Genomic DNA, 57,671 nt, shown 5'->3' with positions numbered 1-57,671 from the left:
TTTTCGGCGTTATCCAGAGCACGGCCGAGTTTTTCCATATCATCGAGGTAGCCACAGAGTTTGTCGTAGATGCGACCCGCCTGTTTGGCAATGGTTTGGGCGTGCTGGTTTTGATACTCGTAACGCCAGATATTATTGATTGTTCGCAGGGCAACCAAGAGGTTGGTTGGACTGACCAGCATAATATTTTGCTCAAGGGCAAAGTTCACTAGGCTTGGGTCATGCTCTAGGGCCAGCAAGAAAGCGGGTTCAATCGGGATAAACATCAGCACGTAATCTAAGCTTTTTAGCCCGTGTAAACGCTGATAATCCTTTTGACTCAATCCCTTAATATGATTGCGGATCGATAAAACATGTTCATTGATGGCCTGTTCACGCACCTGCGGATCTTCGCTATTAAAATAGCGCTCGTAGCTGATGAGCGACATTTTGGCATCGATAACTACATCTTTATTTTCAGGCAAATGTACGATCACATCCGGCTTAAAGCGTTTGCCGCTGTCGTCCTTAAGATCCTGCTGGGTGTGATATTCGTGACCTTCGCGCAGGCCACTTTCTTGCAGCACACGGTCTAAAATCACTTCGCCCCAGTTACCTTGCTGCTTGTTATCACCTTTTAAGGCTTTGGTCAGGTTAATGGCATCCTGGCTCATTTTTAAGTTGAGCTCGCGCAGGTGTTCTAATTGATGTTTAAGGGCGCTGCGTTCCGACTGTTCATGGTTGTAGGATTCGCGAATTTGCTGTCTAAACCCTTCTAACTGCTGCTTTAACGGCCCGAGCACACCTTCTAATTGGTTGGCATTTTGATGTTTAAAGCTTTCGCTGCGCTCTTCGAAAATTCGATTGGCAAGGTTCTCAAACTGGGTTTGCAGCCGCACTTCGGCCATTTCTAAGGTGGCGATTTTTTCCTGCATCGCAGATTGCTGGGCATCGGCCTTGGCCTGGATGGTTTGTTGCATCGCATTGGATTTGGATAAGGCCAGTTGTAGCTCGAGTTGGCGGCGATGGCTGTCGGCAAGTTGTTGCTCTAAACTCGGCAGGCGCTCGGCCATGGCTTCGGCTTTGCCCAGTTGTTCTATCTTTTGCTCTAAGCGCTGTTGGCACTGGCGCAGTTGGCTATCTTTATCGTCGACTAAAATTTGCTGCTGGGCGAGGGAGAGTTCGGCGTCTTCGTTTACCTGCCGCATTTCTTGCTCTAATTCGTCTTTAAACTGTTGCCAGCGAGAACGGGTGAGACGTTGATTAAGTAGGGCACCGATTAACAGTCCTAAAAAGGCCACCGCGAGTAGGCCGATGATCTGGGCGAGGGAAAAAGATTGAGAAAATGGCATCTTACTAGCACTCCTTTAGCTGTGGCGCCTAGGGTCGCATGCCCCAAAAAAGGCTTCAAGTGCTTTAATAAACAATCTGTTTAGGCGATAACTCAAATGAGCAAGACTTAGTCGCTTAAGTTGAGATACTGTGAGGGATGAAATTTTTTTGCTGTTATCTGTGTCTATATCCCTACAGCTTATCAACACAGGTAAATGTACCTGAGGTTTTTGGGCGAGCGCTGAGGGTGAGTTAAGCGTCGGTAGATAACATTTATTTTTGCAGAGGTGTCCATTGGCTAATCAATCACGTTTTACACCGGGTATTTTGAAAAAAGCGCGCTGGCATATCCAAGATAATCAAGTAACCCCCGAATCGGTGTTTAAGGCGCGCCGCCATATAGTGAAAGCCATGGGCCTTGGCGCGATTGGGGCTAGCATTCCGGGTTATGTGCAGGCGGGATTATTCGATCTGTTTGGCGAACAACCCAAAACCAGCTTTATCACCACGCCATTGACCTTTGAGGCCAATGCGCGCTATGGCAAGGACGAAGTGCTAACGCCTGTCGATAAGGTCACCACCCACAATAACTTTTATGAGTTTGGTACCAGCAAACAGGATCCGTCTGATAACGCCCAGCAGTTTAAGGTCGACCCTTGGCAATTACGTATCGAAGGTGAAGTGGAGCGCCCGATGACGCTCGATTATCAAGATCTCACTAAGCTATTTCCTCTGGAAGAACGTATTTATCGCCTGCGCTGCGTCGAAGCTTGGTCCATGGTGATCCCTTGGGTGGGCTTTCCGCTCGCCGCATTACTGAAAAAAGTCGGGGTGACCAGTAAAGGCAAGTATGTTGCCTTTGAAACGGCCTTCGATCCCGAGCAAATGCCGGGACAAAAGAGCCGTTTAATGGGCGGCGGTATTCATTATCCCTATGTGGAAGGTCTAACCATTGCCGAGGCGATGAATGAGCTGACGCTGATGTCGGTCGGACTCTACGGTAAAACCTTGCCGCCGCAAAACGGCGCGCCGATCCGCTTAGTGGTGCCTTGGAAATACGGTTTTAAGAGCATTAAATCCATTGTCCGCATTCGGGTGATGGACAAGCAGCCGCCCACCAGTTGGAGTCAACTCGCGCCCCATGAGTATGGTTTTTATGCCAATGTGAATCCTGCGGTGGACCATCCCCGTTGGTCGCAGGCGAGTGAGCGGCGCATCGGCGAGGGTGGGCTATTCTCGGCAAAACGCATCGATACGCAGCCCTTTAATGGCTATGGTGAATTTGTCGCTTCTCTATATGAGGGTATGGATTTAAGGCAATTTTATTAACCTATAGCGACCGTATCCTAGGCGCAATCGATTGCGTCTAGCGAACAAGTTGCAAAAGCTGCAAATAGGTCAGTGTCTTTAAAGGGCAAAAAGAGTAGGAGTCTTATGTTCAACATCACGGCGTTAAGAGTCACGCCAAAACAGCTGCTCTGGGTCAAACTAGTCTTTCATTTGATTGGGCTTATCCCGATTGCTTGGTTGGTTTTTACTGTGCTGTCGGGCCGTGCTGGCGGCGATCCCGTGCAGCATATTATCCACTTTACTGGCATTGGCGCGTTGAATGCGTTAGCGGCGACGCTGTTGATTTCGCCCCTTGCTAAGGGATTAAAGTTAGGCTGGTTAATGCAGACGCGCCGCTTGGTTGGCTTGTATGTGTTTGCCTATGCGACTTTGCATATTGTGGCGTTTTTTAGTTTAGATCTGCTGTTTGCCTGGGAGTTATTCTTCAGCGAGGTGGCGAAACGGCCTTATATTTTAGTCGGCGCACTGGCCTATGTGATAGTCACCGCGCTCGCGCTGACGTCCTTTAAAGCCTTGATGCGTAAGATGGGTCGCAGTTGGCAAACGCTACACAATGGGGTGTATGTCGTGGCGATTCTGGCGCCGATTCATTTTTATTGGTCGGTAAAGTCCGAAATTATCGAACCGAGTCTGTATATCCTCGGCTTTGGTTTGTTGCTCGCGTGGCGTTTACCCATTTGGCAGAAGAAACGCAGCAGCCGTATCGCGATGGCCGCCGAGGGCAAGCGATAGTCTGCAGTGTTGGCATTTATCAATGAGTAAAGAAAACGGCGTTTGCAGGGCATGCAAACGCCGTTTTTATATCAGGCGGGAAGATTAAAGGCTTAACCTAAACCTTGGGTCGCCGATTTCATTTGAATAAATTCAATCTTATAACCGTCGGGATCTTCCACAAACGCGATTTCAGTGGTGCCGCCAGCAACAGGGCCGGGCGCGCGAGTGACTTTACCACCCGCAGCGGCAATGGCTTCGCAGCGGGCATAAATGTCTTCATCACCTATGGCAATATGACCAAAGGCCGTGCCGAGATCGTATTTTTCCGTACCCCAGTTGTAGGTTAACTCGATGACGGCCTGACCCGTTGATTCTTCACCGTAACCCACGAAGGCGAGGGAATATTTGTACTCTGGATTTTCGGAGGTGCGTAGCAGCTTCATGCCCAGCACTTGAGTGTAAAAAGCGATACTGCGTTCTAAGTTACCGACGCGAAGCATGGTGTGTAACAGTTGTGACATAGGATTATCTCGGTCAATGAATTACGTCGGCAGTATATCAAAATTTGCCAAAAATCATGCCGGAATGTTAATCGAATAAATGGATTGCCCAATCTTGATTTCGATAATTACGTGCGCTAGGGAAGAGGGTGCAGTGTGAGCTGTATCACTTTGCCTGCCTGCGCGGTGTGAAAAGTGCACGATTATTTAGCTCTTGCTCACAAAATAACTATCTCAATATAGGCATTTATCTCAGCCTTGATAATAATGGGGTTATACCAACTAGGAGAGTGAATATGAACACCGAACTAAAAATGGCGCTAGGTACGACAGTTGTAATTGCTTTATTTTTCAGTGCATTCTTTGTATCCATATTCTGATATTACATTCAAATCCCTTCCCATGCAGAGGCGCTTAAGTCGATTGATTTAAGCGCCTTTGTGTTATTTGTCCCATAGCGTTTATCCCGTTCTTTATTTCAATCTCCTGAGCTGTCGTGCTTAGGGTCGCCTAAGCGATGGCGTCATTGCTAAACACCCGCGGGGCTGGCTTTGCCTGCGTTTAATCCTGTGATATTTAGCAACAGTTGTGCAAATAGTTTGAAAAATGATTATTTTGATATTTATATATTTTGATTTTCAAACTAAACTGGCGACAGAAGTCATCAATCACCACAGCGTGTTTGCTCTTGCTGCATGAATTTACGCTCACTCATTTATGCAAGCTAGGGAAATCGCTTAGGAAAAAATAATGAAAACAACATCTTCAACCGAGAAGCCGATGCAGAGTACCGGGCTTGGGCATTCTGTCGCGCAGTGGCAGCACTCCCATGGATTTTCTAACCAAAATACGGCGGGCGAAAAAAACACTCGCTATGTGTTGTATCTCACCCTGATTACCATGGTGGCCGAGATTGTGGCGGGGACAATTTATGGCTCTATGGCCTTGCTGGCCGATGGTTGGCATATGGGCACCCACGCCGCCGCCTTTATGATCACCCTGTTTGCCTATTCCTATGCCCGTAAGCATGCCAATGATCCGGCCTTTGCCTTTGGTACTGGAAAGGTGAGTGTGCTTGGCGGTTACACCAGCGCCATCGCCTTAGGCTTAGTGGCCTTAGTGATGTTGATTGAGTCGGGCATGCGCTTGATTAATCCTGAGGATATTCACTTTAATGAAGCGATTTTTGTCGCCCTGATCGGCTTAAGCGTGAACGTATTGAGTGTGTTCCTGTTGAAAGATCACCATTCCCACGACCATGGGCATTCGCACGGCCACTCGCATGGACATTCACACAGTCACTCACACGACCATGATCACGACGATGATGATCATAAAGAGCATCAAGATAATCATTGCTGCCATGGGCACGATCATCATGCTGCTGACCATGACCATGACCATGACCATGACCATGACCATGACCATGACCATGCCGACCATTCACACAGCCACGCACAGGGTCATTCCCATGGGCATTCACACGGGCGCTCGGGCCATGATCACAACCTGAGGGCCGCCTATTTCCACGTTTTAGCCGATGCGTTAACCTCAGTGCTGGCGATTGCGGCGCTGTTATTCGGTAAATATATGGGCTTAACTTGGCTCGATCCGATTATGGGGATTGTTGGCGCGATTATTATCAGCCGCTGGTCATGGGGTCTTATCCAACAGACCAGTCCAATTCTGTTGGACGGTGGGGTAAAAGCCTCGCTACAGCGCAAAGTGCGTGAGACCATAGAGGCGGTACCGGATCATCAAGTGGCCGATTTACATATTTGGCGCGTGAGTGCCGATCACCATGCTATTATGGTGTCCATTGTGTCTCACTCACCGAAAGAAGCCAGTTATTTTAATCAGTTACTGACTAAGTTCCCTGAGTTATCCCATATTACCATTGAGCTGCATACTTGCCGTCAACGTGAGTGTGTGGCTAAGGAAGCCTAATGACAGTTGCACACCCGCATGATGCTTTATCAGCCGCGTCCGCCCATTCTACGGATCAGGCCTTGAACCATGTGATTATTGAGTTTTATGAAAAATTATCATCGTGGGAGCATGCTATTGTGCGCGATAAGGGTTTTAGCTTGTCGCAGGTACACACGATAGAGTTGTTGGGTGTGCACGGTGCGATGCGAATGAAGGAACTTGCCGACAAAATCGGTGTGACTACAGGTACGCTCACCGTACAAATCGATAAAATGGTCGAGTCCCAGTGGGTGATGCGCCGTCCCCATGAGAGTGATAGACGCTCGATTCTGGTTGAGCTCACCGAGAAAGGTCAGGCGCTGTTCCTCGAGCATGATGCACTGCATTTGCAATTAACGACCGATCTCACCGCTAAGATGAGTGCAGAGGAGCGAAGTTTACTGCTGAGTCTGTTGACGCGGATGAATCAAGAGTTTTAATGGTAGCGTTTACTCGCGATTCAGTATTGATTAAAGCGCCCCGATGGGCGCTTTTTTTGGCGGGCGTGTTGACGTTTCAGGGTTATTTTTGCAGCAATTAGGCTGGCTTTTATGCAAGGCAACGTCCGTGCCGTGTAGTTATTCTACATAAACGGACGATAACGCAGCAGAAACGCCAGCCAAATGCTGCCCGAAGGGTTCGTCTGGCAAGCCTTTGCTCTTACTTTCTGTCATAAGAGCCGCTCGTCATTTGAGTAGACTACACATCATTCCTCGTTTCGCGAGCACGTACTTGCTAGAACGAACAAAATCTAATCTCGAAACGTCAACACGCCCGCATAGCATCTCGAATATTTTCGATTCATTCTCGATTAATCATCCGTGATTACAATATCTTACCTTTTGTTACATTCTTGTTGTATTAAAGGTTGAACTGGAGGTCAATTAAGGTAATGTAGGGCAGAAATCAAGATGGACTCAATTTAAGGGCTCTGGTCAAGGACTCTGTTCAAGGACTATGTTTAAGGGCTCTGTTTAAAAAGGAATCACATGAATCGTAAATTACTGCCTTGGTGCATCGCAGGGGTACTCACTATGAGTGGTCAACTCCACGCCGAAGAAGACAAATACCTTTGGCTCGAAGAGGTTGAAGGCGCAAAGCCGATGGAGTGGGTTAAGGCCCAAAATGCCACTTCTGCCGCTGAAATTAAAGCCTTCAAAGGCTTCGATACCTTAGTTGCCAACAGCCTCGCTATCCTTAATGACAAAGAGCGTATTCCTTACGCCACCCATATTGGCGATAAGCTGTATAACTTTTGGAAGGATGATACCCATGTGCGGGGGATTTACCGCCGCACTACGATGGAAGAATACGCCAAGGCGGATCCAAAGTGGGAAACCGTGCTCGATGTCGATGCCTTAGGCAAAACCGAAGCGGTGAACTGGGTATTCAAAGGCATTGATTGCCAGTATCCACAGAATCAGCGCTGCTTTGTGTCCTTGTCCCGTGGCGGCGCCGATGCGGTCGAAGTGCGTGAATTTGATTTAACCACCAAAGACTTTGTGCCTGCGAAAGACAAACCTTTCTTCTTAAAAGAAGCGAAATCTAGCCTTAGTTGGATTAATACCGATCAGGCCTTTGTCGGTACCGACTTTGGCGATGGTCAAAGCATGACGGACTCGGGTTATCCCCGCGTGGTAAAGTTATGGCAACGTGGTACGCCGCTTGAACAAGCGAAAACCATTTTCAGTGGCGACAAAACTTCGGTCGCGGTATCGGGTTGGGTGATATTTGACGACAAAACCCCACTGAGCCTAGTCACAGAGGCGCATACCTTTTACACCGCTACTCAATATGTTTACCAAGACGGCAAACTCATAAAGCTGCCACTCCCACAGGATGCCGAGATTAAAGGCTATTTCCAGGGCAAGCTGTTTATTGAGCTTAAGAGTGAGTTAGCAACCCCTGCGGCGACATTCAGCCAAGGCGCAGTGGTGTACGCCAATGTGGCGGATTTGATTGCCCAAAAAGCCGCCTTTACTGAATTTGTCAGCCCAACGCCGACCGCATCAATCGCCCAGTTAACGTTCAGTAAGAGCGCGATTTTTGTTAATTGGCTCGATAACGTGAAGAGCAAACTGGTTCGCTATGAGCAAGACGCGAAAGGCGCATGGCAAAGCACGCCGGTACCCTTTGAGGCCAACGGCGCGTTAACCGTGATGGATATGGAGCGCGACAGTGATGATTTCTTTGTCAATTACACAAGTTTCCTTGAGCCATCGAGCCTGTATACCGTCAATGCTAAGGCGTTAAAACCGCAAAAGATGAAAGGTATGCCTCAGCAATTTGCGGCGGATAAATTTACCACCGAGCAGTATTTTGCAACCTCAAAGGATGGCACTAAAGTGCCGTATTTTGTGGTGATGGCAAAAGATCTTAAGCTCGATGGCAGTAATCCAACACTGCTTTATGGTTATGGTGGTTTTGAAGTGTCACTGCGCCCAGCCTATTCTGCAACCATTGGTAAAAACTGGTTAGAGCAGGGCGGCGTGTATGTGCTGGCGAATATCCGTGGTGGCGGCGAGTATGGGCCTGCGTGGCATCAAGCGGCGCTTAAGGAAAATCGTCATAAGGCTTACGAGGACTTTGAAGCCATCGCCGAGGATCTCATTGCCCGTAAGATTACCTCGAGCAAGCATTTAGGTATTCAAGGTGGCAGTAATGGTGGTTTGCTGATGGGCGCCGCCTTTACCCGTCGTCCCGATCTCTACAATGCCGTGGTCTGCCAAGTGCCGTTACTCGACATGTACCGCTTCAATAAGTTACTCGCCGGCGCAAGTTGGATGGGGGAATACGGAAATCCCGATGTGCCTGAGGAATGGGCTTACATTAAAACCTATTCGCCATACCATAATCTGCACAAGGATACGCATTATCCAAAGGTGTTCTTCACTACCTCAACCCGTGATGACAGGGTTCACCCTGGACATGCGCGTAAGATGGTGGCCAAGATGAAGGACATGGGTATCGATGTGCTTTACTATGAAAATATCGAAGGTGGGCATGCTGGGGCTGCAGATAATAATCAAGCTGCGGAACTAAATTCAATGGCGTTTGCCTACTTATTACAGCAGTTAAAATAATCGTGACCTTTTCACGCAAAAAGTGTCGCGATTAGCACCGAGCAAGTCCCTATAGGTTGGGGAGCAAAAAACGGTCGAATTCATTCAGGTTCGGCCGTTTTTTTAATCCGCATTTTAACTTGTTAATAATATTAATAATTTTATTGAGTAGGCCAAGGTCAGTTGCTAAGATGACATTCATTTTTAGGCATAAGATTACCTTAAGAAAACTAAGTTAGCTTCGGCCCACTATTTATTTGAGAGACCATTACCAGTGCTGACGAGATTTAAAACCCTAACTGTGAATCGCTTCACCTTCCTCACCGCATTATTTTACGTTTGCGTTTTTAATATCCCTCTCTTTGAAGTCATCAAAAAAGGCATTGAAAAACAACCTGATGTGGATCCGATCTTTATCGCCACTATGCCGCTGTTTTTAACCTTTGCACTGAGTTTTGTGTTTTCACTGTTTACGGTGAAGTATCTGGTAAAACCCTTTTTCATCATTCTTACGCTGCTCTCCTCGAGCGTGTTTTTTGCCGCGCTTAAATACAATGTCGTGTTCGACTACGGCATGATTGAAAACACCTTTCAAACCAACAGCGCAGAAGCCTTGATGTATGTGAACTTTGCTTCCATTCTCAACATGCTGCTCACAGGGATTTTGCCCGCCTATTTAATTTATAAAGCCGATATCCAATACAAGCCATTTTTTAAAGAATTGCTACATAAAGTCTTGTTTATGCTGGCGATGCTCGCGGGGCTCGGGATTATCGCCTTCTTCTATTTCCAAGATTACGCCGCCTTTGGTCGCAATAATGATGAGATCAAACGCTATATCGTGCCGACCTATTTTATTGGTGCAGCGTCTAAATACATTAACGTGCATTATTTGCAAACACCGATGGAATATCAGCAACTGGGCTTAGATGCGAAAAATGTGACGACCAATGCCAACGGCAAACCTAACCTGTTAGTGCTAGTGGTGGGCGAGACTGCTCGTTCGATGAACTATCAATACTATGGTTACGATAAACCGACCAATGCTCACACAGAAGGACAAGGCTTGATTGCCTTTAAAGATACCCATTCCTGCGGTACGGCAACGGCGGTCTCGCTGCCTTGCATGTTCTCGCGTATGGGACGTGAGGATTACGATTCTCGCCGCGCCTATGCCCAAGACACGGCTATGGATGTACTGAATCACGGCGGGATTAAAGTGCAGTGGTTTGATAATGACTCGGGTTGTAAAGGGGTGTGCGATCAGGTTGAAAACATCACCATCGACCTTAATAGCGATCCTGAACTCTGCTCGGGCCAATATTGTTTCGACCAAGTGCTGCTCAATAAACTCGATGAAGCTTTAGCCAATGCAGAGCAGAAAGACACTGTGATTGCCCTGCATGTGATCGGCAGCCATGGGCCGACGTACTTCCTGCGTTATCCGCCAGAGCACCGTAAATTTACGCCGGATTGCCCACGCAGTGATATTCAAAACTGCAGCGCCGAAGAGCTGATGAACACCTATGACAACACGATTTTGTATACCGATTACATCATCAGTGAAGTGGTGAATAAGCTTAAACAGCAACAAGCTAAGTTTGATACCGCCATGTTCTATGTGTCGGATCACGGCGAATCTCTGGGTGAGAAAGGCATGTATCTACATGGTGCGCCGTACAGCATTGCGCCGATTGAACAAACCAGTATTCCTATGCTGGCCTGGGTGTCGGAGGATTTCAGCCAAGACAACCATTTAAATATGGCGTGTTTGGCTAAAGAGGCCGAGAAGGGCGGCTTCTCCCACGACAATCTGTTCGACAGTTTGTTGGGATTAATGAACGTACAGACCCAAGTGTATCAGCCTAAGTTAGATATTTTTGCCCGCTGCCGCGGTTAAGTTCAGTAGGCTTGTGAATAGATGAAGGAGGATGGTGACATCCTCCTTTGTTTTTTGCGCGCCATCATAATAATCATTGTGCCCAGTATCCAAATTGAAGTAGTTGAGTTAACTTAAGTGATACAAAAACATAACAACCATTGGGTGCGCGATTCATGTCTTCTTCTGCAGCAAATAAAGAGCTCGATTCGGCGGCGCAAATCCTGCGATTAGCCGTGCCACAAATGTCTGCGCTTGATATTCCCGTGACCCCCGAAAACTACACGGTTTGGTATGAGTATTTTGCCCAGTCAAACCTCGACTTAAATCGCGCCATTGATGGCTTTCTGGCAAACAAAGTGGTGTTTACTAAGGAGGTGAATACCAGTCTGTACAAGAATTTTATTCAAGAAAAATCCCCAGAAGTGATTGAGAATGTCCAAATTGAAACTCAAATATTGATCAACTCGCTGATCAGTAAAATTTCTCAGTTAACCCAAGGGACGGAGGCCTTTTCAAGTACCTTGGCGGACTTTGGACTGCAATTGCAATCAACCCCCGATGTCTGCACCTTGAACCAATTAGTGGGTGGGGTGATAGATGAAATGCAAAATCTATTAATCAACAACCAGAACATGGAGCAAAGCTTAACGGCCATGGGTCAAGAGGTGCAGAACTTAAAATCCGAGATGGAGAACCTAAGTTTAGCAGCCATGACAGATCAATTGACCTCTCTGCATAACCGCCGCGCCTACGAGATTGCCATTCAAGATCATATTCACCGCGCCGAAGAGCAACAAACCCGTTGCAGCCTGTTACTCATCGATATTGACCGCTTTAAATTGTTTAACGATACCTATGGCCATCAAGTGGGGGATAAAGTGTTAGCCTATGTCGCGCTCGCCCTTAAACAATGTGTGCGGGGGGATGACTTTGTCGCTCGCTATGGCGGCGAGGAGTTTGTGGTGGTGTTGCCTAATACCCATTTCCACGATGCGCTCCAAGTGGCCGAAACCTTAAGGGAGCGTATCTCAGAGCGGCGTTTAGCTATAGGCAAAGATAAAAAACTCTCACTGGGCGCGATTACAGTGTCTATCGGCCTAGCCTCGTTACAAAAAGGGGACGATGCCGAAACCTTATTTAGCCGAGCGGACAAAGCCTTATATGAAGCCAAATCCGATGGCCGTAACTGCGTGCGCGGCTAGCAAATTGGGCAAGATAGTTTAGTTAGATGGCTTGGAAAATGTTTCTGAGCTGAGGTGCAAGTCTGTGCCATTTTGACTATTCGGCTAAGGCACTTTTGCTCAAAGGCTCTTTCGCTAATGACCCTGTATCAATCAATGAATAAAAATTAATCTCACCTCTTATCAATTAGTTATCAGGATCCTCCCGCAGCATTTGCATTTTGTTACCTATGTTGCCTAAATGGGCAATTGCTTTACATCGCATACCATCCATATAATAAGCAATACTTACTATGTGGATGACTTATTAAAATGGCATCAAATACCCTAGGCGCACTCTTAAGTGATATTACCCGCATGATGCGCCGTGTATTCCAGGAAACCTACAGGCCCACGGCAGACTGCTCACTGACACTGTCTCAGGCGAGAGCCTTATTGCATATCGCGCGCAACGAAGGTCTTAAACAGATTGAACTGGCGGATCGCCTCGAGATTAAACCTATCACGGCCGCGAGATTAATTGATGTGCTGTGTGACGCAGGCTTGGTTGAACGTAGACCCGATGCCAAGGACAGACGCGCTTTTCAGTTATTTTTGACTGAAGCGGCTGCGCCCCATTTGGCCGAAATTGAACGCGCCGTAACCATAGTGTACGCCCAAGCCTTTAAAGGATTCGATGAAGCCGAGTCACAAACGGTGATCCGCTTGTTGTCGCAAATTCATAAAAATTTTTCGGCCTAATCAAAGCTGATAATCCATCCCAGTGATAGACGTGAGTGAAGTTGGAGTTGTTGTAATGACTGACGCAAGCCCTCAAGCCCCTCAAGGTAATATGCGTAAAAAACGCAGCGTGTTACTGATTGTGGTTCCCCTGTTATCTGTTTTGGCCATAGGTGCGGTTTATCTGCATGGCGGCCGCTACATGGAAACCGATAACGCCTATGTGAAGGCGGATAAAGTCCCCGTGAGTGCTCAAGTGGCCGGGAATGTAGATAGCTTGTATGTGGTGGAAAACCAACGGGTTGAGAAGGGGCAAGTGTTGTTTCGCCTCGACGATGCCATGTTTAAGGTGATGGTCGATAAGGCAAGCGCCAAACTGGCGCAGGTCAAAACCGATTTAGCGGTACTCAAGGCGAGTTACCATGAGAAGCAAGCCGAAATTACCCTAGCTGAAACTAAGTTAACCTTTGCCGAGAAAGAGCAAAAGCGGCAGGAGAATTTAATCGGTAAACACTTTGTGTCGGAATCTCAGCTTGAGGATGCAAGACAAAATACCGATATTGCGCGGCAGAATATTCAGACTCTGCAAAAAGATTTACACCGCATTGCCGAAAGCTTAGGCGGCAGCCCCGATTTCCCGATTGAACAACATCCTAGCTATTTAGAAGCTTTAGCCCAATTAAATGAAGCCAAGCTGGATTTAAGCCGCGTGGAGATTAAAGCCCCAGTATCAGGTGTCGTTAGCCAACTGCCTAAGCTGGGACAATATGTCAATGTTGGCGCCATCGCCCTCGCGCTGGTGGCCGATCATGCTCTTTGGATTGAGGCGAACTTCACCGAAACCGATTTAACCCACGTCAAACCCGGACAAAAGGTCAATATCCATATCGATACCTTTCCCGACAATCGCTGGCAAGGTACGGTCGAGAGTTTAAGTCCGGCAACGGGCGCTGAGTTCTCGCTAATCCCCGCGCAAAATGCCACGGGCAACTGGGTGAAAATCGCCCAGCGCGTTCCGGTGCGAATTGCCATTGATACTGTGTTGCCCGAGGCGCCACTGCGTGCCGGATTAAGCGCAGTGGTGGATATCGATACTGAATATCAACGCCAGTTGTTGGGTTTTAGTCTGTGAGTCAGCAAGTAGTCGCAGGGCAAGACCATGCCCAAGCTGAGCGCGTGAATTCGAGCGACATTTTACACACCGATACCAAACCTAAGTCTGAGCAACATCTTGGGTTTATCACGCTTTCGGTGATGCTAGCGACCATTATGCAAGCGCTGGATACTACGATTGCCAACGTGGCCTTGCCCCATATGCAGGGCAGCATGGGGGCGACTCAGGATCAAATCTCTTGGGTGTTAACCTCCTATATTGTGGCCGCAGCGATTTTTATGCCGCTGACGGGGTTTTTAACCGCAAGGCTTGGGCGTAAACGGGTATTTATGTGGGCTGTGGTGGGCTTTACGATTGCCTCTATGCTCTGCGGCGCTGCGCAAAACCTTGAGCAAATTGTGTTATTTCGCTTATTGCAAGGGGTGTTTGGTGCCAGCTTAGTGCCTTTATCCCAATCGGTATTACTCGACAGTTATCCGCCAGAGCGCCATGGTTCGGCCATGGCCCTTTGGGGAGTGGGGGTGATGGTCGGGCCGATTTTGGGGCCATCCCTCGGTGGTTGGTTAACTGAGTATTACAACTGGCGCTGGGTGTTCTATATCAACCTGCCTTTTGGATTATTGGCCTGGTTTGGTCTTGCCGCCTATGTGAAAGAAACGCCGCTGGACCATAGCCGTAAGTTCGATTTACTCGGTTTTGCCATGTTGAGTCTGGCCATTGGCGCCTTGCAAATGTTGCTCGACAGGGGAGAATCCCTCGATTGGTTTTCTAGTCGCGAAATTGTTATCGAAGCCATTATTGCTGGCATGGCGTTTTATTTGTTTGTGGCCCATATCTTTACCCATAAACATCCCTTTATTGAGCCCGGGCTGTTTAAGGACCGAAACTTCAGTGTGGGACTTATCTTCATTTTTATCATTGGGATTATTCTGCTGGCGACCATGGCCTTACTGCCGCCGTTTATGCAGAACCTGTTAGGTTATCCTGTGATTGATGTGGGTTACTTGCTGGCGCCAAGGGGCGTCGGCACTATGATCGCCATGATGACTGTGGGTAAACTCGCCGGCAAAGTGGATGTGCGCTACCAAATCTTCTTAGGTTTGATGCTCACTATTTTGTCCCTATGGGAGATGACGGGTTTTAACACCAATATTACCGGCTGGGACATAGTGCGCACTGGGATTATCCAGGGCCTTGGCTTAGGGTTTATCTTTGTACCACTGTCGACAATTACCTTTGCAACCTTAGCGGCGAAATACCGTAATGAGGGGACTGCGCTCTTTAGTCTGATGCGAAATATCGGCAGCAGCATAGGGATCTCCGTGGTGATCACCTATCTTGCCCAGCACACACAGATGAACCATGCGGTGTTTGCCGATTACATTCATCCCTTTAGTTTTGCGCTGCAACATGCTGTTGATGTTCATGCCGTTGATTTATCGACGACGCAGGGCATAGCCTTACTCAATGCCGAAGTGAATCGTCAGGCGGCTACCTTGGCCTATTTGCAGGACTTTAGGTTAATGATGTGGGTGACGTTATCCGCCGTGCCCTTAGTGTTTCTGCTTAAAGGCGTGCATAAAAAACCAAAGCTTTAAAATGAGCAGTAAATCGGGGTTTAGTGGCATCAGCTAAGCGCTAACTGCATGATAAATAAAAACGCCGCATCTTTTGAGTGCGGCGTTTTTTATTGTGTCCAGCGAAACGCAGACTGCTTCGCGCTATTGACTGCTATTGGCGTTGGGCGCCTTAAGATCCATATGCATTTTGATCAAATGCTCCTCCATATCGAAGGTGACCTTAAAGCCTAAGCTCTTGGCAAGGCTTGCCATATTACGGTTTTCAAACATGGTAAAGCCGGTTAGCACTGGGGTGTCGTTGGCTTGATAGTATTTAATCAATTTTTCGAGCAGCAATTTGCCTAGCCCAATACCTTGGTGATCGCCTCGCACCGCCATGGCAAATTCGGCTTCGGTATTGTCGGGATCGATGGAGGCCCTGACCGCACCTAAGGTAATGTCATCACCGTCTGGCCCCTTGGCGGTGGCGATAAACGCCATTTCGCGGGCATAGTCGATTTGGGTCAGTACCGCCATTTCCTCGTGGGTCATCTTAGAGCGCACGCCGAAGTAGCGTTTGTATCTATCTTCATCGGAAAGGGAATTATCAAAGGCCAAATGCTTGGGTTCATCCTCGGGCAGGATGGGGCGCAGCATGACTTTAAGGCCATTCTTAAGCTCGGCAAATTCCTCTAATTCCTTGGGATAAGGCATGATGGCAAGGCGCGAGGTGTTATCGGTATTGGCATCGTGCAGACGGATATTCACATCGAGTAGGGTGATGTTTTCCCCCGCCGCCAACACAGGGTTAAGATCTAACGATGCTATCTCTGGGCAATCGATGATGATGTGGGATATTTGCGTCAGCATCACGCATAGGGCGTTCATATCCAGCCCCAGCGGTAAATGCCTATCTTTTAACTTATGGGTCTTTAAGGCTTGGATCACCATGTAACGGGCCAGCGCCATATTGAGTGGCGGCAAGGCGACTGCGGCATCTTGAGTCGGATCCCACTCCGAGCCGCCTTCACCTAAACAGATGGCAGGACCGAATACGGGATCGCTAATCACGGCGACCCGAATTTCCTGCGCGCCGGCGGTCAATGCCATCTTCTGCACTATCATGCCCTCGATAATCGCGTCGGGATTGGCCTGATGCACCCGCTGGGTAATTGCATTGGCGGCATGGCGAATATCTTCTGCCGAGGTGAGGTTAAGCATGACGCCGTGGACATCGGATTTATGCAAAATATTCGGTGATTGCACCTTGAGCGCGAGGGGATAACCCGCCTCGTTGGCGATGGCGACGGCCTCATCGGCATCTTTGACAAACCAAGTGTCGATAGTATTGAGGCCATAGGCGCGCAAAATCGGGCTGGCTTCGTGGGTTTCGAGCACCGCTTTGCCCTTGGCCTGCGCCGCTTGCAGCAGTTTTCGCGCCGTTTGGCTATCGGTTGGAATATTGTCGGGGATAGATTGCGGCACTTCCTGCAGCAGTTTTTGGTTACGGCGATATTCCACCATATGCATAAAGGCACCGACCGCACCTTCGGGGGTGCGATAGGTGGAGATACCGCCCTTGGTAAAGCGTTTACGGGCCTGATAGGCGGAGTCTTCACCGCTCCAGTTGGTGAGGATATTTAAGCGGTTTTTCTTCGGATGCGCGTGGATAACTTTAATTAAGGCATCGGCAATCTCGACACTTTCGCCAAGGGCGGACGGCGAATGCAGCACTAAGATGGCGTCTAATTCTTCACAATCCATCAAGATATTAAGTGCGCTGGCGTAACGGCTGGCGTTGGCATCGCCGATAATATCGACGGGATTTTGTTTCGACCAAGTATTGGGCAGCACGGCATCGAGTTTAGCTATGGTCTCTTGGGATAATTCCGCCAGTTTGCCACCGCGTAGGATCAATTCATCGACGGCTAATACCGCGGGGCCGCCACCATTACTGATGATCCCTAATCGTTCGCCCTGAAGTGGATTTGAGTGGGCGAGGCTTTCTACCGCGGCAAAAAGTTCAATCAAATCATTCACCCGCAGCATACCCGCGCGCCTAAAGGCGGCTTCGTACACGGCATCGTTGCCGCCAATTCCACCCGTATGTAACTTGGCGGCACGAACGCCTTCGGCGCTGCGGCCGGATTTAATTACTAAGATGGGCTTATTGCGGGAAGCGGCGCGGGCGGCGGAGAGGAAATGGCGCTTTTCATTGACCGAATCGATATACAACATGATGGCGCTGGTACGGCTATCGCGACCGAGGAAATCGAGTAACTCATCGAAGTTAATATCGGTGGCATCCCCAAGGGAGATAAAAGAGGAAAAACCAATGCCTTTGTTGTTTGCCCAATCCAGCACTGTGGTACAAATTGCCGCCGACTGCGACACAAACGCAATTTTGCCGGGCAGGGCGCTGGCATGGGCCAAACTGGCATTGAGTCCTAGCGGTGGCAACAACATCCCCAAACTATTGGGGCCAAGAATGCGCATGCCATAGCGTTTAGCATGTTGCATGGCTAAGTCGAGTAGGCTGACACCTTCTTCATTGACTTCCTGTGCCATGCCGGAGGCCATGATAATCGCCACTTTACAGCCGAATTGGGCCAGAGTTTCGACGATGGCGGGCACGCGGCTGGCGCGGGTACAGATAACCGCTAAATCGGGCTTTATCGGCAAGGCTTCAATATTGGGATAGGCAAGTACCCCCATTACCGCGCGGTATTTTGGCGTCACGGGCATGATGGGGCCTGAAAATCCGCTCGAGAGCAGGTTTTTCATCAGCACATTACCGGCACGTTTCTCGCTATTGGAGGCGCCAATAATCGCTACGGATGTGGGTTTAAATAAGGAGTGTAATGTACGTTGACTCATAAATGATCCCATCCCAGTCGAAGACATCGCCAGTGTAACCTAGCCTGTGGTGGCTGCACAGCTAAGTTTATGTATCCACTAGACAAGTCTCTACATTAATCAGTCATTCGCCTGACTGCAGACCGAATGCCTGTATAGCGTATCCATTTTGCGCATGCCGTTCTGATTTTAGTGAAAAAAGTCGATTAGTTGTTTGAAAACCCCTGAATATGAAACTACTTTTTAATCACAGATCAATAATTGCGAAGTCTCTATGACATACAAGGATGGCATTGTTGCAGTGTTTGCTGCAGTAATAGGATATTTCATCGGCAGCCTAGTCAGTTTTATGCTGAGTACCTTAGTCGCCGTGACCATTATGCTCGCTTGGCAGTTTCATCGACAATCTTCAGTGTCTCAACCCATCTCCCATGCCTATGCTACGTCTGGTACTCGCGCCGATTGGCAAGACCAACTGACGCTGTATCAAGAAGTGTCTGTGTCACTAAAAACCTGTGAGCAGAGTATCGACGATGTGCTGTCGGTGCAGTCGGATGCAGTCGACCTATTGGGTGGCGCCTTCGATGGCCTAGGTAAGTTAATGCACGAGCAAAGCGAGTTTATTTCAGCACTGGTGCATAGCACGGATGATGAAGAGATTTTCCATTCTGAGCAGATGAAGCTATTTGCTAATAACACCTCGACCACGCTGGAGCGATTTATTCAATCGACCATTGAGATGTCAGCTTCCAATATCGATTTGCTCGAGAAAGTGAATGTGATTTATGAATCCATGCCGCAGGCGATGAAGGCCTTGAAGGATATCGACCAAATCTCTTCGCAAACCAATTTACTGGCATTGAACGCGGCAATTGAGGCCGCCCGTGCAGGGGATGCGGGTAGGGGCTTTGCCGTGGTGGCCGATGAGGTGCGTGCCCTTTCTAATCGCAGCGCTGGTTTTAGTGAAAGTATTCAAAAACAGTTACATACAATTCAAGTACAAATTGAACAGTTAACCCATCAAGTGAGTAAAGTCGCCGCTCAGGATATGTCTTATATTATCGAGGCGAAAAAAGATCTCGATACGGCGCTAGAACAAATCATTGTAAAAGCTGAAAAAGACGCTGTGGTCATTGACCGCATCGACGCCTCCGCCCACGAATTAGAGAGTGCCATTGCCGACACGATTCGTGGCTTACAATTTAGCGATATCACCTCGCAAAGTTTGATTTATACCAATCAGAGTTTGCAGCACTTGCGTGAATCCTTAAATCGGGTCACGGCAATGTCGCCCGAAGAATTCGATGAGCAGTGTGATGGTTTAGTTTCACAGATCAGTGGTCGGCGTACCAACACCCATAATCCAGTATCCGCAAGTCAAATCAGTTGTGGTGAGATTGAGCTTTTCTAAACAGGGAAGATTGTGATGGCTAATATTTTTTATATCTCTTTGCCAGAACGTTTTGATTTTTATCATCATAAAAAATTCACCAGCGATTATCAAAAGGCCTTTCTCGAAGAGGACATTAAGCACTTAGTGCTGGATTTTAGCCGCGTGCTCTACATTGATAGCTCGGCACTGGGGATGATGGTGCTGCTGCATCGTAAGGCGCTTGAGCGTCAGATCAGCACGGCGATTCGGGGACTGCATGGGCAAGCGGAAGAAATTATAACGATTGCCAATATGGGACGTTTGTATCTTGTTGAACGGGATGTGTAAGTGCCTAAAAGCCAACGTTATATTCTGGTCATTGATGATGACTTAGTCACAAACCAAATTATTACGGCGTTTATTCACAGTAAAGGTTGGGGGGTGATTACTTGCTGTAATCTGGAAGAAGCAAACGAAGAAATTAATCAGCAAAATATCGAACTTATTTTATTAGACTATTATTTGCCCGATGGCACCGCCCTGACGTTATTAGAAAGACTGCGATACCGAGAATCGCCCGTGCCAGTAATTGTTATCAGCGCGGATAACGAATATCAAAAAATAATATCCTGCTTTCGTTTAGGGGCCTTAGATTTTATTATTAAACCGATTAATTTAGAACTGTTCTGGCATAAAGTTGAAGGGTTATTAGCGCATTTTTCCTTAGAAAAACAAGTTAAGCAACAACGCTCAATATTAGAAAAAATGCTCTATCAAAAGGCCCGTGAAGAACAAATGGCAAGGCATTTATTTGAGCATCTTGTCAATATTCGCAATGTCAGTTTTGATTTCGTCAAATCCTTTACTCAAGCAAGTGCTAATTTTAGCGGCGATATTATTCTTAATACCGTTGGTCCCAACGGAAACTTTTTCTTAATTATTGCGGATTCTACCGGCCATGGATTAAGTGCGGCAATGCCGATTTTGCGGGTAGCCAATACCTTCAGGGCCATGGTGGCGAAAGGCTTTAATCTCGTCAGTTTGATTTATGAACTTAATGCCAACGTGTATGAAGACAGCCCCGGCGATCGTTTTGTGGCGGCCGTGGTCTTAGAGATAGATTTCTTTAAAAATCAAATCAATCTCTGGAATGGCGGCATGCCGGACGCATTGCTTTATCAAGATGAATTGGAAAGCGATTCGGCTTATGCCGAGCATGAGCATATACAGAAATACCGCTCTAAAAATATGGCTCTAGGCATTTTGTCGCCCAGTGCGTTTATCGCGAATATTGCCTCGTTTCCCATTCCGCGGACGGGGCGGATCTGTTTACTCAGTGACGGATTAATTGAGCAACAGAGTAAAGGCGGCACATTTTTTGGCATGGACAGCGTGATTTCGTTGTTGAGTTTTTATGGTCGCGATTTAACTGAATACCTAAGAACAAAACTCAAAACCATTTTTGAACACGAGATCACCGATGATATTGCGGTGTGTGTACTCGATTTCGAGTTATTACATAACTGGTATCGAGAACGAGAACATAAATCGAGTCAAATTTGTATGAAAGGCGAGTTTACTTGGGCCATTAAAATGATGGGCGCCATGTTATTAAATGCCGACTATTTAAATTCACTGAATCAGTTTTTGAATATTTTTGGGTTTTCTACTACGTTTAGTCAGAGGGTATTTACTGTTGTTTCTGAGTTAGTTACTAACGCAGTTGACCATGGTGTGCTCAAGTTAGACTCTCGTCTTAAAAATGATCCTGAACGTTTTGAGTTATACCACAGCATACGTGAAAGCAGCATAGACAAGCTTAAGGCTGAAGATTGGGTCAAGGTTGAGCTGGAATGGCATGCACAACTCAGTGAACTCAGGATCACTGTATCCGACAGTGGTGATGGGTATGTGCCGAAGGAGCAGGAGGAAATCGCAGATTGGTTTCAAATTTCGGGTCGTGGTCTTTTATTGGTTAAATCCCTCTCTAAGAGCTATGAGTTAGTAGCTCCAGGAAATAAAACTAAAGTCATAATGGAATGGTAAATGAGCAAAAAAATATTAATTGTTGATGACTCGGCCGCGATCAGACAGATGGTTGAGGCGACGTTAAAGTCGGCAAATTATCAAGTCGTGCTCGCAAAAGATGGTCGTGAAGCCCTAGATTTATGTGGCGGACAACGATTCGATTTTATTTTGACGGATCAAAATATGCCCCGTATGGACGGTTTGACGCTCATTAAATCCCTCAGAGCCATGACGGCGTTTATGCGCACGCCCATTGTCATGCTGACCACCGAAGCCGGTGAAGATATGAAGGCGCAAGGTCGAGCCGCAGGCGCTACGGGATGGATGGTCAAGCCCTTTGACCCGCAGAAGCTATTAGCTATTACAGCCAAAGTGCTGGGCTAACCTAGGTCGGGGTGTGCTATGTCCATTAATATGGCAGAGTTCCATCAGGTTTTTTTTGAAGAAAGCCACGAACATCTTGAAAATATGGAGCAATTGCTCCTTGCATTAGATTTAGACGCCCCCGATCCCGAAGAATTAAATACCATTTTCCGCGCTGCCCATTCGATTAAAGGGGGCAGTGGCATCTTTGGTTTTACCGCGCTGACTAGCGTGACCCACGTAATGGAGAATTTGCTCGATAAAACCCGAAAGGGCACGTTTGAGCTTTCCTCTTCTGTCATTGATCTCTTGCTTCGTACCGTGGATACCCTTTCACATATTTTAAACCTCTATCGGGAAGAGGAACCCATCGATTGGCAGCAGGTGGAATTTGCCAAAAACCAGCTGGTGGCAGCCTTAAATGGTGAACCCTTTTCCACTCAAACCGCTAATGTGACAAGTGGGGTAAGCGCTGCTAATGCCAATCATCAGAGCGAAGATAAACCCTTACAAGCAGCGGTTAAGCCAAGTGTAGCGACTCAATCAGTAGACGATAGCTTCGGTTTTTTTGAGGATGAAGTGGAGCTAGGGTTAGTCGATGAAACGGAACATTTCGGCTTTTTTGATGAGGCCTATACCGCAAAGGAAATCCGCGCCGAGGATATTCACGCATCTACTGTAACTGAGCAGAGTTCGACACCGCAGGAACTGACGGTTGCTGATCTGGCTGCCAATCAAGTCGCGACTGTTAGCGACGATGCGCTAGATGATGAATTAGGCTACGGCTTTTTTGAATCATTAACACCCGAAACATTCGCCACTGAAATTGATGCCTTAACTTCAACATCGGTCAAAGAGAAGTCCATCACTAATCAGGTGCCAGCGCCTCGAGCAGAAGCGGACACTTCAAAGTCGCAATCGACTCGAGCCAAAAAGCCCGCACAAGAAGTCTGTAAACAGCCTGCCAAATCGGCGGCTAAAGCCGAGGCAATGCCGCCACAATCTTCTACTTCAACCATAGGCTCTGCATCCGGCAGCAGTAGTCAACCCGCAGCGAAAAAGGCCAGTGCCGCCAGCCAAGATGCCACGTTGAGGGTAGAAACCTCCAAGATAGATACGCTAGTTAATCTTGCGGGTGAATTGGTGATCACCCAATCCATGCTCACCCTTATCGGTAATGAGCTGGGCGGCGAATTAGGTGAGCGGCTAAAAACGGCGCTTAATGAGTTAGAACGCAATACCCGGGAAATGCAGGAAGCTGTCATGTCGGTGCGCATGTTACCCGTGTCGTTCGTGTTTAACCGTTTTCATCGACTGGTGCGGGATTTATCGGATCAGCTTGGCAAAAATGTCAGTCTGGTGATTGAGGGCGGTAACACTGAAATTGATAAGGGGATGATTGAAAAGTTAGTCGATCCGCTCACCCACCTTGTTCGTAACAGTCTTGACCATGGTATTGAAAAACCAGAAAAAAGACTTGCAGAAGGCAAAAGTGAAGCCGGTGTCTTGTCCCTTAAAGCCAGTCAGCGCGGCGGCAGTATAGTGATCGCCGTCCACGATGATGGTGGCGGTTTAAACCGTGAGCGCATTTTGCAAAAGGCTCGGGAAAATGGCATGGCGTTGCCCGAGAACATGACGGACAAACAAGTGTGGCAATTAATTTTTGCTGCAGGGTTCTCAACGGCGGCTGAGGTTACCGATGTCTCGGGGCGCGGCGTGGGTATGGACGTGGTGCGCAAGAATATTGAGGCCTTAGGTGGTCGGATTGATATTGATTCCGTGGCGGGTCAGGGCGCGACCTTCGAAATCCAGCTTCCCCTTACCTTAGCCATTGTCGATGGCATGAGCGTCAGCGTAGGTAATCAAATCTATATCTTACCTTTAGTACACATTATCGAATCGATACAACCGCAAACCGAGCAGCTTAAATTTTTGGCCAAAGAGCGGTTACTCAGGGTGCGGGAAGAATATTTACCCCTGCTAAACCTCTATCAATTAATGGAAATAGAACCCCAAGCCAAGACGCCAGAAGCCGGCATAGTGGTCTTGCTCGAAAGCAATAATAAACGCTTTGGCCTGTGTGTCGATGCTCTCGTCGGGCAGCAACAAGTGGTGATCAAGAGCCTTGAAAAACACTATCGGCGGATCCCCGGCGTATCGGGGGCGACCATCATGGGCGATGGCAGCGTGGCCTTGATCCTCGATGTTGAATCACTTGCACTGCATATCAAAAATTAACTAAGGATGTCGCAATGGATAACCGCACGAACACGGTGAGTAAGCAGGAGTACAGCGTCCACGATGAGGTCGAGTTTTTAAGTTTTGTGCTGGGTGAAGAGCATTATGCGCTCGACATTATGTCGGTGAAGGAGATCCGCGGGTATGAGCCTGTCACCAAAATCGCCAATGCGCCGAGTTTTATCAAAGGCGTACTGAATCTTAGGGGCGATATCGTACCGATTGTCGATTTAAGGATGAAGTTTGCCGTGGGCAGTGCGACCTACAACGAGTTCACCATCGTCATTATGTTGAATGTGTTTGACCGTATCGTCGGGATTGTCGTCGATGCGGTGTCGGATGTGATTAAACTCGCCGCCGAAGAAATTCTACCCGCCCCCGAATTTGGGGTGGCCTTCGATAGCCGTTACCTCAAGGGGCTGGCAACGGTAGAAGACAAGATGATCATTTTGGTAAATATACAGGCTCTGATCAGCAGTGATGAGCTGGGTCTAATTGATGCAAATAGTCTGTCTGATCAGGAGTAATCATAATGGGTATTTTCAATGTGTTTGGAAATGAAGAGGCGCGCCAGCAAAAGGAAGAGGAGCTGCAACGCTATTTCCAATTATTAGATAACAGCGGCAACAGCTTTATGATCGCCGACAGCAACCGCAATATTATCTACGCCAATAAAGCGGTATTGAATATGTTATCCGAGGCTGAGGCGGACATTCGCAAAGAGCTGCCGCAGTTCTCTGTGGCCAAGGTGGTGGGCAGTAATATCGATATTTTCCATAAAAATCCGGCTCATCAACGCAATATGCTCGAGCGCCTTACCCAATCCCATACGGCGCAAATCACCATAGGAAAGCGGACTTTTAAGCTGATCCTGACGCCCATTATCACCCGTGAAAATAAACACTTAGGTACGGGGGTTGAATGGATTGATAGAACGGAGAGCATAGAGTCCGAGCGGGCGACGCAGCGCATTTTAGAGGCGCTGAATAATACCAGTACCAATGTGATGATCGCCGATGCCAACCGCACCATCATCTATATGAACCGCTCGGTGGAATCGATGCTGCGCCAATCGGAGAATGAGATCAGGCAAGCGCTGCCGCATTTCTCCGTCGATAAAATTCTTGGCAGCTCTATGGATATTTTCCATAAGAATCCTGCCCATCAAGCCAGTCTGTTAGATAAGCTCGACCGTAAATATGAATCGCAAATCAAAGTGGCCAGTTGTCACTTCCGCTTAACCGCAAGCCCGATTATTTCCAAAACGGGTGAGCGGTTAGGTTCAGTTGTCGAATGGCTCGACCGCACGGTCGAAGTGCAAATCGAGCAGGAAATCTCGCGCATCGTCAATGCGGCTGCGGCGGGGGATTTCTCCCAACGGGCTGAGACACAAGGTAAGCAGGGCTTCTTCTTAATGCTGGCGAACAGCCTCAATGCCTTGATTGAAACCTCGGATCGCGGTCTACAGGATGTGGCGCGGGTGTTGATGGCGCTAGCCGAAGGCGATTTAACCACGCGTATCTATAACGATTACGAAGGCACCTTTAATGATTTGAAAAACTATTCAAATCAAACCGCTGAAAAGCTCTCTTACATGATAAGAGACATTCAAAAGGCCGCCGATACCATTAATACCGCCTCTTCAGAAATCGCTCAGGGCAATGCTGATTTGTCGAGCCGCACTGAGGAGCAAGCATCGAGTCTTGAACAAACTTCGGCGAGTATGGAAGAACTGACAGGCACGGTGAAGCTAAATGCCGACAACGCCAGTCAGGCTAATGCGCTTGCCTCTAAGGCCGCCGATGTTGCCGTCGATGGGGGCGAACTTATCCAGCAAGTGGTACAAACCATGGCATCGATTAACGAATCGGCACGCAAGATTGCCGATATTATCGGTGTTATTGATGGCATAGCCTTCCAAACCAATATCTTAGCGCTAAATGCGGCGGTCGAAGCGGCTAGAGCCGGCGAGCAAGGTCGTGGATTTGCGGTGGTGGCCTCAGAGGTGAGAAGTTTGGCCCAACGTTCGGCCAATGCAGCCAAGGACATTAAAGCCTTGATCTCCGACTCGGTGACCAAAATCGAAAGCGGTAACAGCTTAGTCGGCAAATCCGGCGACACCATGAAAGAAATCGTCATCGCCATTAAACGGGTGAACGACATCATGGCCGAAATTGCCTCAGCCTCGAATGAGCAGGCGATCGGTATCGATGAGATCAGTAAAGCCGTAGTGCAAATGGATGAAATGACACAGCAAAACGCGGCCTTAGTGGAGGAAGCCGCCGCCGCAGCCGAAAGCATGCAATCGCAGGCGCAGCAGTTAGCGGACAGTGTGGCCAACTTTACCGTGGACGAAGACACCACAGCTGCGCCAAAACCCGTGGCGAGCCACAAGAAGTTAGCGGTAAAACCGCCATCGACTGTGACTCGCATGCCCGTTAAACCTAAGGCGATGGCGCCAAAGGTCAATAAAGCCGACCAAGATGAATGGGAAGATTTTTGATTGAGCGAACATCAACCTCTAGGGAAAGAGTTTGTTTTTACGGCGGCGCACTTTAATACGGTGAAAACTCGGCTGTACCAATTTGCCGGCATTAAGTTAGCCGACAGTAAAGACGCCATGGTGTACAGCCGTTTAGTCCGGCGGATAAGGGCGCTCAAGTTAGCGGGATTTACTGCGTATTTTGAGTATTTGCAGGCGCACGAGAGTGAACATCAGGAGTTTATTAATGCGCTAACGACTAATCAGACGGCGTTCTTTCGCGAGCCCCATCACTTTGAGATCTTAAAACAATATTTACAGGCTCACCCGCACACCAAAAGGATCTGGTGTGCGGCCAGTAGCACGGGGGAAGAGCCTTACTCCATTGCTATGGTGGTCGCGGAACATTTCGGCCGCTTTAACACGCCCATCGAAATCATTGCTTCGGATATCGACAGCGGCGTACTGAAAAAGGCGCAACTGGGCATCTATCCTATCGAGCGTATCGAGGCGGTAAATGCCGATCGCAAGAAGGCGTTTTTTCAGCGAGGGCGTGGGGCACAACAAGGCAATGTGCGCGTGGTGCCAGAGCTCAAACAGATGCTGCAGTTTACCCGGCTCAATTTAGTCGATGAGTTTTGGTCAATCAAGACGCCAATCGATGTGATTTTTTGTCGAAACGTGATGATTTATTTCGATAAAACTACGCAGGAAAGCATCCTTAAACACATGATGCTTTCCCTTGCCGATGATGGACTCTACATCGCAGGCCATTCGGAGAACTTTAATATGTTCCCCCAAATCATAAAGCCAGTAGGCCAGACAACCTACAAGGCGGTAAAGGGAGCTTGATGAGTGCCAAAGCCGAATATTGAATACCCCGTTATCGAGCCGAATCGCTATTATGACCATCATTTTGGCTGTGATGCGGTCAAAATTCTGCCGGGGGAGTTTTTCGCTACCCGCGATCAAACCATGATAGTCACAGTGCTAGGCTCATGTGTGTCCGTTTGCCTCTCCGATCCCGATTTAAAAATTGGTGGAATGAATCATTTTTTATTACCGAGTGATAATGGCAACAGTTCGGGGATCTTAACCGATTCAGCCCGTTATGGTGTGTACGCCATGGAGTTGCTGATCAACGAATTGCTCAAACTCGGTGCGCGGCGCCGTGCCTTGGTCGCGAAAGTGTTCGGGGGCGGAAATATGCTCAATGGGATCACCGCCCATAATATCGGTGAGCGCAATGCGGAGTTTGTGCTCGAATATTTGCAGATGGAACAAATCCCCATCTTAGCTGCAGACTTACTCGATTATTATCCTCGAAAAGTGTATTTTTTTCCGGCGACAGGTTTAGTAAAAGTTAGAAAAATCAGAACAATGCATAATAGCACCATTATGGACAGGGAAAGTGAGTATCGCCTAAGGATCAGGAATTTGCCGAGTGGCGGAGATGTGGAACTCTTTGGTGACTAAGACATGACGATAAAAGTACTGGTGGTTGATGATTCGGCATTGATCCGTAACTTATTGGGCAAGATGATCGAAGCCGATAGCGAACTTTCCCTCGTGGGCATGGCCGCCGATGCCTACATGGCCAAGGATATGGTCAATCAGCATCGCCCCGATGTGATCACTTTAGATATTGAAATGCCTAAAGTGGATGGCTTGACCTTTTTAGACCGCTTAATGAAGGCTAGACCCACGGCGGTGGTGATGATTTCGTCGTTAACCGAAGAAGGCGCGGACGCTACATTTAACGCGCTCGCCCTCGGAGCGGTAGATTTTATCCCCAAGCCGAAATTAGATTCGCCCCAGGATTTTAATGAATACCAAGATTTAATTTTGGAGAAAATTAAATCGGCCGCCCACGCTAAACTGAAAACCCAACGAGCAGCTCCTGCCGTCGTGGTGCAACCTAGCCATAAACCCGCGCTGAGCAACCGAGTAATCAACACGCAATTGGTGGCAATAGGCGCCTCCACTGGCGGTACCGAAGCCATTTTGTCACTGTTACAGCAGTTTCCGGCGGTGATGCCACCGATTGTGATCACCCAACATATGCCACCGGGCTTTACTCGCACTTTTGCTGAGCGGCTAAATAAACTCACCCGTTTGAATGTCAAACAGGCTGAAGATGGCGAACGTTTGCTGCCCTGTTATGTGTATATTGCGCCGGGGGATCAGCATTTAGAAGTGATTAAGGTCGGCGGCAGTTTTAAGACCCGCTTGACCCAGGGCGACAAGGTGAGTGGCCATAGGCCGTCGGTCGATGTGCTATTTAACTCGGTTGCCGAGTGCGCGGGGGCCAATACCACTGCGGCGATTTTAACTGGGATGGGCAAAGATGGCGCCGATGGGATGGCGTTAATCGATGAACAGGGCGGTAAAACCTTTGCGCAGGGAGAGCAGAGTTGTGTGGTGTTCGGCATGCCAAGGGAAGCGATCAAACGCGGCGTTATCCATCATGTCGTCGAACTGCCGCAACTGGCGGATAAGATGCTCAATTATTTAGCCTCGCTTAAGCGAGACTAAAATCACTGACAACGTCTGTTAAGATTGCAGTCCTAGCGCGTCAATACATCTTGTTCTTATCAATCGCAAACAATGGCAAATGACGCGCTACCTTGTCATTCCACATAGCAATCTTATTTGTGCGCATTCGTTTAGTTAGTCATGCACACTACCATTGATCAATTTTTTAAAGCCCTAACATAATGAGATTATCGCCAGAGTAAGGTTTATTTTATTAAGGTAGTGATCAAACGGTTACGTCCCGTACGTTTTGCCTCATACAGATTTTTATCCGCCAGCAATAAACAGTCTTGAAACTCGCTGCATTCGGTCGAGAAGGCTAAGCCCCCGCTTAAGGTGACTTTAAATTCGGCGCCTTCTTCGACAAACACAATATGGCTAAAGCTCTCGCGAATAGCATTAAGCTTGGCTATAGCTAAGGGGGCGGGTAGATCGGGTAAGACCAGCATAAATTCTTCGCCGCCGTAACGACCCATAAAATCGACGGGGCGCAGGGATTGCTGCAACAGATGAGCAAAGGCTAATAGCACTTTGTCGCCGCCAGAATGCCCATAGGTATCATTCACTTGCTTAAAGTGATCTAAGTCCAGCATAGCAATGCACACCGAGGAGTTGATGCGTTTGGCAAGGTTAAAACAGCGGCGGGCGGCAACGAGGATCTGGGTGTGATTGAGCAGTCCGGTTAAGCTATCGCGGCTGGCGGAGCTTCGAATATCATGGCCACGCTGGGCGCGGGAAATCACTTGCGTCACAAACAGACTCGGCGCGGTTTGTTTCGAGATTAAATCGTCGGAACCCGCCTGAATGATGCTGACTTTGTTCTGCATAGTGTCGTCGGAGCTGAGCACTAGGATAGGGCTTGAGCTGTATTTATCTAATTGGCGGATCATTTTCGCCAGCTCTAAACCATTCACATCGGGCATATACAAATCGAAAATAAACAGATCTGGCTCAAATTGCTCTAGGGTCGGCAGCACTTGCTCGGGTTTGGTCATGCCTTTTACCATCAGCCCATGACTGCGAAGCAGGCTGGAAAAATAATCGACCATGGATTGCTGATCGTCCACCAGCAAAATTTTAAGCGGCTGTTTTTCTGACATTTTGAGCCACTGGTGGATCTTGCGTACCAGCAGGGTGGTTTCGGCGGGTTTGACAAAATACTCGCTGACATTGGCACGGATCGCCAGCAGTCGCATCTCAAAATCACCGCGGGAAGAGAGAACAAATACACGGGTATTGTGCTTCTCAAACTCGGTCGCCGCGGTAAATAAGGCTTCTTCGGTATAATCGGGCAAGATGAGATCTAATAAAATCAAATCGAAGGGCGAGGTATTTTGAATTTCGAGGAAGTCGGTGAAGTTTAAAAAGTGCTGCACATTAAAGCCAAACTCATGCAGCTGCTTTGTTATCATCGCCCCGACATTGTTGTCATCCTCAATAATCGCAATTCGATACTCGTGCCGTGCTTTTGTCGGTTTATAGGGACTGTGCTGCATTTGCGCTTCAACCACGGGGGCCGCTGGCTCACCACGGAGGTTATTTTGCAGCAGCTGGTGGAAGAGGGTATCTAAGCTTTTGATCACATTCAGCGCTGGTGCGGGCGAATCGAGTAAATTTTTTAACAGCAGTTCAAGCTTATCGACAATCTCTTTGGTGTCGGTAAGGCCAAAAGTTTCGCAGGAGCCTTTTAAGTTATGGACTTCACGGTAGACCGCCGACAGCATATGGCTCTGCCAGTTTTTCCGTAGCGAGATCCACAGGGTGATAATTTGTTTCTTCTTATCGGGTAGTGCATGTAAGTACTGACGTTTTAGTTGTTCTAAGGATTCTTCAAGACTCATAGGCTATCACCACCATCAGAATTTATAGGATAAGCTGGTGCACTGCTGGCGCGTATGCAATACCTCATAAGTATTAGTCGGCACAATTAGTGGGATTTTCTGCTTATTCGATACCCTAAGAGTGTAAACCAAGGTTGAGAAAATGCGGTGCTTGAGCTGTGATTTCACTCGATATTTATGTCGCGAGAGACCGATATGATACATTTCAGTCAAATGTAGCACTGGCTAAATCTTGCAAGATAAAAACACATGCCAACAAGTGTTCTATAACCGCCATGGGCATTAACAAACCGTACAGGAGTACAGACAGAGTGAAGGGACGCGTCAAAGATAAGTGGGCTTATCCCATGGTTTTTCGAACGTTAATCTTGTGGATGAGCGCTTTGAGTATCGGCTTATCTTGCTCAACGGCATGGGCGTTGGTGAAACAAGACTCTGAGGCCATCTGTATTCTTATCCAAAGTGAGATGCAAGATTGGCATCCCACTACGCCGCGCTACCAAGAGCTTAAGGCAAGATTTGACGAGCATTGCCAGCAGCCCGTCGCCAACGGTGTTAAATCCACGCTAAAGCCGCCTGCAACGCCAACTACGATTCGCCATGACTTGTCTAAGCAGAAACCCAATATAATACCTGTCGTGGTAACAGCGAAACCTACGTCCGCGCCAAGCACAATGTCTCCCATCTCTTCAATGTTCGAGTCGTTGTCGATTATTTTGGTTATTCCAATCCTTTTGCTGGTGTTGGCGATAGCTACCTTGTTATTTCGTCCGTCACTCAGACGATACCGAGCAGAAAGGTTAGGACAACAGGGGGAAAAGCGGGTCGCTAAGTTACTGAAACAAGAACTCAAAGATGAGGACTTCCGACTTTACCGCAATTTAATTTTACCTATGGATGAGATAACTGAAGGTACGCCTGCTTTGACAGAGGTGGATTTAGTTTTACTGACCCATTTCGGCGTGTTCGTCCTTGAAGTTAAAAATTACTCCGGCTGGATATTTGGCGGCGAGAAGCAAGCCCAGTGGACGCAAAAAATCTTTACCAAACAAACCCGCTTTAAAAATCCTCTCCATCAGAACTATAAACATTGTTTGGCGGTTGCCCATTGCTTAGGGTTAGTCGAAGGGCTCCATTCGGTCGTAGTGTTTAGCGATGAGGCTAGCTTTAAAACGCCGTTGCCTAAAAATGTGGTGAATGAGTCGGGACTTTTGAGTTTAATCGCTCAATATAAAGGGCAAATAACGGAAACCTCTAACAGCACAAATCTGGCATTCACTCTCGCCGCAGAACGGCTGGATATCGCTCAGCAGCAGTCGGACTCTGATGCTAAGTCATTGCACTTAATGCAGTTTAAGCATCGCCGCGTTGAGCCAACCATTTCAAGCTGAGGGGACAGTTAATATTCTCGCGCAGGTGATAACGAATGGGATTCTTGCGCTATCTTTAAGAACATCATTGGCCTATAAGCAACTGGAAGGATAAGGATATGCCCAATAACACAGGTACAGTGAAGTTACATAGAGTGCTACGCGCGCCTGCGGCGTTAGTCTACAAGGCGTTTACCGATAAAGCGGCCCTAGAGCGTTGGTTACCACCTTTCGGCTTTGTGGGAACGATTCATGAGTTTGAATTAGCCGTTGGGTCAGGGTATTCCATGAGTTTTACCCAATTTGCGACTGGGCACAGTCACTCCTTTAAGGTGATCTATACCGAGCTTATCCCCAACACACTTATTCGCCATACCGACCAATTTGATGATGAACATCTGCCTGGGGTGATGCAGGTGACTATCGCGTTAACCGAGGTCTCCTGCGGTACCAATTTGCAGATAGTGCAGGAGGGTATCCCAGCCGTGATCCCAGAGGAGATGTGTTACTTAGGCTGGCAGGAATCATTAACGCAACTTGCTGCTTTGGTGGAAGCGAAGACGGAATGAAGCCGTCAGTCACAGGGTGCTATAAAGGGGAGGATAAAAGGGGGATATGAGAGGTATAAAAAAGACGCTTATCTCGAGTAGAGTGAAGCGTCTTTTTATTAGGTAACTTTATTGAGTAATTTTAAAGGGCAATGGATAAAGCCTTTTAAAAAAGGCTTATCACACAGTAGCAGGATTATGCACTGGCAAGGTTTGCCAGATACTCATCAAAGGTTCCTTGGAAGTTCACCAATTTTCTATCCCGAATATCGATAATGCGGGTCGCTAACGAGGACACGAACTCGCGGTCGTGGCTGACGAAAATCAATGTGCCTTCAAAATCTTTGAGGGCATTATTTAAGGATTCAATCGCTTCCATATCCATATGGTTAGTCGGTTCGTCCATAATGATGACGTTGATATCTTGCATCATTAACTTGCCGAAAATTAAACGGTTTTTCTCACCACCTGAGCAGTTTTTCGCTTTTTTGTTGGCATCATCTTCGGTAAACAGCAAACGACCTAACATGGCTCGCACCATTAAATCGTTGTGTTTTGGCTGACGCCATTGGTCCATCCATTCAATAATAGTCAAATCATTATCGAAGTCGCTGGTGCTGTCCTGAGGGCAGTAACCAATGGAAGCGTTTTCGGACCACTTAATCACGCCTTGATTATGGATTAACTCATTGACTAAACAGCGTAATAAAGTCGTTTTACCTACGCCGTTCTCGCCGATAATCGCAAGCTTTGCACCGGCTTCGAGGATTAAATCGCCGCCTTTGAATAATAATTCGCCATCAAAACCGTGGGCGAGGTTCTCAAGCACCAATGCCTGACGGTGCATCTTTTTGCCCGGCGCGAAGCGAATCGATGGCGCAATACGGCTGGAGGATTTGACCTCATCCAGCTTAATTTTGTCCATGCGCTTGGCGCGTGAGCTGGCGAGTTTTGCCTTAGAGGCGTTAGCCCCAAAGCGGTTAACGAAGTCCTGTAGTTCTTCAATCTCGGCGCTCTTCTTGGCGTTGCTCGACAGCAGTTGTTCGCGCTGCAGGGCCGATTGCTCGAGGAAGTATTCGTAGTTACCGGGATAAATCCGCAGTTCACCGTAATCGATATCCGCCATATGGGTACAGACAGCATTTAAGAAGTGTCTGTCGTGGGAAATGATGATCATGGTGCATTTGCGCTTATTCAGCTCAGTTTCGAGCCAACTGATGGTGTGAATATCCAAGTTGTTGGTGGGCTCGTCGAGCAGCAGAATATCGGGGTTAGCAAACAGGGCTTGGGCTAACAGTACGCGCAGTTTCCAACCGGGGGCAACCTGTGACATAGGGCCATAGTGGAAGGATTCTTCGATACCGGCTTCAATCAGAATTTCGCCCGCGCGGCTCTCTGCGCTGTAGCCGTCCATTTCGGCGAATTCACTCTCGAGATCGCCCACACGCATGCCGTCTTCTTCGGTCATATCGGGTTTGGCATAAATCGCGTCACGCTCTTGCTTGATTTTCCACAGCTGGGTATCGCCCATGATCACCGCATCGATAACTGTGTATTGCTCGAAGGCGAATTGATCTTGGCTTAGGGTGCCGACCTTTAACCCCGGCGTGATAGACACATTGCCCGAGGTTGGGGCGAGGGCGCCACTTAAGATCTTCATAAAAGTCGATTTGCCGCAGCCGTTTGCGCCAATCAAACCATAACGGTTGCCGTTGCCAAATTTTGCCGAGATATTTTCAAATAATGGCTCTGGGCCGAATTGCATGGTGATATTTGCGGTAGAGATCAAGGGTATATCCTAGGAAAAAGTCGTTAATAACGGCTTAAAAAGCTGACAACCGCAAAGGGTTGCAATATCGAGCTAGTTATTGGCCACATATTTGGGCGCGGAGTATAGCGATTTCAGGCTCAAGATGCGAGTTTCAAGCATAAAGGTTCAAGGCAAAAACAAACCGAGCCACTCGGACTCGGTTATCATTCGTCTCGCCAGAAGATGCCGATTTCAGTTGGCGAAATACTCAGTTAAGCGATAACTTCTCGACAATACTGCGCCAAGGCAACCATTTAAAAGATTGATTATTATCGGGTAAATGATTGTGTCCATCCTGTACCACTAGCATCCCCTGTTGCCAAGCACCCGTGCCGACGCTTAAGTGAGTCACGGCTAAGCCATCGGTTTCACTGCTGCCATCGATACTGGTTTCACGGCCATTTTCCATCCCGTTAAGGTTCATTCCAAGGCGAAACTTGCCTAATTGGGCGTAGGGCGGCTGCGCCTGATACAGCAAGTAACTGTTATCGCCTTGGCTGGAGACCACCAGCAGATCCTGCTTTTTACCGCGAATAGTCGCGCCTTGGTAGAGTGAAATCCCTTCGACATCGGGAACTAAATCGCCCTCGGCTTTAATGATGAGTTCGCCTTGAGTGCCGCCATTGGCCTTGGCATTAAAGCGCCAAATGCCTTTGTCTTCTTCGCCAATAAACAGCGCGTGTTGAGCTTCATCGACCACACAACCTTCGACTTGGCTTGGGGTATGGATATCACGCACCAGCTTAATACTTGGGCCATTTGCCTGCCAATCGACGCGGTATTGGGCGATGCGGCCAGACTTTTCATTAGCGAACACATACAGGCTATCGGCATCTTGATACAGGCACATGCCATAAATATCCACCAAATTGGTGGCTTGATTGGGATACTCGTAGAGCTTCCCTTCAGCATCGATTTCATAGAAGGCGAGGCTGTCGTTATCCCTTAGGGTCGCCACCGCGATATCGCGTTTTTTACCGCCCAGCATCACTTGCTGGCGCAGATCGACGTTATTGATACGCCCCGATGGCAGGGCTTGAACCTGCTCGCCACGCATATTAAAGCTCAATAGTCCCCAACGTTTGTTGGTGCCAAGCACTAGGCTTTTTTCCGGTTGAGTTGCATGCACCCAAATCGCCGGATCGTCCATGGTATCGCCGGGCCTATCGGATGGCGCGCTTTCAACCCAAGCAGGGATTTCGATAATCTTATCGCTGGACTCGTTATTTGATTGACTCTGCTCTACAGGCAAGACTGCTTGGCTAAATAAGTACTGATCGGTTTTATCATCATAGAGGGCAAACTGGATTGCCTTGTTGGTGCTGGTTCCGCTTAGATAACCACTGAATCCCTGTACCTTCCCTAAGTCGTAGTTCGCAATAGCCTGTTGATCTAAGGTAATGGCGCCTTTTTTATCGCTTAACAATAACTTGCCATCGATGACTTGCATGCCCGCGATATCATTATTGAGCGCGGCGAGCACCAACTTAGCGCTGTTATCGGCGAAGGGGCTGGCATCAAATTGCCAGACACCAGCTTCTGGCTCACTGACTAACAGTTTGTCGCCATCGATGGCGCAGCTGGTGCTGTTGACGGGAATCGCCTGACTGCGCAGCTTTTTCGGCATAAAGTGTCCGGCATCGCCTAACAGCCATTGCTCGCTATAACCGTCTTCGCCGCCAAACCACGCATAGATATTGCCATCCTGCGGCCTTGGCTGAATGCAGATCCAATTGATTTCAAATGACGCCATCGGCAGCAGTGGTAACACGTTGGTCGCGACCTTGCCTTCTATCTGTTTGATCATGATAGGGCGAATGCGATCGGCGCGGCGATCGAGCGTTAAAGCATAGGGATCGCTAAAGGCTAACAGCTCAAACTCGCCTTTGACTAAGGTTTTCGCGGCGGGCAGCGAGGTTTTATCCGCGCTTGACATGCTTTGTAGCATCAAACCTTGCTTTTCACTCACCCACAGCCAATCGGCGGCAGGGCTTACTGCGTGGTTATCGTTGTTAAACAGCAAGGCTTGGGCTTGGCTGCCTTTATAAGCTTGGACTGAGACGGGTTGAGCTAATGCGCTCAAGGGCGCACTGATAAGGCCTAAGGTCAGTGCTATGGCACTAATTTGGGTAAATGCTGTTGTCATATCTTTGTTCTTTTTTAATGGGTGATTAATAGTTGGTGTACTGCACGCCTAACTGGAAAGTGCGGCCATAGGCTTCGTATTGGGCGTTATAGCTGCTGTCACCCGTGTAGCTGTAGTAGGGCTCGTCGGTCAGGTTCACCCCTTTGAAATACAAGGTTAAATTGCTGGTTAAATGGGCCTTGGCGACAAAATCCCACTGCAAATGATTGTCTTGATAGAGATCGTAACGCTCATCACTGAGCTCAGTGACTTCTTGTAAATATTCGGATTTATAGGCCGCCGATAACCAGACACTGGCGTAGCTGTTTTCATAGCCAAGCGACAGGTTTGCGGTGAGATCCGATTGGCTTGGCATGGGAATATCACGGCTCAGTAATTGGCCATCCTCCAGCCAACTGATCTTGGCGCTGGAATCCGTGTAAGTGAGGTTAGAGTTGAGCACCAGCGCATTAAAGGGCTCGGGCAAAAAGTTAAACTCTTGCACATAACTGAGCTCGACGCCGTAGATGTCGGCACTGTCGCCATTAACAAAGGTGACGGCGCTATGGGCATCCACATAATCGCCACGACCAGCTAGATCCGCCTGATAGATAAAGTTGTCGATATCTTTATAAAACAGTCCCGCCGAAATTAAGCCGATATTGCCGAAGTAGTGCTCGAGGCTTAAGTCAAAGTTCATCGATTCGAGCGACTTAACTTGTGGATTGCCAAAGGTTAAATCGATATCGCCATCATCCTCTTCGAGCAAATATCCCGGCGCCAATTGGCCGAATGTCGGGCGCACTAAGGTGTTGGTCCAAGCGGCGCGCAGCACGGTATTGTCGCTATAGCGGTAAGTGAGGTGCAGTGCGGGCAGCCAATGATCTTCATCGCGCGAATGCTTGATATCGATAAACTCGCCCTTGGCGCCATCGTAACCGTAGCCACTAGAGTCCCATTGATTTTGCTCGAAACGCAGCCCTGTTAAGATACGCAGCTTATCGATATCGATGTGGCCCATCAGGTAGGCGGCGTTGATATCTTCGCTGATATCAAAGTCGTTAATGGTGGACTCGATATCATCGCGATTGCTGTCGGCATCGAGGCTTTCTATTAGCTGCCATAGCGGCGCAGCATTGATGCCGCTGCCAAAGCGGCCGAGGTCATAGTCAAGCTCATTGCCCGCATATTGACTCAATAACAAGTCTTCATCACTCACGCCTTGATCGCCTAAGTCGCTGTAGATCCAAATATCTTCGCGATTGGATTTATCGCGGCGGCTTAGCTTGACCCCAGTTTTTAGCTCGACACTGTAATCCGCAATGGTTAACTGGCGGGTGAGATCCAGTTGACCACTGTTGATAGTGTCTTTGGCCTTGGAGGCGGCGATTTCTATCTTATCTAATTCAAAATTGTCGTTTTGGTAATAGTCTTCGGGGGCGATAATTTGTGGCTGTTTGGTATTGCTAAAGCCCGTGTTATCAATCTTGGCGACAAAGTCGGCGCCGGCGATATCCCGCGGTTTGTCGGCGCTAGCGGTGCTGTGGCTTGCTTGATAGTCAAAGGTCCAGCGTTCGAAACGGGTTTGACCACCGAGCACAAAGGAGGTGATGTTCTGGTTCTCGGTGCGTGATTTTAATGAGCGAGTGGTTTTGCCTTGGCTGAGGGCATTGGCTTGCTGCGGCGATTTCCACTTAGTTTTGGCGCTGTTACGGGTTTCGGTATCATCAAACTCACTGTAAAGGGTGCGCAGATACAGATCGGTATCATCGCTCGGGCGATAATCGAAGTTCACGCCTATGCCTAAACGCTCGCGATTGATTTGATAATCCCGCGCATCAATGGATTCAAGCGCCGCATCCTCAAAGCCGTTATCCCCGGCAAATTCCCATTTACCACCGGTTTCGACGTTATCTGAGCCAAAGTCACGGTTATACCAACTGGCACCTATGGCTACCCCTAGCTTGTCGGCAAAGATATCGCTGTAGCTGGCGGCGAGTTTGGGATTGGTATTGTCGGTTAAGGTATCTTGGCTCGCCTCGGCGTTAAGGTTGAGATAAGTGTCATCGCGATCGAAGGCCGACAGACTTTTAACCTCAATGGCGCCGCCCAGTGCATCGGCATCCATATCCGGCGTTAAGGTTTTGCTCACTTCTACCGATTGCAATAGATCCGATGGCACCACATCGAGGGCAACCGCACGGCGATCGCTTTCGGGTGAGGGCAAGCGTGTGCCGTTCATCGATACTGAGTTATAGTCAGGCGCCATACCGCGCACGCGCACAAAGCGACCTTCGCCCTGATCCCGCTCGATAGACAGTCCAGGCACCCGCTGCAGCGATTCACTGATATTGCTATCGGGGAAATTCCCCAGCACATCGGCACTGACCACGCTCAGCACGTTATCGGCGCCGCGTTGGCGGTTCATGGATTTACTTAATGCGCCTTGTTGGCCGACCACGCGGATATGCTCCACATCTTGGCTATTTAAGTTGATGTCTTGCAGTGTGGTTTGTTTATCGCGAATGCTGATCCTATGTTCGGTCGGCATCGCACCTAGGTAGTTGACCACTAAGGTGTAATCGCCATCCTGCACACCGACAAAAAAGAAACGCCCATCACGGCCTGCTTGTTGGCTAAGGTTGAGCTCTTTTAAGGTGACGGTCGCACCTGCAAGGGGCTGTTGGCTGCTGTTATCGCGAATTTGCCCCTCAAGTTTGCCTATGGCGAGAGCATTGTGACTCAGTCCAGCGAGCACCATGGCTAAGCTTAAGGCTGAGAGACGCGACGTGAGACGTTTGTGGACCCTAGCGACAGGATGCGCTTGTTGTGGCAGCAGAGAACCTAATTGTCGAGCGATTGGAGATTGCATCTTGAGTTCCGTTTCAGTTGTTTCAGTTGAGTGTTATTGCAAGCCTTGTGGGAAGGCTGATTTGTAATGGCGGCCAAGTTAGGGGAGCAAAATGTCAGATTTGTGACGGCATCGTTGAGCAGTACGGTTTGGCCCACTTTTACCCACTGAAATGGCGATTTTGAGCTAAGGCTGAGCCAAAATGACGCTTACAGAATCAACGCCGAATAAGAAGGCGTTGGCTGTTATGGGGCGCTTGCATGATTGAATCATTCAATCCCGTTTGAAGTGAAAATAACGCGGTTTTAGAATGGGTTAGAAAGTGTTTATTTAGATTTTGGCTCGTTATTTTCGGGCGGGACGCGATGCTTTTTGAGCTAAGAATACGGCGTAGATTGAGTTAACAGGGATTCAAATTAAGCGAAGATGGCACTTTTCTCGACCCAGCGGAAAACTGCCTGAGCTAATTTGCCGCAGTAGCAGTGCGTATTGTGAGCTGGAAAGGTTATTTTTAGCTTTAAATTTAATTGCTTAGATTTGAATCATGTATTTTCTATCGTAAAGTCGCGACAAGTGACGTCACTGAGTTGTCATAAAAGCCCGCTAACTTGCGTCCCCATAGTATCAAGGCTTAATTCTCCTTTTAGGGCTTTATTAAACAAGGTGTGTATTTTGGAAACTCCTGCAAAATCATTACGACTCGCCAGCGTCTATGGCGTGAGTCTGCTGATCATCTTTATGGTGCCTTTACTGCTTTGGCAGAGCACCACGGCCAAAACCGTAACGGCGGTGGATTGGTTTGATGTGGTCACCGAGGGCGCCTTATTTGTACTCGGCATGTGCTGGTTGATGGTGATGGTCTCGGTGCGCCCCTCGGGCCGAGTGACAAATCTGTTGATTGCGGGCCTCTCAAGCTATTGTTTGGGTTGTTATTTGGATTTACTGGACGAGATTTTTATCGTCAAAACCATTCCTGTATATAACTGGTTTGAAAAGATGCCCACGCCTGTCGGGCTGTTGGTGCTGACCTACGGTTTATGGTTATGGCGCGATGAGCAAACCGTCGTCAATCGCCAGCTACAAACTCGGGAGCAGTTTCACCGCGAACATCAGTTAACCGACGGTTTGACCTTACTCAATGACGCGAAGGCATTCGAACAGCATCTCATTAGACAAATATCGCAAAATCAATCATTTGGTCTGATTATGCTTGATGTCGATAATTTTCATCAATACAACGAATCAAACGGCGTTGAAGAGGGAGATAGGCTGTTGTCCCAGTTAGCATTGTGGTTAAGCGCGAGCCTAAGAAGTCAGGATTTAGTCTGCCGTTATGCTGGCGATCGCTTTATCATTCTGATGCGCGGCGCCATTCCGCCCTTAGTAAGTGTGATGGCAGAGCAGATACAGCAAGGGGTGAGGGAGTTGGGCTGCTCTGTTTCAGTGGTTTGGACGCTACCCTCTCCCAAAGCATTGGATAGGCAGGACAAGCAGAATAGTCCAAAGGCTGAGGCTGCAACGCTATTGCAATCGTTGAATCAAAAAATATCACAGCAAAAAGCGTATCGCGCCTCGGCGGCACCTTTCACTCAGCCGTTTCATTCGCGCAGCACCTCGACTGAAAGCGGGCTTAACTGATGCGCGCGCTCGCCACATGGCAGGATAAATGTATCGATAGCCAATTGCTGGTGGCAAGTTTAGTGATGTTGTTTAAGCAGCGTGAATTGGATACTGATAAGTTACTGCGCGGGACGGGGATTTTTATCGGGGATATTCGCAAACCCGATCACCTTATTAGCCCCAAACAATTATCACGACTGCTGGATAATGCGCTTTCCCTGTGGCCAAGTGGCGATTTAAGTTTTTTATTGGGTCAACGTTGGTTGCCATCCCAAAGCGGCGCGCTGACGGCGGCCATGTTTTGCGCGCAGGATTTACAGGCATTAAGCCGCGTTTGGCATAAGTATCATTGGCTCACTCAGCCCTGGCTGCAAACTTGGTGCTGTCAAGGCGAGCATGAGTGGCATTATCTCTTGAGTCTCGACTTAGGTATGCAGCGCCATCGGCAGTTTTTGATTGAGCTGAGTCTGTCGTCGCTTACCGCAGCCTGTAAGCAGCTGCTTGGGCAAGCTTGGCGCGGCAGTCTGTGTTTTCCCTACCGCGCGCCGGATAATTTGGCCCATTACTATAAATACTTTGGTACCGACTTAAGTTTCGATGCGCCCCTTTGCCGGATTTCGATGACTAAAGCCCAGTTACGCCAACTCTCATTATTTGCGCGCCAGAGCACGGCCTATGCCGTATCAACTGGGGAAGAGAGGGATGACAATCTCATTCATCATTGTGTCATCGATGATGGTGTGATTCATCATGGCACTAGTCATTCTGTGGGTGACTCTATAGCCTTAGTATCTCAAGCCACAGCGTCTCAAACTATTGTATCTCAACAGAATAGGCTGGATCAGGCGCCAAATATAATGTCAGCGTCGAATATCGCTCCTGCGCCGAATATGACCCTCGCGGCTCGCCAAGCGTTGTTAACACACGAGTTTCGCCTTGGGTTGGCGGGAGGGATCCGCCTTAAACTGATGCGCAGCACTCTTTCCTTGCCAGAGATGGCACAATCGCTGGAGATGAGCCCTGCAACCTTAAAACGCCGCCTGACGGAGATGGGCTTAAGTTACGGGCAACTTGCCGACGAAACGCGTTTGATCCGGGCGCTGTATTTTTTAGCCGAACCCGAGCAAGATGCGCACACGATTGCTAATTCTCTATCTTTTAGTGATGCCAGTAATTTCAGGCGTTCCTTTAAACGTTGGACAGGTCAACTGCCTGCGTATTTCCGCTTTTGGTTAGCCTAGACCTCAATTAGCCCGCCCAGTCCCCATTAGCCAAGTCCCCGATTAGCTTAAACAACAGCACCCCGCGATTTCCCTCCAGACTGATGATAAATAAGCCACCTCAATCCATTTCTGAATGACTATTCGTTGATTTGCATATTTGTTAGAAAATTTCCGAGGGTTATATTTTTATTTATGCAAATGCGCGAATAAATACTCAAAATGGATTTTGTGTCTGTGCTATTACGTATGTGAGTATTAAAGCGCCTTGTATCGTTGAGGGGCTGGACTGTAAATGCTGTTTTGTTTCACTTAGAATAACCGTCCTCGACCTTTCACTTGCCGTTTTAAGGGATCGCGTGCTAATCCATCAGCAATACCATCGTCATGGCCCCGATTATCGCTTTGGGGAGCAAATGACCTTTCTCGATGTGAAGCAAACCTTTGGTTTTAGCCATGTACGTGTGGGACGTTGGGTCACGCGCGAGGAGTCATTAATTGCCGCGAATTTGGTATTTGATTCGCTGGCAGATCTTGCCTTTATCCTCAATTTACCGCCGTTGACCTTAGGGCTAAGGCAAACCTTAAGCCTTGCCTTTGGCCATGGTGGGCAAAAGGGTGTGCAGGCACACTATGCGCCAGGGGCGCGAGAATTGGCATTAGCGAAAAATGCGGGGGCAGGAGCGCTGGCCCATGAGTTTTGGCATGCGTTTGACCACTATGTTGCCCCTAAGGCGTTTTCGCGCGCCACGGGACGTTTTAAGTGCGCCAGCGATCTCTGGCTTGCGGATCAGCCGCTTATCGAGCATCCCCTTAATCACCGTTTAGCTGAGATCTTTCGGGTTACCTTGCTCTCCGAGGACAATTTGGAGCCAAGTGATTACGTGCGCCGCGCAATTGCCTTAGATAAGCGTTATGGTGCGCAGTATTTTGCTAAACCGACGGAAATGATGGCGAGGGCCTTTGAGGCCTGTATCGAATCCTATCAAGGGATCCAAAATCCCTATTTAGTCTCTGGCACGCGCTATTCAGCACTGGCAAAGGAAGGGGCCTACCCCGACGAGCCACATAGACAACGTATCTTCAATGCCTTGATTGCCTACTTTGAGCCATTAGGTATGGCGTTAGGGAAAACCGGATAAATCTGATGCGCTAGTCCGTGAGTTGTTGCTGGCAATAGGCGAGCTGGTGGCGAATGGCATCGAGGGTTTGCGAGGCGGCATAATCCATCAGATACCAAGGGCTGATTTGGCTTTCGGGCTGATGATTAAAAAACAGTGACTCGCATGCTTTAAGCCTCGATTTTTCAGCAAATTGTTGCCAAATTGCACTGGGTGTAAGGGCGAGTTTGGCTAACTGTTCACGTAGTTGTTGTTTTGTTTGCTCACTTACGTTTGGTGTAAGTGTGGATTGCCTGAGTAAATCCAGTTGGCTGAAGGGATCTTCAAATCGTTTGTTTCGGTCAGTGTGGTGAGTCGGTTTACTCTCTGCGCCATCAGTTTCACAGGCCTTAGGCATACTCTCCCACGGCGTTAAGGTAAATTCCGGCCAATAGATACGCTCGCATAGCAGCGTTTGGGCGATTCTTCTCTCTCCAAGCCAGTTGTGTACCATACAAGGCAAATGAATGTTGTCCGGCAAGTCCATACTGCGCTGTAAGCTCGGCAACAGCGACATCCGCTGAACTTGTACCTTTTTGGCTAATGACATCATTAACACGACTGTGGTTAGGCCCGATGACGGCCAGCAGCCGAGGGAAGGGGTGAGATCGGTTGCGACTTGGGTCAGAGCCTTTGCCAGTTGTACGCCTTGGGGATGACCTTGCACTTCGAAGGCATATTGAGATTCGGCAAAGCCACCATTGGCAATATTGACCACTTGGCCATGGGCGGATACATCTTCGGGGCATTGGGTGCCATTAAAGATAAAGGTGAGTCCTTTGTTTGCGGGTTGCCAGTCGCCTGAAGCGTTACCGATAATGGTGGCCTGCTCAAGCTTGAGCTGCTCGGCTAATGCGCTTAACGAAATCCTGGGTTGTGGCTCAGCCAATTGACGGTGCATATGCGTATGTGATTGAGGCGCATCGGCTAAGGGCTGTGGATAGGACATACTCGCAAGGACTCTGTAAAACAAAGAGGCTAATTGTACTGGAACTTCCCCGCTGACTAAAGGGCTATTCCCTATCGATGCTCTGTAGATTCATGAATAAAATTTCACAATAACAGTACGTTAGACTGTTTTGTTAAGGTTTGATGGGGAGCTTCACGTTTAAACAGACACTTGCAACCTTATGCCATCGAACGCCTTTTTGAGCGCATTATTTAGCGTTTTTAGTGAGTTAACTAAAGGGCTAACTGAATGGATGATTTAGTTGCTATGGGTCTGTGTGCTAAGACGCTCTTTTTCAATCACGCTAATGGTTCTTTCGATAAATTTCCTTAAAGCCTTTGGCGGTAAAAAAGGGGATTTACCCTCCTGATTAAAGCGTGCAATAAGGGTCGCGACCTGTGGATGTTGAATGATGTCCTCCACACTTTTGCCCGCATCTAGCTGGGCTTCAATCAAGTGTACCCAATCGTTGGTGTTTTGCTTAAAGCTGCGAAGTGATGCTTTATTACTTGGCTTACCATGTCCCGGCACGATAAGGCTGTCTTCATCGCCGAGACGTAAAATGTGGTTGATTGCCGCATTAAAGCCGCGTATGCCACCGGCATAAAATGTGGGGTGCCAGCTGTTATCGACAATATCGCCGACAAATAGGCTGTTGCTTTGCGGATGAAAATAGATCCTGTCGGCGGCAGAATGGGATGAAACTTGGATGGTCACTATCTCTGCCAAGAATGGCTGCGCTGAGGCTAGGCTTTGTGTTGGCGCTAGGCCTTGGGTTGACGCTAAGCTGGCACCTTGTTGGATAAAATATTGATTACCGCCGGTATGATCGGCGTGTTCATGGGTATTCAAGATAAACTTAACGGGTTTGCCATAGAGGGATTGAACGGTACGACTTAAGGCATCTAAGTGTTCATCCCCTGGCATAGGGTCGATAAGCACCAAGCCTTCGCTCGTTGATAGCACGCCGATATTGGTTCCGTAGTCCACACCCTTCAATAGCTGCAGTTGATCGGAGACTTTTTCAATAGTGATGGTATCGGCGTTGGCTGCAAAACAGCATGTAACAAAGACGAGGGGAGCTAATGCTTTATACATGTAGGCCAGCCTATGATTAAGTGTGAGTGTTGAAATCTATGCGCATCAAATCTTTTCGCATCAAATCTATACGCATTATTAGCGTCAGTCAGCTGTCTCGCCAACTCTCACATCTGCTTAATTTGTGACAAATCTTATAAACCTATCGTATTATCAATATGTCGTATTGATAACAATTCGTATTAACCTTACACTATCGGGATTCTAAAAGAGGTAGGAACAATCCCCCATGGCGAAAATAAGTAATCGCTTCTGGTTTATGTTACACGGTTGGGTATCTTTGCCCATCTGGATTTTATTCAGTTTTATCTGCTTAACGGGCACGGTTGCCGTACTCAGTCATGAATTGACTTGGCTGACCAACCCCGCAGCCCGTGCACTCAATCCAGAAGAGCTGCCCGCAAAACCCGTCGATGAATTAATGCTGGTGGTCGAAAAGGCCTATCCGAATGCGCAGGTGATGGGTGCTATGACCTTTGAGCCTTACTTAATCAATGCGATTACCTTTACCGATGCCGATAAACCTTATGCTATCGCCTATGTGAATCAATATACGGGACAAATTCAGCAGATCAACGAAGGACTAACCTTTATTGGCTTTATGCGTTCCTTACATGGTTGGTTGTTGTTTCCTTGGCAGAGCGGCTACAGCGTCGGCTATTACCTTGTTTGTTCTATGGCGCTCATGATGCTCGCCTCATTGATTACTGGGTTAATCGTTTATAAGCGTTTTTGGCGCAGCTTTTTTACACCCAAACTTAGACTTACCCAAGGGAAGAAAACCTTACTCTCTGATTTGCATAAATTATCCGGCGTCTGGTCGATTTGGTTTATTGCGATTATGAGCCTGACTGGGCTGTGGTATTTAGTTCAAGCTATCTTCTGGCATGCGGATATTGATATCGAGCCCCATGCGCCTATGATTGCCGCCGAGCAAGTGCCGCTGATGCAAGCGGGTGATACGCAACTGCCAAGCGCCAATGTTTCTTTTACTGAGGCCTTAAGTTTAGCTAAGCAGCGCTTTCCCGATTTTCAGCCAAGTTATGTGATGTTGCCTGAGCATCAACGGGATATGTATCATTTGAGTGGTAGTGGCGATCATATTTTCTACGATCAATATTCCTACAACCTCAGTATCAATCCGTGGACGGGTGAGATTGCTAGCGCGACCTCGCCAGACACCATGACAGGTATGCAAACCTTAATGCATATTGCCGATCCGCTGCATTACGGCACCTTAGGTGGGATTTGGACTAAATTGATTTGGTTCTTCTTTGGGCTAGTGCTTTCGGGCATGTCGATCACCGGTTTTATGATGTGGGGATTACGCCATGTCCGTGCCTTTAAACAGGCCGAAAGCAAAGACTTAGCCGCAGATATGTTAGGGGAGGCACGCTAATGGCATCATCGGTATTTTGGTTAAAACATAAGTACAAGCTCAGTGGTTTGATTTTGATCTTACCCTTAGTGTTTCTCTATCAGTCGCTTAACCCGAGTTTTCCACCCGCGTGGCCGAGCCAGCAATTAGGTGAATTTAAAATCGCGCCAATGCCGTTAGATTTAAAGGCACCTTATAAGCACCACGATGATTACGTAAAAGATTTTATGTTGATCTTTGAACAGGGGAATGTCGCCCATATTCGCCAAGGGTATGCCAATATCGGCCCAGAGGCTCTGCCATTGGAAGCCCTACAAAAAGGCGAAAATGGAGTGTTGCATGGCAGCAAACATGGTCAGCATGTGCATGCGATTACTGGCGCTAAGTTAGCGGCAACGGACAGCTTGTGGGTGTCGATTCAAAATTGGCAGGGCGAATGGTTGGCTAGCCAATGGCCCGTACCCGAGGCGGTGTTAGTGCAGTAATACCGCTAGTTAATTGTTTGCAGTAAAGTAGCCCTCAGGTGCAAACTGTGCCCGAGGGTTATTTTTTATCGGATAGGCTGACTGCAAAGGATTGGATATGGAATTTACGAATGCAGAACTTGCGCTAATCACTGCCGCGAAACAAAAAGTGCAAATGGCGCAGCGGGTGCGAGTTGGGGTGATTATTTTGCTTATCTTAGGCACGCTTACGCTGCTGGCTGGGTTTTGGAGTCACCCTTATGCGATTTACATTGCCTTTGCGCTGGTGGTCTTTGCGGTCGCGCTACCTCAGTTTGGCCAAGGGCCAAAATATGAAGAATTGCTCGCCCTATTGCAGCAAAAAGCCGCTCAACAAAATGGTTAATCTGCGCCATAGTACTAATCACAGCGCTAAGAACGGTGCTAACAACAGCGCTAATAACAAAAGGGCTTTCAGCAAGATTGAAAGCCCTTGTTACTTGTTCATTCCGTTAGTTAAAGCGCTTAACGATAGCCTTGTAGCGCCCTTACTCTTCGGGGTAGACCTTTTCCTTAAATTCGCAAAGATCCTCAATAATACAGCTGCCACAGCGGGGTTTGCGAGCCAGACAGGTATAGCGGCCATGCAGAATAAACCAGTGATGCACATCGACTTTAAATTCGGCGGGAACAACCTTTAACATGCGCTCCTCGACTTCGACCACGTTTTTACCGGGGGCGAATTTAGTGCGGTTTGCCATGCGAAAGATATGGGTGTCGACGGCGATGGTCGGCCAGCCAAAGGCGGTATTGAGCACCACGTTAGCGGTTTTACGACCAACGCCAGGAAGCGACTCTAACGCCTCTCTGTCCTCTGGGACTTCACCATTGTATTTTTCAATCAAGATCTCACAGGCTTTAATCACATTGATGGCCTTGTTGTTATACAGGCCAATGGTCTTGATATATTCCTTTAATCCATCCACGCCTAAGGCATAAATACTGTGGGCGGTATTGGCCACTGGAAACAGTTTATCGGTCGCCTTATTTACGCTCACATCGGTCGCCTGCGCCGATAAAGTCACTGCCACCAGTAATTCAAAGGGACTGGAGAAATTCAGCTCGGTTTCGGGTTTGGGATTGTTTTCGCGAAGGCGGGTGAGGATTTGGATGCGTTTTTCTTGATTCATAGTGATCCTTGTAAGCAGTGGGTTTAACGCTAAACCCACCACTTAAGCTGTTATCTCAATAAGGGCTTAACTCACTTTGGTGATCCGTGCCCGTGTCACGCTTGGTTGTACAGCCGCTTCGGGTTGACGCTCTTTAAGCTTTTTATCGATAACGTTTTTCAGGGCGATAAGTAGGCCCATCACAATAAAGGCGCCGGGCGGTAACATCGCCAGCAGGAAGGGGGTATCGACTTGCCATACCTGAATCGTTAAGGCTTTAGCCCATGGGCCGAGCAGTTGGTCGGCGCCATCAAACAGGGTGCCTTGGCCGAGAATTTCGCGCGTGGCGCCAAGAACCGCTAAGACTAAGGTAAAGCCAAGCCCCATCATCAGTCCATCGAACGCAGCGCTAAAGGCATTATTACGGGAGGCAAATGCTTCTGCGCGGCCAATGATAATGCAGTTGGTCACAATCAGCGGCAAGAAGATCCCTAAGGACAAATACAGGCCATAGGCGTAGGCGTTGATCAGCAATTGCACCGCCGTCACCAGCGCGGCAATGATCATCACAAACACGGGGATACGGATTTCCTTAGGCACATAGTCACGTACCAACGAGACTAAAATGTTTGAGCCTATCAGCACCAACATAGTGGCGACCCCAAGCCCGAGGGCGTTGGTGAGGGTGGCCGTTACGGCTAACAGGGGACACAAGCCCAGTAATTGCACTAAGCCAGGGTTGTTTTTCCACAGTCCTTGCCAGGCAATTTCGCGATAATTAGTCATGGTTGGCCTCACAATTCAGAGGTTGGCTGAAAATCTCTGCTTGATGCTGAGTAAAGTACCATACGGCGCGCTTAACCGCTTTCACATAGGCGCGTGGTGTGATTGTCGCGCCGGTAAATTGGTCGAAATCACCACCGTCTTTTTGCACTAGCCATTGCTTATCATCTTCTGATTTAAGCACTTTACCGACGAATTGCGTCACCCAGTCGGATTTACGTAAATCGATTTTATCCCCAAGGCCAGGGGTTTCTTGGTGGGCGAGTGTGCGCACGCCTAATACTTCACCTTGGGTATTGATGCCCACAATCAGCTTAATATTGCCGTTGTAACCATCGGGGGCAATGGCTTCTAGGGCGATAGCAACGGGTTTACCAGCAGCGGTAGCGATATAGGCGGGCATGGCATCTTCGGTGCCGAGCGCCTCTTTATCCTGCAACAGAGTGCATTGTGCGGTCAGCTCATTGTCATGGAGCTCATCAGGGATCAGCTGATGCAGCACGCGCATCAATTCTTGCTGCTCTTGCTGCTTAATTTTGTCTAAGGTCTGTTGATTGATCACTGCGACTAAGCCCGTGCAGAGCAGGGCAAACAGGGCAAGTAGCAGACCATTTTTAATCATTGGATTATTCACGTTTATTCCTCAAGAATCTTTGTTCAAGCATGCTTGATTCTTTTGCCACAGGCCTAGGGCGCTGAATGGCCATAGGTGCGCGGACGCACATAGTAGTCAATAAATGGCGCGCACAGGTTTGCGAGCAGCACGGCAAAGGCGAAGGCATCGGGGTAGCCACCTTGGGTACGAATGACATAGACCAAGACGCCAATTAATGCGCCGAAAATTAAACGGCCACGCGGACTGGTCGCCGCGGTGACGGGATCGGTCGCAATAAAGAAGGCGGCGAGCATGGTCGCGCCCGAGAATAAATGGAACAGTGGGCTTGCCTGTGTATCGGGCGACAGTAAAAAGCCAATGCTCGATGCCACAAATAATCCCGCCAATACGCCGGTGCTGATATGCCAACGGATGGCTTTTAATTTAAGTAGCACTAAACCGCCAGCAAGATAAGCCAAATTGACCCAAAACCAACCTACGCCAGTGCCGCCATCGAAGATGCTTTTAGCCATACTCTCAGTGGTGGTGAGCCCTAAGGACAGATCGGTTTTGAGGGTATCGAGTGGTGTCGCCATACTGATCCCATCGATACCGAGGCGGAATTGTTCCATGCCACCATGGGCGCCGACATTGAAGATCAATTGCAAACTATCGATCACACTTGGGGTATTGAGTGCAACCGTACTTGGCGCAATCCAACTGGTCATCTGCACAGGGAATGAAACCAGCAGTAACACATAGGCGGCCATCGCGGGGTTGAACAGGTTATGGCCTAGGCCACCGTAGAGGTGTTTGACGATAACAATCGCAAACACTGTGCCCATAACGATCATCCACCAAGGTGCCAGTGGCGGGATCGCAACCCCGATTAAGATCGCCGTCAGCATAGCGCTGTTATCGCTTAAGCTTGCTTTGATGCTGCGGTTACGCAGTTTCATCACCGCGGCTTCACAGCTTAGGGCAACGATAATCGCCAGTAACACTTGAATAAGTGTGCCCCAGCCGAAAAAGGCGCATTGCAACACAAGGCCGGGTAACAAGCATAAAATGACCCTTTGCATAACCGTTGAAGTATGCAAATTACGGGTAACATGGGGTGATGAGGCTATTTTAAACGCCATTGTGATCCCTTTTATCTAATCTTGAGTCACTGATTTTTAAGCTAATCATTTTTAAAGCACTGAGGTTAAAACCCGCAGTGCTATTCATTTGCATCGCTGATCGCATTCGCTTCTTTGGCCGCTTTTTTGGCTTTCGCGCGGGCAACCGCAGCAGCGACCTTGGCCTTTTTCTCATCTTCAGGACTGAGTGGCGCACTTGGTTCAGCGACTGAGCTTGATTCATTTCCTGATTGAGAGTCTGGTTCAGAACCTGACTCAACGTCTGATTCAGGCTTAGCGTCTACGGCTAACTTGGGCTGAACTTCGACAACATCACTCGAATCTGCTCGCTGCGCGGCGGCCTTTTTGGCTTTCGCACGGGCGACCGCAGCTGCGACTTTGGCCTTTTTTTCATCTTCGGGGCTGAGTTGTGCGTTTGGTTCAGCGACTGAGCTTGATTCATTTCCTGATTGAGAGTCTGGTTCAGAGCCTGACTCAACGTCTGATTCAGGTTTTGCGTCTGTTGCTAACTCGGGCTGAACTTCGATAACCTCAGCCGACTCAGCTTGCTGCGCGGCGGCTTTTTTGGCTTTTGCACGGGCGACCGCAGCTGCGACTTTGGCTTTCTTCTCATCTTCGGGACTCAGCGGGGCGCTTGGAATAGAGCCTGACTCTGATTCTGGCTTAGCGTCAGCGACTCGCTCGGGCTGAACTTCGGCAACCTCACTCGATTCAGCTTGCTGCGCGGCGGCTTTTTTGGCTTTAGCACGGGCAACGGCTGCAGCGACCTTGGCTTTTTTGTCATCTGCTTCTGCGTTAGCCGTTGTTTCTGTTGCTGACTTATCTGTGTTGCCTGTCGCGGCATCAGTGTCGTCATTGGCATCCGAGTTGGCCTTTAACGCTGCTTTTTTCGCTTTGGCGCGAGCGATGGCTGCGGCGACTTTATCTTTTTGCGATAACGTCTCAGCCTGCTCAGTTGGCTCGTTTTGCTCAGAAGATACCTTTTGTTCAGAAGAGACTGATTGCTTAGAGGATTCTGTATCATCCGTCCCTTGAGCCGCAGCGGCGGCTTTCTTGGCTTTAGCGCGGGCAATTGCGGCGGCTACGGCTGCTTTACTCTTAGGTGCCTCAGTGCTGTTTGCATCAGCATTCACGACTTCGGCTGGCGCGTTATCGGCGGTGGTTTCTGCCGCAGCTGCTTTTTTGGCCGCGATCCGCGCCATGGCTTCGGCGACGGCATTTTTATCCGTTGAGCTCATGGTCGCTTGGCGACGCGCAGCGGCTTCCTTAGCCTTGGCTTCGCGGGCGAGTTTTTCTTCTTCGAGGCGTTGAATACGTGCCTCGAAGCGCAGTTTGGCGCGCTCGGCTTGATGTTTCTCATCGGCGGCTTGTTTTAGTGCCGATTTAGCGATGCGGTAGTATTCCACCAGTGGAATATCACTGGGGCACACATAACTACAGCAACCGCATTCGATGCAATCTTTAAGGTTGTAGCTGGCCGCCTTGTCATATTCTTCAGCTTTTGCATGCCAAAACAGTTGTTGTGGTAGCAAGAGTGCAGGGCAGGCGTTGGCACATTCGCCGCAGCGGATACAGGCCTTTTCCTCTGGAGTGGTTCCAATCTCTTGACTGCTTGGCACCAAAATACAGTTTGTGCCCTTTAAAATCGGCACTTGGATGGTGGGTAACGCATGGCCCATCATAGGGCCACCAATAATCACTTTTTGATCGGCTTCGGCGTTAAATTCAGTATATTTGAGCACATGTTCAACGGGCGTGCCTATGGGTAACCAATAGTTGCCGGGCTTACCGACATTTTGGCCGGTAACGGTAACCACTCGTTCAATCAACGGTTTACCTTGGGTCACGGCTTGGTGAATCGCAAACGCGGTTCCCACGTTATGCACGACAATCCCAAGCTTAGCGGGGATGGAGCCTGAGGGCACTTCACGCCCTGTGATGATCTGAATAAGCTGCTTTTCACCGCCAGAAGGATACTTGGTTGGTATCGCCGTCACCCGCGTGCTGCCCGCAGGGAGCGTGGATTGACTCACCGCCTGTTGCATGGCTTTGATGGCTTCGGGTTTGTTGTCTTCGATAGCAATCACAATACGCTTGGGCGCGAGGAGGCGATGGATAATTCCAATCCCCGCCAGAATGTCTTGGCTGTATTCGCGCATTAAACGATCGTCGGCGCTGATATAGGGTTCACACTCCACGCCGTTGATAATCACTAATTCGATTTCACTGACGGGATTCAGCTTGATATGGCTTGGGAAGGCGGCGCCGCCCATACCGGCAATGCCTGCACCATGGATTTTGGCAATCATCTCTTGATTGCTGAGCTCAATTGAGCCTGGCGTTAACTCGCACCAGCGGTCTTCACCATCGGCGGCAATCACGCAGGTATTGACCGGCAAGGCCGAGGCGTGGTTGCTGGCTCTTGGCTCAATGGCGACGACAGTGCCAGAGGTTGGCGCATGCACTGGCAAATGCCAAATCGAGGTGCCTTGAGTTAATGGCGCGCCTTTTAATACTTTGTCACCCACTTTGACTGCAAGGGTGCAGTTTTCACCAACCTGTGGCACAGGGACAAGGTATTCCTGTGCTAATGGCAGTTGGCTAATCGGTGTGGTGTTGGAGAGGAATTTGACTTCAGGCGGATGAATGCCACCGGGTGAGCGCCAAAGGGTTCCTTTATCTAATTGATCTAATAAAGTCAGCACCGCTTATCCTCTCTTTTCTTCGTGCGGGGTCTCTTGGATAAGAGTCACGGGAATGGCGTTTAAGCGCCAGTTCCAGTTTTTCAGATTTTGGCCCACAGGGATCATATCGATACAGTCAACGGGGCAGGGCTCGACACAGAGATCGCAACCTGTGCAGTCTGCCGTGAGCACGGTATGCATGAGTTTGCCCGCACCAATAATGGCATCGACTGGACAAGCCTGAATACATTTAGTGCAGCCAATACATTCATCTTCGCGAATGTAGGCGACTTTTTTGACTTGGGATTGGGCCTCGGCATTGAGCGGCTCAGGCTCTACGCCCATTAAGCTGGCGAGCTTTTCCATGGTCGCGGTGCCGCCAGGCGGGCACTTATTGACTTTATCGCCATTGGCAATCGCTTCGGCGTAGGGGCGGCAACCGGGATAACCACATTGACCGCATTGGGTTTGTGGCAGAATCGCTTCGAGTTCATCGACGATGGGATTGCCTTCAACCTTAAATTTTAAGGCGGCAAATCCGAGTAATACCCCAAAGAACAATGCCAATAGGGTTAATAAAATAACGGCAATTAACATGGTGGACATCTATTTAACCAATCCTGTGAATCCCATAAAGGCCAGTGACATCAGCCCTGCGGTGATCATGGCAATCGCGCCACCTTTGAAAGGCATAGGCACGTCGGCCGCAGCTAAACGTTCACGCATCGCGGAAAACAGAATCAACACTAAGGAAAAACCCACCGCAGCACCAAAACCATAGATAGCAGATTGAATAAAATCGTGTTTTTCGTTCACGTTTAACAGGGCAACCCCGAGTACAGCGCAGTTAGTGGTGATGAGCGGCAGATAGATACCGAGTGCGCGGTGTAAAGCCGCACTGGTTTTTTGCACCACCATCTCAGTAAATTGCACCACCACGGCAATCACCAGAATAAAGCTCATGGTACGCAGGTAACCTAAGTCAAAGGGCAATAACAGATATTGGTTGACGAGGTAACTGAGAATCGACGCTAAGGTCAACACAAAGGTCGTGGCCATAGACATGCCGATAGCGGACTCCAATTTGCTGGAGACCCCCATAAATGGACATAAACCTAAGAATTTCACTAAAACGAAATTGTTAACCAGCACTGTGCTGATCAACAACAGGAGATATTCACTCATCTGAATACTTGTCTAAACGGATCTTGGCCGTATTATCGACTTTTCCGTTTGCATAAACAACATATAGAATGCAGGGTTAACTATCTTTACTGTAAATTTGCGCGGTCCGTTAACCCTGCGCTGGCTTAAATTTGGTCAGTTAAGGTAATGGCTTGCGGCTGGGCAATATAATAGCCCTGCAGCCCATCGACGAGGAGTTTTTCGAGGGTCAGTTTTTCTTCCTGACGTTCGACACTTGTCGCGATAACACGAATGCCGATACGTCTTGCCACATCCACCATCATCCGCACGAAAAACTTATTATTGCTGTCTTCATCGATTGATGAGGTGTAGCTGCCATCGAGCTTAATGTAGTCTGGGCGCACTTCGCTGAAGAATTTGAAGGAGGTAAAGCTCATCCCAAATCGCTCGATTGAGACCCGCGAACCGACACTGTGAACCTCACGGACGAACTTATAACTGGCACCTAAATTGGCTTGCATACCCGACTCGTTGATCTCAAACACTAGACGTGAGGCGATATACCTGTGCTTGCCGAGAACATCTCGCAACCAGCCGACAAACAGTTCTTGATGGGCCGAAAAAGCGCTGATATTGATGCCAAAGTTACCGCTAATGGTCGGATTTTCTTTAAGCATTCTTAATGTGCTGATCACCACGAGTTTATCTAATTCGGTGCTCATGCCGTGGCGCTCGGCCATGGCGATAACTGTGGTGGTGGGTAAAAACTTGCCTTCGCTGTTGTAAAAGCGTGCCAGTAACTCGCGGTAGACCTCGACATCATTGCGGCAAGGTTGAATGGGTTGCTGAAAAAACTTCAGCGCTTGGCGGCTAATTAAGTCGTTGATTGCCACTTTCCAACGATCGTCGCCAAACTGCTCGTCACCATTGAGTTTCTCTTGAATATGGAAACTGTTGGGGCCTAAGGTTTGGGCTATGCTCACGGCGGTGTCCGCCAAGGAGAGCAGGTTAACGGGATCTGTACCCTGTTGGTAAGGCACTAAGCCAATGTGCGCCACAGATTCGGCTCTCGTCATCTGCTGGTATTCATCGAGGAATACTTTAAGTTGTTCTAAAAATTTAGGGCCGTCTTTTAACACTAAATCGGGTAAAAAAATCGCAAAATCGGCGCTGGAGACGCGGTAGCATTCCGAATCGGGATATTTTGAACAGGCCTTACGAATGCAATTGGCGACGCTGGCTAAATAATCATCACCAGCGGAGCGACCTTGTAACTGGTTCACATGGGAAAGCTCAGTCGCTTTAACCATGGCGAGTAGCCCAAGTTGCGGCACGCTGCGGTTACTAATGCTTTCCAACTTTGTGGTAAAACGCGGACGACTGCCAAATCCGGTGATCGGATCCTGATAAGCCACCTTATGCAGTTTCTGGTTCTCTTGGGTGAGGGTATCCATTTGCGATTTGAGCTGCAGGCGGCAGTCTTCGAGTGCCAATCTCACTGGCGTCATTTCACCATTGAGTTTGGAGGACTCAATGGCGGAAAAATTCATCTCTGGAATGTGGGAAATATACTCAGCCGCATAACGGATAGCCGATCTTAACTTGTTGTTAAGCAATACAAACACAACCAAGAGTATGATGTAGGTGAGTATCAATACTAAGCCGAGTTGCTGAGTGCTGCCGATAGCTGTCTCAATCGCTTGGTCGGCACTGAGTTTTACCTGCAAACGACCCGCGGCCAGTTTTTGCGTATGAGCTAAATCTAAGGCAAATAATCCAGAGAGTGGATGCGAACCCTGGGAATTGAGCTCACCTTGGGTGTAATTGAGCTGTCCATCGGTATCATCAATATATTGAAAAAACTGCAGCGGGTAATGGGCAGAAATAGTTTGATAGAGCTCGGCGCCATTGCCTTGCCACTGGGAAAAATTACCCAAGTATTGTTTGAAGTTACTGAGCTCTTGTTGTTGCTGGACCTGGAGCTGGTTATTTTCGTTGTGATAAATCCAACCAAACAGCCCTAAAAAAATCAGCAATAAAAAGATGGGATATGATTTAGACATCGCCATAAAAATCCGCTCTCAAAGTGTCTTAGTATTACGGACAGAATATTAAATGAATGCTCAGTCAATATCCCTATCTGCGTGATGATACTCAAAATTTTGGTTAACAAGCAGATCACAGTGTAACTGTATTTGAGGCAAAACAGAAATGAAAAGCGATTAGTTTAACGGAGTCACAAAGGAGGGGATTGTGTGTATTGCGATAAGAAAGTGGCTCCCCTGACTGGACTTGAACCAGTGACATACGGATTAACAGTCCGCCGTTCTACCGACTGAACTACAGGGGAGTAGAGGGTGCGATATTGCTATCGACTTGAGATATCATCTTTTAAAGTGGCTCCCCTGACTGGACTTGAACCAGTGACATACGGATTAACAGTCCGCCGTTCTACCGACTGAACTACAGGGGAGTAGAGGGTGCGATATTGCTATCGACTTGAG

General features: G+C 48.5%; 45 protein-coding genes and 2 tRNA genes (1 of these 47 running past the window's edge). 28 read left to right on the top strand and 19 right to left on the bottom strand.

All coding sequences use genetic code 11. The annotated features are described in order from the left end of the window. Positions 1-1,331, bottom strand: partial view of a DNA recombination protein RmuC gene (gene rmuC / locus L2713_RS14395; RefSeq protein ID WP_248968350.1) — the 5' portion only. 235 nt of this gene lie to the left of the window's left edge; only the first 1,331 of its 1,566 coding nucleotides appear in the window; its start codon is at positions 1,329-1,331; the stop codon falls past the left edge of the window. 274 nt (positions 1,332-1,605) lie between these two features. Here rmuC and msrP point away from each other — a divergent pair, with 274 nt between their 5' ends. Both msrP and msrQ read left to right on the top strand, forming a co-directional pair. Beyond that, the gene (gene msrP / locus L2713_RS14390) at positions 1,606-2,640 is read left to right on the top strand and encodes a protein-methionine-sulfoxide reductase catalytic subunit MsrP (RefSeq protein ID WP_248968349.1); all 1,035 of its coding nucleotides are present in this window, start codon (positions 1,606-1,608) and stop codon (positions 2,638-2,640) included. Positions 2,641-2,745: 105 nt separating this feature from the next. Then, positions 2,746-3,393 carry a protein-methionine-sulfoxide reductase heme-binding subunit MsrQ gene (gene msrQ, locus L2713_RS14385; protein ID WP_248968348.1) on the top strand — a complete coding sequence of 216 codons (648 nt, stop codon included), beginning with the start codon at positions 2,746-2,748 and terminating at the stop codon, positions 3,391-3,393. A 92-nt stretch (positions 3,394-3,485) separates the two neighbouring features. Here msrQ and gloA read toward each other — a convergent pair whose 3' ends face one another. Continuing rightward, a complete protein-coding gene (gloA, locus tag L2713_RS14380) occupies positions 3,486-3,896 on the bottom strand; it encodes a lactoylglutathione lyase (protein ID WP_011626085.1) in 411 nt (136 codons plus the stop codon). Between the two features lie 729 nt (positions 3,897-4,625). On the opposite strand from gloA, the gene L2713_RS14375 reads away from it, so the two are divergent. From L2713_RS14375 to L2713_RS14340, 8 genes are all read left to right on the top strand, one after another. Beyond that, complete coding sequence (locus L2713_RS14375; protein WP_248968347.1) at positions 4,626-5,822, top strand: cation diffusion facilitator family transporter; 1,197 nt, start codon at positions 4,626-4,628, stop codon at positions 5,820-5,822. Further along, the gene (locus L2713_RS14370) at positions 5,822-6,283 is read left to right on the top strand and encodes a MarR family winged helix-turn-helix transcriptional regulator (protein WP_011622868.1); all 462 of its coding nucleotides are present in this window, start codon (positions 5,822-5,824) and stop codon (positions 6,281-6,283) included. The genes L2713_RS14375 and L2713_RS14370 overlap by 1 nt, the downstream gene beginning before the upstream one ends. Before the next feature lie 549 nt (positions 6,284-6,832). Beyond that, positions 6,833-8,926 (top strand): prolyl oligopeptidase family serine peptidase, encoded by a 2,094-nt coding sequence (locus tag L2713_RS14365; protein ID WP_011622867.1) that lies wholly within the window; start codon positions 6,833-6,835, stop codon positions 8,924-8,926. A gap of 253 nt (positions 8,927-9,179) precedes the next feature. Beyond that, a complete protein-coding gene (locus tag L2713_RS14360; protein WP_248968346.1) occupies positions 9,180-10,805 on the top strand; it encodes a phosphoethanolamine transferase in 1,626 nt (541 codons plus the stop codon). A 155-nt stretch (positions 10,806-10,960) separates the two neighbouring features. Beyond that, positions 10,961-11,989 carry a GGDEF domain-containing protein gene (locus L2713_RS14355; protein ID WP_109286116.1) on the top strand — a complete coding sequence of 343 codons (1,029 nt, stop codon included), beginning with the start codon at positions 10,961-10,963 and terminating at the stop codon, positions 11,987-11,989. 291 nt (positions 11,990-12,280) lie between these two features. Next, positions 12,281-12,709, top strand: coding sequence for a MarR family winged helix-turn-helix transcriptional regulator (locus L2713_RS14350; RefSeq protein ID WP_248968345.1), 429 nt, complete (start codon positions 12,281-12,283; stop codon positions 12,707-12,709). Between the two features lie 55 nt (positions 12,710-12,764). Continuing rightward, on the top strand, positions 12,765-13,820 hold the full coding sequence (locus tag L2713_RS14345) for an HlyD family secretion protein (RefSeq protein WP_248968344.1): 1,056 nt from the start codon (positions 12,765-12,767) through the stop codon (positions 13,818-13,820). Beyond that, complete coding sequence (locus L2713_RS14340) at positions 13,817-15,400, top strand: DHA2 family efflux MFS transporter permease subunit (RefSeq protein ID WP_248968343.1); 1,584 nt, start codon at positions 13,817-13,819, stop codon at positions 15,398-15,400. The genes L2713_RS14345 and L2713_RS14340 overlap by 4 nt, the downstream gene beginning before the upstream one ends. Positions 15,401-15,523: 123 nt before the next feature. On the opposite strand, the gene L2713_RS14335 is transcribed toward L2713_RS14340, so the two are convergent. Beyond that, positions 15,524-18,238 carry an acetate--CoA ligase family protein gene (locus L2713_RS14335; RefSeq protein ID WP_089067717.1) on the bottom strand — a complete coding sequence of 905 codons (2,715 nt, stop codon included), beginning with the start codon at positions 18,236-18,238 and terminating at the stop codon, positions 15,524-15,526. A gap of 253 nt (positions 18,239-18,491) precedes the next feature. Here L2713_RS14335 and L2713_RS20535 point away from each other — a divergent pair, with 253 nt between their 5' ends. Genes L2713_RS20535 through L2713_RS14285 form a run of 10 tightly spaced genes read left to right on the top strand, consistent with a single transcriptional unit; the run spans position 18,492 to position 29,235 of the window. Next, on the top strand, positions 18,492-19,628 hold the full coding sequence (locus L2713_RS20535; protein ID WP_283105301.1) for a methyl-accepting chemotaxis protein: 1,137 nt from the start codon (positions 18,492-18,494) through the stop codon (positions 19,626-19,628). 15 nt (positions 19,629-19,643) lie between these two features. Continuing rightward, positions 19,644-19,937: an STAS domain-containing protein gene (locus L2713_RS14325; protein ID WP_086904268.1), complete on the top strand. Its 294-nt coding sequence runs from the start codon at positions 19,644-19,646 to the stop codon at positions 19,935-19,937. Further along, positions 19,938-21,635 carry a SpoIIE family protein phosphatase gene (locus L2713_RS14320; RefSeq protein ID WP_248968342.1) on the top strand — a complete coding sequence of 566 codons (1,698 nt, stop codon included), beginning with the start codon at positions 19,938-19,940 and terminating at the stop codon, positions 21,633-21,635. Continuing rightward, on the top strand, positions 21,636-22,001 hold the full coding sequence (locus tag L2713_RS14315) for a response regulator (protein WP_011626096.1): 366 nt from the start codon (positions 21,636-21,638) through the stop codon (positions 21,999-22,001). Between the two features lie 18 nt (positions 22,002-22,019). Beyond that, positions 22,020-24,218, top strand: a complete 2,199-nt coding sequence (locus L2713_RS14310; RefSeq protein ID WP_248968341.1) for a chemotaxis protein CheA — start codon at positions 22,020-22,022, stop codon at positions 24,216-24,218. Between the two features lie 14 nt (positions 24,219-24,232). Further along, a complete protein-coding gene (locus tag L2713_RS14305; RefSeq protein ID WP_011622855.1) occupies positions 24,233-24,745 on the top strand; it encodes a chemotaxis protein CheW in 513 nt (170 codons plus the stop codon). A 5-nt stretch (positions 24,746-24,750) separates the two neighbouring features. Next, entirely contained in the window at positions 24,751-26,721 is a 1,971-nt protein-coding gene (locus L2713_RS14300; protein ID WP_248968340.1) for a methyl-accepting chemotaxis protein, read from the top strand. Then, on the top strand, positions 26,722-27,552 hold the full coding sequence (locus tag L2713_RS14295) for a CheR family methyltransferase (RefSeq protein ID WP_248968339.1): 831 nt from the start codon (positions 26,722-26,724) through the stop codon (positions 27,550-27,552). 3 nt (positions 27,553-27,555) lie between these two features. After that, entirely contained in the window at positions 27,556-28,176 is a 621-nt protein-coding gene (gene cheD, locus L2713_RS14290; protein ID WP_086904262.1) for a chemoreceptor glutamine deamidase CheD, read from the top strand. A 3-nt stretch (positions 28,177-28,179) separates the two neighbouring features. Then, a complete protein-coding gene (locus tag L2713_RS14285) occupies positions 28,180-29,235 on the top strand; it encodes a protein-glutamate methylesterase/protein-glutamine glutaminase (protein WP_011626102.1) in 1,056 nt (351 codons plus the stop codon). A 206-nt stretch (positions 29,236-29,441) separates the two neighbouring features. Here L2713_RS14285 and L2713_RS14280 read toward each other — a convergent pair whose 3' ends face one another. Further along, the gene (locus tag L2713_RS14280; protein ID WP_248968338.1) at positions 29,442-31,076 is read right to left on the bottom strand and encodes a diguanylate cyclase; all 1,635 of its coding nucleotides are present in this window, start codon (positions 31,074-31,076) and stop codon (positions 29,442-29,444) included. A gap of 383 nt (positions 31,077-31,459) precedes the next feature. Between L2713_RS14280 and L2713_RS14275 the strand changes: the two genes are divergently transcribed. Beyond that, positions 31,460-32,467, top strand: coding sequence for a nuclease-related domain-containing protein (locus L2713_RS14275; protein WP_248968337.1), 1,008 nt, complete (start codon positions 31,460-31,462; stop codon positions 32,465-32,467). 98 nt (positions 32,468-32,565) lie between these two features. Further along, positions 32,566-33,015: an SRPBCC family protein gene (locus L2713_RS14270; protein WP_248968336.1), complete on the top strand. Its 450-nt coding sequence runs from the start codon at positions 32,566-32,568 to the stop codon at positions 33,013-33,015. 175 nt (positions 33,016-33,190) lie between these two features. On the opposite strand, the gene L2713_RS14265 is transcribed toward L2713_RS14270, so the two are convergent. The 3 genes from L2713_RS14265 to L2713_RS14255 form a co-directional block, all read right to left on the bottom strand. Continuing rightward, entirely contained in the window at positions 33,191-34,783 is a 1,593-nt protein-coding gene (locus tag L2713_RS14265; RefSeq protein ID WP_248968335.1) for an ABC-F family ATPase, read from the bottom strand. Positions 34,784-35,012: 229 nt separating this feature from the next. Further along, positions 35,013-36,950 carry a phytase gene (locus L2713_RS14260; protein WP_248968334.1) on the bottom strand — a complete coding sequence of 646 codons (1,938 nt, stop codon included), beginning with the start codon at positions 36,948-36,950 and terminating at the stop codon, positions 35,013-35,015. A 25-nt stretch (positions 36,951-36,975) separates the two neighbouring features. Further along, complete coding sequence (locus L2713_RS14255) at positions 36,976-39,801, bottom strand: TonB-dependent receptor (protein WP_248968333.1); 2,826 nt, start codon at positions 39,799-39,801, stop codon at positions 36,976-36,978. A gap of 651 nt (positions 39,802-40,452) precedes the next feature. Here L2713_RS14255 and L2713_RS14250 point away from each other — a divergent pair. The 3 genes from L2713_RS14250 (at position 40,453) to L2713_RS14240 (ending at position 43,762) form a co-directional block, all read left to right on the top strand. Beyond that, positions 40,453-41,418, top strand: coding sequence for a diguanylate cyclase domain-containing protein (locus L2713_RS14250; RefSeq protein WP_283105300.1), 966 nt, complete (start codon positions 40,453-40,455; stop codon positions 41,416-41,418). Beyond that, positions 41,418-42,641: an AraC family transcriptional regulator gene (locus L2713_RS14245; RefSeq protein ID WP_248968331.1), complete on the top strand. Its 1,224-nt coding sequence runs from the start codon at positions 41,418-41,420 to the stop codon at positions 42,639-42,641. Before L2713_RS14250 ends, L2713_RS14245 begins: the two co-directional genes overlap by 1 nt. A 338-nt stretch (positions 42,642-42,979) precedes the next feature. After that, positions 42,980-43,762: a CLCA_X family protein gene (locus L2713_RS14240; protein ID WP_089067730.1), complete on the top strand. Its 783-nt coding sequence runs from the start codon at positions 42,980-42,982 to the stop codon at positions 43,760-43,762. A gap of 10 nt (positions 43,763-43,772) precedes the next feature. Here the strand turns inward: L2713_RS14240 and L2713_RS14235 are convergent, their stop codons facing one another. Further along, a complete protein-coding gene (locus L2713_RS14235; protein WP_248968330.1) occupies positions 43,773-44,729 on the bottom strand; it encodes a hypothetical protein in 957 nt (318 codons plus the stop codon). Positions 44,730-44,987: 258 nt separating this feature from the next. After that, positions 44,988-45,827: an MBL fold metallo-hydrolase gene (locus tag L2713_RS14230; protein WP_248968329.1), complete on the bottom strand. Its 840-nt coding sequence runs from the start codon at positions 45,825-45,827 to the stop codon at positions 44,988-44,990. Between the two features lie 229 nt (positions 45,828-46,056). On the opposite strand from L2713_RS14230, the gene L2713_RS14225 reads away from it, so the two are divergent. The 3 genes from L2713_RS14225 (at position 46,057) to L2713_RS14215 (ending at position 48,054) form a co-directional block, all read left to right on the top strand. After that, the gene (locus L2713_RS14225) at positions 46,057-47,226 is read left to right on the top strand and encodes a PepSY-associated TM helix domain-containing protein (RefSeq protein WP_248968328.1); all 1,170 of its coding nucleotides are present in this window, start codon (positions 46,057-46,059) and stop codon (positions 47,224-47,226) included. Then, positions 47,226-47,690 carry a PA2404 family protein gene (locus tag L2713_RS14220; protein WP_248968327.1) on the top strand — a complete coding sequence of 155 codons (465 nt, stop codon included), beginning with the start codon at positions 47,226-47,228 and terminating at the stop codon, positions 47,688-47,690. Before L2713_RS14225 ends, L2713_RS14220 begins: the two co-directional genes overlap by 1 nt. A 97-nt stretch (positions 47,691-47,787) precedes the next feature. Continuing rightward, entirely contained in the window at positions 47,788-48,054 is a 267-nt protein-coding gene (locus tag L2713_RS14215; protein ID WP_248968326.1) for a hypothetical protein, read from the top strand. Positions 48,055-48,196: 142 nt separating this feature from the next. On the opposite strand, the gene nth is transcribed toward L2713_RS14215, so the two are convergent. The 10 genes from nth to L2713_RS14165 all read right to left on the bottom strand — a co-directional run bounded on the left by nth (position 48,197) and on the right by L2713_RS14165 (position 57,640). Continuing rightward, positions 48,197-48,838, bottom strand: a complete 642-nt coding sequence (gene nth / locus L2713_RS14210) for an endonuclease III (protein ID WP_011626118.1) — start codon at positions 48,836-48,838, stop codon at positions 48,197-48,199. Between the two features lie 66 nt (positions 48,839-48,904). Beyond that, positions 48,905-49,603, bottom strand: a complete 699-nt coding sequence (locus tag L2713_RS14205) for an electron transport complex subunit E (protein ID WP_011622832.1) — start codon at positions 49,601-49,603, stop codon at positions 48,905-48,907. Beyond that, complete coding sequence (rsxG, locus tag L2713_RS14200) at positions 49,596-50,234, bottom strand: electron transport complex subunit RsxG (protein ID WP_248968325.1); 639 nt, start codon at positions 50,232-50,234, stop codon at positions 49,596-49,598. Before rsxG ends, L2713_RS14205 begins: the two co-directional genes overlap by 8 nt. A gap of 53 nt (positions 50,235-50,287) precedes the next feature. Further along, positions 50,288-51,337, bottom strand: a complete 1,050-nt coding sequence (rsxD, locus tag L2713_RS14195; RefSeq protein ID WP_248968324.1) for an electron transport complex subunit RsxD — start codon at positions 51,335-51,337, stop codon at positions 50,288-50,290. A gap of 80 nt (positions 51,338-51,417) precedes the next feature. After that, positions 51,418-54,042: an electron transport complex subunit RsxC gene (gene rsxC, locus L2713_RS14190; RefSeq protein WP_248968323.1), complete on the bottom strand. Its 2,625-nt coding sequence runs from the start codon at positions 54,040-54,042 to the stop codon at positions 51,418-51,420. Between the two features lie 3 nt (positions 54,043-54,045). Further along, complete coding sequence (rsxB, locus tag L2713_RS14185) at positions 54,046-54,627, bottom strand: electron transport complex subunit RsxB (protein ID WP_011626120.1); 582 nt, start codon at positions 54,625-54,627, stop codon at positions 54,046-54,048. Continuing rightward, a complete protein-coding gene (gene rsxA, locus L2713_RS14180; protein WP_011622827.1) occupies positions 54,628-55,206 on the bottom strand; it encodes an electron transport complex subunit RsxA in 579 nt (192 codons plus the stop codon). Positions 55,207-55,331: 125 nt separating this feature from the next. Beyond that, a complete protein-coding gene (locus L2713_RS14175; RefSeq protein ID WP_055648250.1) occupies positions 55,332-57,236 on the bottom strand; it encodes an EAL domain-containing protein in 1,905 nt (634 codons plus the stop codon). Between the two features lie 205 nt (positions 57,237-57,441). Next, positions 57,442-57,517, bottom strand: a tRNA-Asn gene (locus L2713_RS14170). 47 nt (positions 57,518-57,564) lie between these two features. After that, positions 57,565-57,640: transfer RNA gene (locus L2713_RS14165), tRNA-Asn, on the bottom strand. Positions 57,641-57,671 lie beyond the last annotated feature (31 nt).

The sequence above is a fragment of the Shewanella seohaensis genome, from assembly GCF_023283775.1.
GTDB classification, from domain to species: domain Bacteria; phylum Pseudomonadota; class Gammaproteobacteria; order Enterobacterales; family Shewanellaceae; genus Shewanella; species Shewanella seohaensis.
The sequence above is the reverse complement of the archived record's forward strand: the minus strand, read 5'-3'. Positions and strand labels throughout refer to the sequence as shown.

Excerpts from the sequence above, each read along its gene's own strand:
- L2713_RS14370 (WP_011622868.1), top strand. The coding sequence starts at position 5,822 with ATGACAGTTGCACACCCGCATGATGCTTTATCAGCCGCGTCCGCCCAT.
- L2713_RS14305 (WP_011622855.1), top strand. The coding sequence starts at position 24,233 with ATGGATAACCGCACGAACACGGTGAGTAAGCAGGAGTACAGCGTCCAC.
- L2713_RS14355 (WP_109286116.1), top strand. The coding sequence starts at position 10,961 with ATGTCTTCTTCTGCAGCAAATAAAGAGCTCGATTCGGCGGCGCAAATC.
- L2713_RS14315 (WP_011626096.1), top strand. The coding sequence starts at position 21,636 with ATGAGCAAAAAAATATTAATTGTTGATGACTCGGCCGCGATCAGACAG.
- L2713_RS14325 (WP_086904268.1), top strand. The coding sequence starts at position 19,644 with ATGGCTAATATTTTTTATATCTCTTTGCCAGAACGTTTTGATTTTTAT.
- L2713_RS14175 (WP_055648250.1), bottom strand. The coding sequence starts at position 57,236 with ATGGCGATGTCTAAATCATATCCCATCTTTTTATTGCTGATTTTTTTA.
- L2713_RS20535 (WP_283105301.1), top strand. The coding sequence starts at position 18,492 with ATGACATACAAGGATGGCATTGTTGCAGTGTTTGCTGCAGTAATAGGA.
- L2713_RS14245 (WP_248968331.1), top strand. The coding sequence starts at position 41,418 with ATGCGCGCGCTCGCCACATGGCAGGATAAATGTATCGATAGCCAATTG.
- L2713_RS14205 (WP_011622832.1), bottom strand. The coding sequence starts at position 49,603 with ATGACTAATTATCGCGAAATTGCCTGGCAAGGACTGTGGAAAAACAAC.
- L2713_RS14215 (WP_248968326.1), top strand. The coding sequence starts at position 47,788 with ATGGAATTTACGAATGCAGAACTTGCGCTAATCACTGCCGCGAAACAA.
- L2713_RS14230 (WP_248968329.1), bottom strand. The coding sequence starts at position 45,827 with ATGTATAAAGCATTAGCTCCCCTCGTCTTTGTTACATGCTGTTTTGCA.
- L2713_RS14235 (WP_248968330.1), bottom strand. The coding sequence starts at position 44,729 with ATGTCCTATCCACAGCCCTTAGCCGATGCGCCTCAATCACATACGCAT.
- L2713_RS14285 (WP_011626102.1), top strand. The coding sequence starts at position 28,180 with ATGACGATAAAAGTACTGGTGGTTGATGATTCGGCATTGATCCGTAAC.
- rsxA (WP_011622827.1), bottom strand. The coding sequence starts at position 55,206 with ATGAGTGAATATCTCCTGTTGTTGATCAGCACAGTGCTGGTTAACAAT.
- L2713_RS14225 (WP_248968328.1), top strand. The coding sequence starts at position 46,057 with ATGGCGAAAATAAGTAATCGCTTCTGGTTTATGTTACACGGTTGGGTA.
- msrQ (WP_248968348.1), top strand. The coding sequence starts at position 2,746 with ATGTTCAACATCACGGCGTTAAGAGTCACGCCAAAACAGCTGCTCTGG.
- rsxD (WP_248968324.1), bottom strand. The coding sequence starts at position 51,337 with ATGGCGTTTAAAATAGCCTCATCACCCCATGTTACCCGTAATTTGCAT.
- L2713_RS14375 (WP_248968347.1), top strand. The coding sequence starts at position 4,626 with ATGAAAACAACATCTTCAACCGAGAAGCCGATGCAGAGTACCGGGCTT.
- L2713_RS14335 (WP_089067717.1), bottom strand. The coding sequence starts at position 18,238 with ATGAGTCAACGTACATTACACTCCTTATTTAAACCCACATCCGTAGCG.
- L2713_RS14350 (WP_248968345.1), top strand. The coding sequence starts at position 12,281 with ATGGCATCAAATACCCTAGGCGCACTCTTAAGTGATATTACCCGCATG.
- L2713_RS14220 (WP_248968327.1), top strand. The coding sequence starts at position 47,226 with ATGGCATCATCGGTATTTTGGTTAAAACATAAGTACAAGCTCAGTGGT.
- L2713_RS14260 (WP_248968334.1), bottom strand. The coding sequence starts at position 36,950 with ATGACAACAGCATTTACCCAAATTAGTGCCATAGCACTGACCTTAGGC.
- rsxB (WP_011626120.1), bottom strand. The coding sequence starts at position 54,627 with ATGTCCACCATGTTAATTGCCGTTATTTTATTAACCCTATTGGCATTG.
- L2713_RS14280 (WP_248968338.1), bottom strand. The coding sequence starts at position 31,076 with ATGAGTCTTGAAGAATCCTTAGAACAACTAAAACGTCAGTACTTACAT.
- L2713_RS14365 (WP_011622867.1), top strand. The coding sequence starts at position 6,833 with ATGAATCGTAAATTACTGCCTTGGTGCATCGCAGGGGTACTCACTATG.
- L2713_RS14255 (WP_248968333.1), bottom strand. The coding sequence starts at position 39,801 with ATGCAATCTCCAATCGCTCGACAATTAGGTTCTCTGCTGCCACAACAA.
- L2713_RS14310 (WP_248968341.1), top strand. The coding sequence starts at position 22,020 with ATGTCCATTAATATGGCAGAGTTCCATCAGGTTTTTTTTGAAGAAAGC.
- gloA (WP_011626085.1), bottom strand. The coding sequence starts at position 3,896 with ATGTCACAACTGTTACACACCATGCTTCGCGTCGGTAACTTAGAACGC.
- L2713_RS14300 (WP_248968340.1), top strand. The coding sequence starts at position 24,751 with ATGGGTATTTTCAATGTGTTTGGAAATGAAGAGGCGCGCCAGCAAAAG.
- nth (WP_011626118.1), bottom strand. The coding sequence starts at position 48,838 with ATGAATCAAGAAAAACGCATCCAAATCCTCACCCGCCTTCGCGAAAAC.
- L2713_RS14345 (WP_248968344.1), top strand. The coding sequence starts at position 12,765 with ATGACTGACGCAAGCCCTCAAGCCCCTCAAGGTAATATGCGTAAAAAA.
- L2713_RS14270 (WP_248968336.1), top strand. The coding sequence starts at position 32,566 with ATGCCCAATAACACAGGTACAGTGAAGTTACATAGAGTGCTACGCGCG.